Raw genomic sequence first — 45,231 nt, forward strand, 5'->3', positions numbered from 1 at the left:
TAATAATTCTAGAGTAACATTGCCTACTAATACCGGCAAAATCAAAGCCTTTGTATCTAGTAATTATGAATTTGAAATTGATACTATTTCTAATTCAAATAAAATTTCTAAAGTATCACCTGTAACAATCATTCCTCACCTTAATAGTAATAGAGATTTAAAAAATAACCTTGACTTTATCGAATTTAAAAGCATTGAAATAACACTAAGTGAATCTGAAATAAATAATGCCGACTGGCAATCCTGGTTAAATGATTTTGTAAAAAACCAGCAAAAAGAAGGTAGAAATGGAGTTCTAAAATATTTAACCGCTGATTTTAAAACCTCTTTATTAGAAATATCAGTATTCAATCTTTTCATAATTTCTACTTTATTTCATAATGATTCACAACTTGCCAAGATTACAATAGAATTGATGTTTGATTTTGCAACTATAACAGGTAAAACAACCACCCCAGAGGGAAATGCTATTCGTTCTAATCCTGAAATAAAATTGTCAGGCTTAGAAATAATTCCGCCAGATTTAGAAATAACAACTAAAAAGTAAGTGCCTTTTTCTCTCACAAAGATCTCTTCGGGGATTTCTGTGTAAATTACAATATCACGGAGTTCCCTTCGGGTAACGCTATGAGAACAAAATAGACTATATTGTATTGAAAATGAGGTAAATAAGTGAAAATTGGATGTCAGATAATCATTTTATGATGTCTTAAAATGATTTTAAGACATCTTCCTGGCATTTTCCGACACATTCCAGCCGATAAAAGACATCTTCTACTCGCTAAAAGACATCATCCGGGCTGTAAAAGACATCTTCTCACTTCTTTAAGACATCTCCCAGCCTTTAAAGGATATCTTCCGGAGGCTAAACGACATGTTCCTATCAAGAAACGACATGTTCCAATGGCTAAAAGACATCTTTTTGTTTCTGGACGATATGGTTTAATACTCCTATCGGTGGGTGTCCTCAGGCTGACCGAGTTATATTGTAGGTTTCGGTTGGTGAGGACACCAAACCGATAGGGTACACCGCAGTTTTTGTTTTTGCATTTTTAGCCCCGATAGCAGTGGAAAGCGCCAGACATTGTGATGTGGTATTTTTGTAGTAAGGCAAGTGGCAGGCCTTGGAACGGATAGCGGGAAATAGCTCCTAAAATTTTTTATTCAACACATCACACAATTGCCTCCGGATAATGCTGTGAGAACAATCCACCGCTTCCTTATCTTTGGCGCTTACATTTATAATATGAAGTACTTACCAATAGATAAGGCGCTGTATATACACAACCGCCTAAATTTCACAAAGAATCTGAAACCGAACAGCATGGCCATTTTTCATAGCAACGACGAGATGCCGAGTAATGCCGATCAGTTTCATCCTTTTAAGCAAAACAGCGATTTGCTGTATTTGAGTGGCATTGATCAGGAGGATACCATTTTATTGTTGTATCCGGATAGCCCTAACCCGAAATACCGGGAGGCGCTGTTTCTGAAAAAAACAAATGATTATATCGCCGTTTGGGAGGGGCATAAATACACGGAGAAGGAGGCAAAGGATGCAAGTGGTATTGAAACGATACATTGGAATGATGAGTTTGCGGGGCTGTTTCACATGTTGAGCAATCATGCGGAACATATTTATTTAAACAGCAACGAAAACGACCGTGCAATTATAAAAGTGGACACTAAAGAAATTCGGTTTGCGGCTGAGGTAAGAACACATTATCCGTTGCATAAACTGGAGCGTTCGGCACCGATTATGGCAAGCCTGCGCACGGCTAAAAGCAAATGGGAACAGGCGGCACTGCAAACGGCTTGTGATATTACCGAAAAGGCGTTTAAGCGATTGTTGGGTTTTGTAAAACCGGGTGTTAAGGAATATGAAATAGAAGCGGAAATTACGCATGAGTTTTTGCGCAATCGGGCAACGGGGCATGCGTACAGTCCCATAATTGCTTCGGGTGATAGTGCTTGTGTGCTGCATTATGTTGACAATAATAAGGCATGTAATGCGGGTGAATTAATACTGATGGATTTTGGTGCGGGGTATGCAAATTATTGTGCTGATCTTACTCGTACTATTCCAGTGAACGGGAAATTTACAGAGCGACAAAAGGATGTTTACAATGCTGTGTTGCGTGTGCAAAAGGAAGCAATAAACATGATGCATCCGGGAATGATTTTGCGGGAGTTTAATGCGGAAGTGGGGAAGGTAATGGAAGCGGAATTAAAACAATTGGGATTAATTACAGAGCAGGATATTAAAAATCAAGATCCGGAATTACCTGCGTATAAAAAATATTTTATGCATGGCACAGGGCATTATCTGGGGTTGGATGTGCATGATATTGGCGATCATTATAAACCTGTGCCTGTGGGTGCAGTGCTTACTTGCGAACCAGGAATTTATATCAGAGAAGAAGGTATCGGAATTAGAATAGAAAATGATGTGATGCTGATGCAAACCGGTAATCATGATTTTATGCAAAACACACCGAGAGAAGTGGAAGAAATTGAAGCAATGATGAACGCCAAATAATTATGCGCATAATAAAAAACTTACCGAATATTCTTACACTCATCAATCTGTTTTTGGGTTGCCTTGCTATTATTTATATTTTTTATGATCACTTTATAATTATTGATGCGCAGCGCAATACTTATGTGGACATGGGTAAAATAGAAATTGCAAGTCTGTGTATTTTCATTGCAGCAATTATTGATTTTTTAGATGGATTTGTTGCGAGATTATTACATGCGCAAAGTGCAATCGGCAAACAGTTGGATTCACTTGCGGATGTAGTAACATTTGGTGTAGTGCCAGGTGTAATAATGTATCAATTAATTGCAAGATCGTATTACACATCAGCCGATGCTTTTGAATATCCGATATTGTATTATGCCATTGGTTTTGTAATTACCATGGGTGCGGCATATCGTTTGGCAAAGTTTAATGTGGATGAACGACAGACAACAGAATTTTTAGGTTTGCCTACACCGGCAATGGCATTATTTGTTGCTTCATTACCTATTCTTATTTTAAGAAATGAATTTGGAATGGCAGAACTATTAACCAACAAATGGATATTAATTGCAATGGTTTTTTTACTTACGTATTTAATGGTAAGCGAAATTCCGATGATGAGTTTAAAAATAAAATCGTTGGGATGGAAAGAAAATAGCTGGACAATTTTATTACTAATTATCAGCGGATTAATTATCATATTCAGTGTTGCAGTATTGCAATCTATTTTTATAATTATCCCGATACTTATTTTAACCTATATACTTTTATCAATAATAAAAAACATTAAAGAAAATGGAATTTAAGGCGAAGATTAATATTATGCCATTGAAAGAATTGTTAGACCCAAAAGGAAAAGCAGTGGCAGGCAGTATGAAAAATTTAGATTTGGATTTAATAAAAGATGTGCGCATTGGCAAACACATTCATTTATTAATAGAAGCTGCTGATGAAGAACAAGCACGCCATGCAACAGATACTGCTTGTAAAAAATTATTAGCAAATCCGATAATGGAAAGTTATACTTTCGAAATTACACCTGCGTAATACAAACCGATGTCGGGCAAATTATATATCGTACCCACACCAATCGGTAATCTGGATGATATTACTTTGCGAGCAATACAAATATTAAAACAAGCAGATACAATTCTTGCAGAAGACACTCGCACTTCATCGGTATTATTAAAACATCACGGCATTCAAACCAACATGATTGCCCATCATAAATTCAATGAACATAAATCACTTCAAAAAATCATTGAACTATTACAAGCCGGAAAAACAATTGCATTAATTTCTGATGCAGGCACACCCGGAATTTCCGATCCGGGGTTTTTAATTGTAAGAGAATGTATTCAACATAATATTGGTGTAGAAACATTGGCAGGTGCTACGGCATTTGTTCCTGCATTAATTAATTCAGGATTACCGGCTCACGAATTTTTATTCATTGGATTTCTTCCGATAAAAAAAGGAAGAGAAACAAAACTGAAAGAAATTGCCACAGAAAAACGCACAATCATTTTATACGAATCTCCCTATCGCATTGTAAAAACATTACAGCAATTATTGGAATTTACAGGCGATAGAAAAATAAGTGTGTCGAGAGAGCTGAGTAAGAAGTTTGAAGAAACAGTGAGGGGAAATATTTCGGAAGTAATACTACACTTTACCATTAAAGCACCAAAGGGAGAATTTGTAATTGTATTGGAAGGATTACATTAATTCATCACCGGACATTGCACTTGTTTACGTTTGTTGATTTTAAATTCTGAACCACCACCTGAAGTACTCTGCAACCAATAAGGATTAAATCGGAAAGCAATATAAAAATCTGTTCCATCTAAATCACCTGGAACAAATAACGATAACACATCATCGGAGCCAATAGTGAGAAAATAAAAACGAATGGCGGTACCCAAATGAAAGTCTTCATATTCGGAAAATACGAAAGGAATAGAAACTGCAAATTCTTCTTTCTCAAAGCGAGGAGTTATTGCAAAAATATTTGCACGGGCAATCATGTCTTTATGTAAACCGGACAAGCGTTGAATCAACATTCCATTTACAAAAAATCCATTGCCAATATTTTTATCTGCAAATAAAGTAAGCGCACCTGGAGTGTACATAGTAAATCTGCTTCCTGTTTTAGAAGCCTTTCCATTATCATAAATTATTCTCGACGCAATTTTAGTAAACTCATCCAAATCGCTGATGCTATCAATATCTGCATTCAATGCGGTAAAAGCAGTTCCACTAAACAAATCATAGGTTCCGGCATTTTTCTTAAACTTTATAAAACCTAAATCCACCAGAGCCACTCCGAATTTTGTATCATATCTTGTATTCTTATGTCGCTGCAATTTACTTTTCACGTTATAAGTCATCCCCAAATCTATGGAAGTACCAAAACCATTTACTTCGTAATTAGAAATATCCGTAACACGATTACTGCCTAAATTATCAGTATAAGCATAGGTATAATCAAAATTGCTTATATCAGTAGTTTCTTCATGTTGAGTAAAATTAAAAGGCGCATTTACCTGGCCGGTATAAGCATCAAAACCTAGAAGAAATTTTGCATTGACAGCAAGATTTATTCTACTGGTTTTTGAATCCTGAATTTGCATTTCACCATTGAATCCTATTTCAGCCCAATTCAATAATCCGGAATTTAAAGTGGGCACATTATAATTAATTTCTTTTTGAATATCGGACAGTTCTTTAAAGCCTTCGGATTTTGAATCGGTAATAATAAAACCCGCACTTCTGCCGGCGGTATAAAAACCAAAAGTGAAATCATTACGCTTGATAAATGCTGATGGACCTTGCACGAGCACATTGCCAAAAGCTTTCACTACTTCAGGATTATAAAAGGAAGGGGCAAAAGAATTTGCAGAAGGCAAACCCACTATAGATTGTTGAGGAAGAAACGCATAATTATTATCTATTGAATGACCGTAAGCTAACACATTTACATCCCAGGGTAAAACGCCGCTACCCGGCAAAGCAGGATTAAACATCATTCCATTGGAACCCGAATAATTATCCATACGCAAACCAATATATTCCTGTGCTCTTAAATTATTGAAGAACAGCAATACGCTTAACGTAAGAATAGCAATATGAAAAAAACTTCTTTGCATAACATAATTAAAAACGTAAAATCGTTTCCAACAAAAATATCAGTTGAATATTTCTACTGATTAAGCAAAGTGCACATTGTACGGGTCAGTACTTGAATACGCAATGCTAAAATAAACCATTAATTGATATCAATAACTTTTCCTGGATTTAAAATATTATTCGGGTCGAACATTATTTTTATTTTTTTAAATAATTCAAGTTGCGTTTTGTCAAATGCAATGGGCATATAAGGCTTTTGCACCCAACCAATTCCATGTTCAGCGGAGATGGTTCCACCTAATTTTACCACGAGTGTAAATATTTCTTTAATTGCATCAGGTAATTGTTTTTCCCAAATGTCTTCACTCAAATCACCTTTAATAATATTCACATGCAGATTGCCATCACCGGCATGACCATAGCAGACACTTTTAAATCCATAGCGATTTCCGATTTCTTTTACACCCAAAAGCAAAACAGGAAGTTCAGCTCTGGGCACAACGGTATCTTCCTCTTTATAAATTGAATTTGCTTTTACTGCTTCTGCAATTTTTCTTCGCATGCGCCACAGTTCTTCTTTTTGTTTTTCATTCTCGGCGAATAAAATTTCATCACAATCAAATGCATCCATCACTGTTGCAATTTCTTCGCACTCTTGCATTAAAATATCTTCTCTGTTGCCATCCACTTCCACCAACAAATGCGCTTGCACATCATCGGGTATTTCTATTTGTACATCGGACATAAATTCTTTTGCCCACAGCAGTGCATCTCTCTCCATAAATTCCATTGCACTTGGAATAATACCTTTTCTAAAAACAGCACTCACTGCTTCACAAGCTTTGGTAGCATCCCGAAATGGAATGAGCATGAGCATATTAAATTGCGGGTAGGGCAAAAGTTTTAAAACGATTTTTGTAACAACACCAAGAGTACCTTCGCTGCCTACAATTAATTGGGTGAGATTATAACCGGTTGCATTTTTTAAAACATTTGCACCAGTCCAAATAATTTCTCCGGTTGGCAACACCACTTCCAGATTCAACACATAATCTTTTACTACGCCATATTTCACTGCTTTGGGTCCGCCGCTATTTTCAGCAATATTTCCACCTATAAAACAACTTCCTCTGCTTGCAGGATCCGGGGGATAGAATAATCCTTTTTCTTTCACCGCATTCTGCAATACTTCAGTAATTACGCCGGGTTCTACTATTACCTGCATATTGCGCTCATCAATTTTAAGAATAGAATTAAACCGTTCCATACTGAGGGCAATGCCACCGAAAACCGGCAAAGCTCCTCCACTTAATCCGGTGCGGGCACCCATTGGTGTAACCGGAATTTTATATTCGTTTGCTATTTTCAGAATTTCCGAAATCTCATTTGGAGTGCGTGGCTTCACCACAATATGCGGTGTAAAATGCAGATCCTCAGTTTCATCATGACTATAATTCGTCAAGGATTCTTTGTCCGACATTATATATTTTTCACCAACAATGGCTGCAATTAAATGAAATGCTTGTGTAATATTTTGATTTTCCAATTGATTCAATTTTAACCTCAGAATGACACTCAAAAGTCCGTATTCCTTATGATACTTCAAAAAAAAGGTAACTTTAACCCAACAAAATTCAAGATTAAAAAGATGAATAGATTAAGATCATTAACGGTAATTATTATTTGTATTTTATTTTCAATATCAAATGCAAATGCTCAGGCCAGAAAATATCCCCTATTCGAACATTTTACACAAGCATCATGTGGTCCATGTGCTGACCAAAATCCCAGCTTCAGTGCGGTGTACAATCAAAATGAATCAGATGTGCATCATATCGCATATCACACAAGCTGGCCGGGAACTGACCCGATGTATTCAGCAAATCCAGCTGAAAGCAACGCAATAACAAGTTATTATGGTGTATCTGGTGTACCATCAATTTTTATTGATGGAGATGCAATTCCTGCCGGACCGATTGGAGTGAATCAACAAATGATTGATGATGAAATTGCCTTAACCAGTCCAATCATTGTTTATGTAAATGAAACTACTGATGGAACTACAAGAAATGTAAGTGTGAAGATTACAACAGTAGGTACAGTACCTTCAGGATCTTACAGAATAAAAGCAGCAGCAGTAGAAAAACTCATAACCTACGGTTCAGCTCCGGGAAGTAACGGTGAAAAAGAATTTCCCAATGTATTCCGTTTATTTTTAAATGGTAGTTCAGGAGAAGTAATTACTTTGCCTGCTGAAGGAAGCAGCGCAACTTATGATTTCTCTTATACATTAGATGCAGGATGGAATGCTGAAGAAATCTATTCATTAGTTTGGATTCAAGATTACTCCACTAAAGATATTTTAAATTCTGGTGCATCCAATGATCCAAGAGTTAGAATGACTGCAGATGGATATAACTTTGTAGAGGGCTCAGCAGAAACACTCTCTTCTTTAAATGCAGAGTCAGATAACACTTCAGATTTTACTACCAATGCTGAATTTATATTGAGCAGCACCCTTCCCGCAGATTGGTCTGCATCCTTTGTAATTGATGGAAGTACTTATACAGAAACAACTACTTTGGCTTATACAGAAAGTGATTTAAAAGATATTACAATCAATGTTACTCCGGGTTCAACTCCTGAACTGGGAATAGTTACTTTAAAGATTTACAATCCGGATGCAACAGCCTCTGTTCCATCAATTTTAAAATACTATGTTATTTCAGGTATCACTGATTTAGTAGTGGACAATAATGCACCTTACGGTAATGGTAACCCTTATGGTTATTACAGCTTTGAAACTTTTATTCCGGAAGGATTAGAACTAGCAGGGAATACCACATTTGCATCAACTACTGATGATATTATGAGCAAAGGATTCGAGGCAGATGCCTTGAATAAAGTGAAATTCATCTATTATAATGTAGGCTGGTCATTCCCATCTATTACAGCAGAGGAGGTTCCTTCCTTAGAATCTTATTTAGATGGTGGTGGAAGATTATTTATTGCCGGTCAAGATATAGGCTGGGAAATAATGGATCCGCTTTCTTTTTATTTAGACCCTGCAACAGAAAGTTTCTATACCAATTATTTACATGCCGGCTATATATCTGATGCAGCTACAAGTGTAACCCAATTAACAGCAGTTACTACAGATACTTATTTTGGATCTGCCGGTGTTACCTCTTTTAAAAAACCTTATGGCCCTACTTATTTTTATCCTGATCAAATTGAAACCATAGATGAATTTGGATTTCCTATTTTATATTACAATGATCTCGACACTAAAGTAGCAGGTATCCGTGCAGAAAAAGATGATTATAAAATTGTGTATCTCGGTGTTGGTGTTGAAATGTTTATGGATGAAGATGTGCGAGCAGAATTTATAAAACTTACACATGATTATTTTAGAGAAGGCTATACTGGCATCGAATTTGAAAATGCGGTACAAGCTTTATTAGGCAATGCATATCCTAATCCAGCAAATTCAATAACCACAATAGCAATTCAAAATATGAACACACCAATGCAAATCATTGTTACAGATTTAAGTGGACGGAAAGTGATGATGCAGGATGTGAGTGCTGGTGCATCTACAGTACAATTAAATACAAGTAATTTAGGAAGTGGTTTATATTTTTATTACCTTACCGATGGCAATACAAAAACAAGTACTCAAAAATTAGAAATTATAAAATAACCGTTATGAAAAATTTTTTAATCGTATTAAGCTTTACAGTTGCAGGATTAGTTTCTGCACAGTCAAATTTAGAATTAACTCCAAATCCGGCAAGTATCTTAGGTAATTCAATAGATGCTGCTGTGATAGAAGTTGAAATTATTAATAATGGCCTCGAACCTCAGGACTATTTATGGCGTCGTACTGTAAATGATATTCCTGCTGAATGGTTCAGTTTTGTGTGTGATCCAAACTTATGTTATGGCCCTAATCAGGATGTTCCTGCAATGAGTTTTGTAATTACTCCTGAAAATCATAAATTGAAAATAACATTTTCACCTAACGGAATTCCCGGAACAGGTTACGGAGAAATAGAAGTGTATAGCACTACGGATAGTGCAAATTATAATGCCATTGTTTCTTTAACGGCAGATCTTAATGCTACAGGATTTCACTCACCAAATGTAGATAATACATTTACAGTGTATCCAAATCCTGCCAATGAAATAGTGAATGTGATGGCATCTTTCAGTGCAGACATTCATGCGATAAAAATTTTAAATATTGTAGGTAAAGAAGTAGTGTATAATGTTTGGAATGCAGGCAATGGTCGTATGATTATAAATACGAATACTTTACCTGAAGGAATATATTTCGTACAATTTTTAGGTGAAGGCAATAACATTCTTTCAACTAAAAAGATAGCTGTTAAACATTAACCATCAATCAACAAAAAAAAGAGCTTGTATTTCTACAAGCTCTTTTTTTTGACTAATATTTTTTGATTATTAAAAACAATATGCATTTGCAGCAATGATTACATCTGCAATTCTTCTTCGTGATGCTGTTGTATTAATAGATGGATATTTAGTAAAGCGTTTTAATCCAAGCAACATCATTTTCTGATCATCCGCGGTTGCAAATGAATTTATTGCTGTGGTTCCTGAACGATGAACTCGATCCAAAGAATCATTAATAAATACCTGCATCATATCTTTATAAACAGCCATTTCAGTTTCTGATTTTCTATTTTGCAATTTCATGATACGGAGCAACATACTTTCCGCAGCAAATATTTCCATCAACACATCTGATGCTGCCATTAATATTTCCTGTTCATCTTTTAATTGTATCATCAATTTTTGAACCGCTGCACCGGCAACTAATAGAAATGCTTTTTTCATATTGCGCACTGCTTTTATTTCCTGTGCAAACATCCCTTCTTCATCGCTGCCAAAATCCGGAACACTCATCAATTCTTTTTGAATTGCAAATGCAGGAGTCATTAAATCCAACTCGCCTTTCATAGCACGTTTCAATAGCATATCCATTGTAAGCAAACGATTTATTTCGTTAGTGCCTTCAAAAATTCTGTTGATGCGTGAATCACGATATGCTCTTGCAACAGGATATTCTTCCGAATAACCATAACCACCATAAATCTGTACAGCTTCATCCACCACATAATCCAATACTTCCGAACCAAGCACTTTCAACATTGCACATTCTATTGCAAATTCTTCTGCCGCTGCAAGGTTTGCTTCGGCCAATGATTTACCTTCTGTCAAGAATGCTTTCTCTTTATCATCAATCATATTACTGGTGCGCCACAATGCAGATTCCACTGCAAAAGTGCGAATGGCTTGTTCGGATATTTTATATTTAATAGCTCCGAAATTTGCAATGGCAGTTCCGAATTGCTCACGTTCATTTGCATATTTTACAGAAATAGTTGCACTGCGTTTACAACCACCAATTGCAGCAGCACATAATTTATATCTGCCGATATTTAAAATATTAAATGCAATAATATGTCCTCTACCTTTTTCTCCCAGAATATTTTCTACAGGCACTTTACAATTTTCGAAAAATACCTGACATGTAGAAGAGCCTTTAATTCCCATCTTATGTTCTTCTGCTCCAATACTTAAACCCTCCGAATTTCTTTCCACAATAAATGCAGTAAAATCCTTTCCATCAATTTTGGCAAACACAATAAAAATATCTGAAAAGCCTGCATTGGTGATCCACATTTTTTGTCCATTGAGGATATAATTTTTTCCATCTTCTGATAACACTGCTTTTGTTTTTGCAGCAAGTGCATCCGAACCGGAACCGGGTTCTGTAAGACAATAAGAAACTTTTAAAACACCCTTAACGAGATTGGGTAAATACTTTTGTTTTTGTTCTTCGGTGCCAAAATATAAAATAGGTAATGTGCCGATTCCGGTATGTGCTAAAAAGGAAACTGAGAATGCATGTGCTGCTCCTACAATTTCAGCAACCGCAGTTTCTGTATTAAAATCTTTTTCAAAACCTTGATATTTTTCAGGAACAGATATTCCTAACAATCCAAGTTCACCTGCCGCTTCAAGTAATGAAGGTACCAATCCGGGTTGCTGACTATCTATTGCATCCAATTGAGTAAATACTTGTGTATCTACAAATTCTTTTGCCATATCCCGAATCATTTTTTGTTCTTCATTTAAATCTTCGGGAATAAATATCTCTTCCGGTTTTGATTCTCTGATTAAAAATTCAGCGCCTTTTAATACAGTTAAAATTTCTTTTACTTCTGACATCGTATGTTGTTTTAAAAATTAATTCAATCGTTCATATATACCTGCAATACCTTGTCCGCCACCAACGCATGCGGTTACCATTCCATATTTTTTATTCAGGCGTTTTAAATCATGCATTATTTGCACAGTCAATTTTGTTCCGGTGCATCCCAATGGATGACCAAGTGCAACAGCCCCGCCATTTATATTTACAATTTCTTTATTCAATCCTGCTTCTTGAATTACTGCTAATGCCTGGCAAGCAAATGCTTCATTTAATTCTATCAAATCAATATCATTCAAAGTGAGATTTGCCATTTTCAATGCCTTCGGAATTGCAGCCACCGGACCAATTCCCATAATGCGAGGCTCCACTCCCACGGTTGCACAACTTACTAATCTTGCGAGTGGTTGAAGATTTAATTCTTTCACCATACGTTCACTCATCACAATTACAAAAGCAGCTCCATCAGAAGTTTGAGATGAGTTACCTGCAGTTACAATTCCATTTGCAGCAAACACAGGTTTTAGCTTTGCAAGTGCCTCTAACGAAGTATCTTTTCTCGGTCCTTCATCAGTATCCACTACATACTTTTTCTCCGCTCTTTTATTTTTATCATTCACAAAAATTTCTGTTACTTCTATCGGTGCAATACCCTCTTTAAAAATTCCACTTTCAATTGCATGAATTGCTTTTTGATGTGATTCCAAAGAAAATTTATCAGATGCTTCTCTGCTGATATTAAAATCTTTTGCCACTGCCTCTGCAGTTAATCCCATTCCGATATAATAATCAGGATGTGATTTTGCTACTTCATAATTTAATACAGTTCTCCATCCTGTTGTCGGCACTAAACTCATGCTTTCTGTTCCACCTGCTATTATACAATCAGCCATTCCACTTCTGATTTTTGCTGTGGCAATTGCAATAGTTTCCACACCACTTGCACAATATCGATTTACAGTCATTCCTCCTGTTGCAATCGGCAATGCCCGCACTCCAATCATTCTTCCAACCTGTAAACCTTGTTCTGCTTCAGGCACTGCATTTCCGACAATTAAATCTTCCACTCTTTTCGGATCTAATTGCGGAACAGATGCTAATAATTGTTTAATTACATCCACGGCTAAATCATCCGGTCTTGTAAAACGAAATACACCTCTACCGGCTTTGCCGACTGCGGTTCTTAATCCTGCTATTATATATGCTTCTTTCATAAATTAGTATTGAGTATCCATTATTTGCTATTGGCCGTTAGCTTTTAGCTGTTGGCTTAATAAATTCACTATTGACTTTGACTATTGACTATTGACTTTTGACTTTGACTATTGACTTTGACGATTAACAATGAAAAAAAACTCATCCCGGATTTATTTACAATTTAAAATTGCTTATTGCATTTTGCTTATTGCTCATTCATTCACCATTCACCACTCACTACTCACTACTCACTACTCACCATTCTCAATTCCTCAAAGGCTTTCCTGTTTTTAAAATATGTTGCATGCGATCCAATGTTTTTTTCTCACCTAAGAGTGACAAAAATGCTTCACGTTCTAAATCCAATAAGTATTGTTCGTTTACTAAAGTGGGTTGTGATAAATCTCCGCCGCATAATACATAGCAAACTTTCTGTGCAATTTTTTCATCGTATTCACTGATATATCCTGCCATGCGCATAGATGCAATTCCCACATAAAAACTTCCGAGTGCGGTACGACCTAACACCCGAATATCATTGCGTGGTTGTGGTTGTGTATATCCTCTTTCTGCAATTTCTATCAATGCATGTTTTGCTTCAGTAATTACACGATTGCCATTTATAATTTCTTTATCAAAACCCTTTCTCAATATTCCCATTTCAAATGCTTCACGAGCAGATGTTGCCACTTTTGCCATTGCAATATTTAAACTCATTTCCTGCAATGTTGGAATTTCAATATCACCTTTAAAAAATTTATCACTTGCACGCACAGCAAATTCTTTAGTTCCACCACCGGCAGGAATTAAACCTGCGCCCACTTCAACTAAACCAATATAAGTTTCTGCTGCAGCTACTGCTACATCTGCATGCATCGTCATTTCACAACCACCACCCAACGTTAATCCATGTGGTGCAACAGCAATCGGAATTCCCGAAAAGCGCACTCGTGTTGTCATGTTTTGAAACATGCGAATCGCCATATCCAACTCCTCATATTCTTGTTCAATTGCAAGCATTAACATCATAGCGATATTGGCACCGGCAGAAAAATTTGCCGCTTCATTTCCTATTACAAGACCACGATAATTTTTTTCGGCAATGGCAATTGAATTATTTACAGCAGTAATTATTTCTGCACCAATCACATTCATCTTGGTATGAAATTCCAAACATAAAATTCCATCACCTATATCATGCAGAGTAGCACCTTCATTTTTAAATACCGGTTTATTTTCACGCAAATTATCTAATAGAATAATTTTGTCTGCTCCCGGAATTTCTTTGTATTGTTTTGAAGCGATATCATAAAATTTTCGCTTTCCATTTTCTGATTTATAAAAGGATGTAACACCGGCGGCAAGCATATCATTTATCCATTGCGCCACTTCAACACCTGCAGATTTCATTTGCTTAACAGTGTCTTCCACTCCCAGAATATCCCAGGTTTCAAACGGTCCTAATTCCCAACCAAAACCCGCACGCATTGCATCATCAATTTTATATAATTCATCTGCAATTTCTGGAATGCGATGCGATACATAACTATTTACCAAGTAAGTTACTTTGCGATAAAATTCTCCTGCATTATCCTTTCCATTATGTAATATCTGTAATCGCTTTTTTAAATCATCCACAGGTTTCGCTGCATCCAATGTTGCAAACTTTGCTTTGCGTGTTGGCACATATTCAAAAGTGTTCAAATCCAAAACAAGAATTTCACTCTTGCCTTCTGCATTTTTTATTTTCTTAAAAAATCCCTGACCTGTTTTATCCCCCAGCCATTTATTGCTAATTAATTTTTGTATGTAATCCGGCACAGAAAAGAGTTCTCTGTTTTCATCTTGCGGACAAGCATCATAAGTGTTCATTGCCACCTTCACCAAAGTATCAATTCCAACAACATCGGCTGTGCGAAATGTCGCAGATTTTGGTCTTCCGCTCACAGGCCCTGTAAGTGCATCCACTTCATCAATACTTAAATGTAATTCCTGCATTGTACGTAACACCGCCATGATAGAAAATACACCAATTCGATTTGCAATAAATGCAGGGGTGTCTTTACATAACACCGTTGTTTTTCCTAAAAACCGATCACCATAATCCATTAAAAAATCTACAACTGCTTTATCCGTTTTTTCTGAAGGTATTATCTCCAATAATTTTAAATAGCGTGGCGGATTAAAAAAATGTGTCCCACAAAAATTTGTTTTAAAATCCTCCGATCTGCCTTCCATAATATCAGTAATCGGAATACCTGATGTATTTGTAGTGATAAGTGTTCCTGCCTTTCTCAACGCATCCACTTTCTCCATCAATTGTTTTTTTATTTCCAGATTTTCAATCACCACTTCAATAATCCAATCGCTGTCTTCAATTTTTTTGAGATCATCATCAAAATTTCCTGTAGTAATATTTTTTAAAACTGTTTTGCTATAAACGGGAGATGGATTTTGTTTCACCGCCATTTGCAATGCATCATTCACAATTTTATTTCGCAGTGCAGGTTTCTTTTTTTCTTCTTCCGATAATTTATTATCTACAATATCCAACAGCAAAACCTGCACACCAATATTTGCAAAATGGCAAGCTATTCTTGAGCCCATTACGCCGGAGCCAAGAATACTTACTTTGCGTATCAAGCGGTTTTCTATTTTAATTCCTTTTATAGAATCTGTCATCGTTTGCATAAAAATATTTTAATGTATAAGTGCTTTCTTAGAAGCATTTTCAAATTTGTCAATAATCATTGCATGTGCCTTGCGAATAAATTCAGGATCATTATAAATGCGCATCATCATCGCAGCACCTTCCACTGCACAAATTGTTTCTCTTGCAAAAAACAATGCGGCATCATCGCTGTATCTTTCTTTATAAATAAATTGTAATGCTTTCGTCCAATCGTCGAAAAAAGATTTAATAGGTCCTTTGAATTCCGGAACCACATCATTGGTTTCCATTGCAATATTTGCCATCAAGCAAGCACCTTCGCCATTGGTAAAAACATACTCACTCATCTCCGCCAATTTCTTCAAACGCTTTTCCGCAGGCATATCTTCTTTATAAGCAAATACAAAAATTTCATTGTGATAATACTCCTGTAAATAAGTCAACACACCCACCATCAATTCCTCTTTGGATGGATAATAATGATAAATGCTGCCTTTCAATAACCCACATTCCGTGGCAATATCCGCCATACTTGTTTTGTGATAACCTCTTGTTCTGAATAGTTTCAGTGCCACATGAATGAGTTCCTGCTGATTTACTTTTTGCTTTGGCATGCTCAAATATAGCCCTATTTTTCATTTTACCAAACGTTTGTTTGGTAAAATATTTAGAAACATTACAACTATCGGATTTTCAATAAGAATTAAAACTCCATTTTATTGGAAATGACGATTGATAATCACAGTAACTCTTAATAATTATTTTTTGCTCATGTATCATTATAGGTTTATTTTGTACACGTCGTGAATCGAAGAAGCAAATTGATACTGTTTTCTTTAGGGATACTTGTGTCCGTAGAAGCATATGTGTTTGGATTTAATAATTTCAACAACGCATTATTCTCCGGCAAACACAGTAACCTATTTGTAATAATCGGGGTGAGTTTAATTCTGATTCTAGCATTGATATTATTTATACAGCAGTATTTGCATTTGCGTAGTCAAAACATTCAAATCAACTCAGGAGTGACCGGAAATTATGTTATTGAAATTGATTCGGATGATGAAAAAGAAATTATAATTGAGTCTGCACATTCTATACATCAAGAAAAAATTACAGAGCAGGAAGTATTAACTGCGGATGCAATAGAACATATGCAAACCGAATCATTGCTTTCAGAAATTGATTTACAAAATCTGAAAGAAGACATTGACTTACAGCTCACAACAGCAGAACAGCAATTACAATTATTTGCTTTAGAAATATATGCGCATGGCAAACAGGAAGAATATCATGGATTGCAAGCGGCAAAAATTCATTTAAACAGAATTCCGATTTTGTATAATGATTTAAAACAATTCAGAGGTAATTATACAGGATACGATCGGCGATTGATAGAGGTAATACAATTGTTTAGCAATGCACTTTTTAATTATCAAACATTAGCCACTCAAAATACTTTTTTGCAGAAAGAAATGGAAGAAAAAATATTTCAACTATATAATTCACAGATTAAAGAATTAGTGCTTGCCTATCGTGGAATGATAAATCGTTTATTTCAAAAACAGGCAATTGATTTATTTGAACCGGTAATCAGTATTCTAAAAAACATTCGTGAAGTGATGACACCAATGGAAGCAGATAATACTGCTGTTTAAAGATCAAATCCAATATCTCTTCTGAAGTATCTGCTATCGAAATAAATTCTGCCGGCATTCACATAACATAATTGCAAAGCCTCCTGATGATTTTTTCCGTAAGCAGTTACCGCCATCACACGACCACCATTACTTACTAATTCACCACTTGTATTCAGAATAGTACCTGCCTGAAACACCATACAGTTTTCAGTATTTTCCAATCCCTGAATTACATAACCCTTTTCAAATATTCCGGGATAGCCATGCGAAGCAAGTATCACCGTTGCACAAACTTTTTCATCAACTTCCATTGTTTCATCACCTAATGTATTATTAGCAACCGCAATAAATAATTTCAATACATCAGATTTTATTCGAGGTATAATTACTTGTGTTTCCGGATCACCCAATCTGCAATTATATTCAATCACATAAGGCGAACCGTTCACATTAATTAATCCAAAATATAAAAATCCTTTATACTGAATATTATCTTGTTGTAATCCATTAATTGTTGGTTGAATTATTTCCTTCTCTACTTTTTCTATAAATTCTTTTGTTGCAAATGGAGGTGGAGAAACTGCACCCATACCGCCGGTATTTAATCCGGAATCTCCTTCACCAATTTTTTTATAATCTTTTGATGCAGGTAAAATTTTGTAATTTTTTCCATCGGTAAGAATAATTACAGTGAGTTCAATACCATTTAAAAAATCTTCAATCACCACTTTATTTCCTGCCTCGCCAAACTTGCCGCTTAACATACTTTGTAATTCTTGTTTTGCTTCTTCAATTGAATTACAAATTACGACACCTTTACCCGCTGCAAGTCCATCTGCTTTTAAAACAACAGGCATTGTATGAGAATCTAAATAAGTTAAACCATCCTGAATATTTTGCAAAGTAATTTCTTTATATGACGCAGTTGGAATTGCATGTTTGATCAAAAACTGTTTTGCAAAAGCTTTACTTCCTTCCAATTGCGCCGCCATTTTATCAGGACCAATTACAGGAATAGAGGAATGTGTTTTAAAAAAATCAACAATGCCATTTACTAAAGGATCCTCAGGACCTACGACAATCATATCAACTGCATTACTATTGCAAAAAGAAAGCAAGCCTTCAAAATCATTTACCGAAATTGCAACATTGGTTCCGCATAACGCAGTGCCTGGATTGCCGGGTGCTATAAACAATTGTTCGCATAACTCTGATTGCGCAATCTTCCATGCCATTGCATGTTCACGTCCGCCATTTCCTAATAATAAAACTTTCATACTGCAAAGGTAACAGGCATAAACAAGTGTTACCTGCATATTATAATATATTTGCCCACTATTTAAAATGAATCAGCAAATATGAAAGTGATTGATCATATCAATAATGCAGACCGCACCTTGTTATCCTTTGAAATTTTGCCGCCATTAAAAGGCAAAAGTATTCAGGGCATTTATGATGTATTGGATCCATTAGTAGAATTACATCCTGCTTTTGTAAATGTTACTTATCACCGCTCGGAATATGTATATAAAAAACGTGGTGATTTGGATGCCGGATTAAATAGCGAAACATTTGAAAAAGTATATATCCGCAAACGTCCGGGTACAGTTGGTATTTGTGCAGCCATTCAATTCAAATACAAAATTGATGCAGTAGCACATTTAATTTGTGGTGGATTCAGCAAAGAAGAAACTGAAGATGCTTTAATTGATCTTTGGTATTTAAGTGTTGAAAATGTATTGCTGCTGCGAGGTGATTCTGCAAAAAATGAAAGACATTTTACACCGGATTCCGGTGGACATAAATATGCGATTGATCTTGTTAATCAAGCGATGCAAATGAATAAAGGCATTTACCTGGAAGATGAATTGCAGGATGCGTACAAAACAAATTTCAATGTGGGTGTTGCGGGATATCCTGAAAAACATTTTGAAAGTCCGAATATAAAAAGTGATTTAAAATATCTGAAAGCAAAAGTGGATGCTGGTGCATCTTATATAGTTACACAAATGTTTTTTGATAATAAAAAATATTTTGATTTTGTAAATCGCTGTCGGGCAGAGGGAATTACAGTACCGATTATTCCGGGAATAAAACCCATTACTTCTGCATCGCAGATACAAACTATTCCAAGTACTTTTCATGTAGATATTCCTGAAGAATTATCTGATGCAATTGATAAGTGTAAAAACAATGAAGATGTGAAACGCATTGGCTCCAATTGGTGTATAGATCAATCAAAAGAATTGTTAAAAGCCAATGTGCCTTGTATTCATTATTATACTATGGGCAAAGCAGATACAATGAAAAATATTATCAAAGAAGTATTTTAATGAATGGTGAGTGGTGAATAGTGAGTTAATGAGCAATAAGCGAGCAGGCAAAAGCAAAAGGGAGGGGGCAAAAGCAAAGGGGCAAAGGGAAAAAGGAAAAGGGAAGGGGGGAAAAAGAAAGGGGCAAAGGGAAAAAAATAAGAAGGGAGGGAAGCAATGAGCAATAGGCAATAGGCAAAGTAAATGGAAAATTATAAATGAATCAGTTAGGAATTTTTTTTCGCCAATAGCCAACAGCTAACGGCAAATAGCCATTTAATGAAAAATGAATTTGTGAAAAAAATCATCGAAGGATTGGGACGCCATCCTAGGAGTAACTCATCCGTGATACTGTGTAATTTTTCTAAATGCATTACCACGAATAACACGAATCAATTTTTATGGACAACCAATGTACGAATAAATGCGGTTTTCTTTCTGTGAAACTCCGTGTATTGCTTCGTGATCTCTGTGTAATTTCTTCATTACAAAAAAAGGTTTTCTTTCCAATTAAATCAGAGCAGTAATTTTTTCTCTATTACTTATTAAAATATAAATTAAATAAAAAGTAGTTAGCATTCCTGTGAAAAACGGCACTATAAATAAATAGCTGTAAGGTATCTGAATAAAGGTGTAGAATATTACAAGATATACTTGCAGGCTGCCAATTAAAAACCCCACTGATTGAAGAGTTGCTTTTTTCTTGAGATAAAATATTCCCAAAAGAATTACAGACCCCATTGAAAATAAAAAATGCGTAAGTCTTAAAGTATTAAACTTACTCTCTACAGTTCCATGTAAAGTATCATAAAAATATCCGGCGAAACCATAACCGGAAAACAATTTTTCAGGCTTATCACCTGGGGCATTATCCATGGCTTCCCAAACGGCTCTTGCTGCTTTTGTATGATATGCAAATCCATTGGTAAACACAGAAACATCCTGCAATAAAAAAGGAATTACATAAAATATGAGCACTCCACTAATTACTATTATCAATCCTTTACCAAGTTGTTTTTTATTTTCAAAATAAAATACAAGTGCCAGCAATGGCAACCATAACACCAATGAATAGCGAGACAACAAACACAAAATAATTGCAGCAGAAATAAAAACAATATTTCTTTTCATCAATGCCAGTACCAATAAAATATAATATGCAGCAATTAATGATTCCACAGAAAACTGAAAGTCGTATTCATTGAATAAAAGCAATAGAATATAAGCAGTAAATGGAATAAGTATCCAAAAAATTTTAAACGCATGTGGTGATTGAGATTTAATAATTTGAAATGCAAACACACTTAACGCAATCATCAGTGCAAAAAAAGAAATAAGCCTATAATCGAAATGCATTATTTCAGCAATGCTATACGGCAGCCATTGCAAAGGCAGATAAGTGGGATATAATGCATAGCCATAAAAATCAATTTGCTGATAAGGGAATTCACCCGCTAATAATCTTTCATTTAAAGTATGCAATTGCGGTATCACATCCGAGTATCTTTCTACATGCAATACAGATGAAGATGTAATTAAAATCGGAGTAAAAAAGAAATAACAAATTGCAATACAAAAAATACAAATTACAGCGACAACAATTTTAAATCGCAGTGAAACAGAAATAAAATCGGCAGATGTTTTTGCAGAATAAGATATTAGCAAAAATCCCGGAATAATTGCACTGAGAAAAAGTATCAATGGATTTAAATACAATGTCCATAGCCCATGCCAGCTACTCAATGCAATTGCATGAAAAAACAGCAACACACACAACAAAATAATTACGAGTAATGTATTCCGCATTATAAAAAAATAATTTCCTTCACACTAAATTTTTGTTCCGATCCATTTACTGAGATAATAAGTTTTCCTTCATTATTAACGCCGGTAATAATACCTTCAAAAAAATGATTCTCTGTTTTAAATGCCGACAATATATTTTTTCTAAACAATGATGCATGATATAATGTATCCACTTCTTTTAATTTTTTCTCCCGCAATATGAAATAATATTTTTCAATTTGCATACATAATTCCTCAAAGATATCTTGCAATTCGAATTCACTTTTTTCTGTTATTGCAAGCGAAGTAGCATTGGGCAAATCATTAAAATATAATTGATTCACATTTGCGCCGACACCCACAATACAGTTTTTAATTTTGTTACCCTGTATGCTGGTTTCAATTAAAATTCCTGTTACTTTATTTTCTTCTATCAAAATATCATTAGGCCATTTAATCCAAACTTGTTTATCGGTAAATCTCCTTATCGTTTCCATTACCGCCAACGCAATTGCTTTATTAAAAAAAAATAATGATTTCACTTCCATAAAAGCCGGCTTGAGTAAAATGGATACCAAGAGATTTTTACCCGGTTCACTTTCCCATCTTTTTCCTTGCTGCCCTTTTCCTGCATTTTGATTAGCTGCGATAACAGTCATTCCTTCCACAGCTTCATGAGTATTTATAAATTCTTGCACCCATGCATTTGTAGATGGAATATTTTCCAGAGAATACAGAATTTTTCCAATAAATATCGTGTTAGAAATCGTGCGCAAAGGAATTTGTAATTTTGTTCAACATTAAATTATAAGTGAGTATAGCAAAATCAAAATTAAAGCAGAAACAATTTTCGCTGAACAATCTCGTCATTGAGAGTATCCTTGATAAAAAAGGAGAAGAAATAGTCCTCTTGGATCTTACCACAGTGAATGATACCATAGTAGATACATTTATTATTTGTGAAGCTGACAACATAACGCAGGTACGAGCTATAGCAAATAATATTGTGGATCAGGCGGAAGAGCAGGGTATAATTCCTCATAGTAAAGAAGGATTTGCCAATAGTGAATGGATATTAATTGATTTCATTGATACTGTTGTGCATGTGTTCCTGAAAACAAAAAGGCAACTTTACCAGTTAGAGGAGTTATGGCACGATGCAACTTTACAAAAAATAGAAGAATAAGAAAAACATAAAATGAGTATAGAGCAGAATAATAAACCCAAACCGCAGGGGAATAAAAAATTTAATTTTTACTGGATATATGGTGCAATTGCCGTATTCCTGATTTCCCTTCAATTTTTCCCATTTGGCGGAAGCCCTGTTAAACTGAATGATTTACAAAAGTTGAATCAGGAAATGTTGCAACCGGGAGATATAGATCGCATTGAAATAGTGAACGATAAGTTTGCTGAGATTTATATCAAAGAAGACAGGTTAACTAAAGACTTGTATAAAAATGATAAAGTGCCTGAAACAGGTCCACAGTATGAAATGGAAGTGGGCGTTTCCGGACAATTTGAAAACCGTCTTGCCGAATTTCAAAAAGAGACTTCCGAGCAGGATAAAATTTACGCTACACATGTTACTCGCCGTGATTGGGGGCCAACTATTATCAGTTGGTTATTGCCATTATTTTTATTAATCGCTGTGTGGTTGTTTGTAATGCGTCGTGTTACCGGAGGTGGAGGCATGGGCGGAGGCGGACAGATATTTAATATCGGCAAGTCGAAAGCAAATCTTTATGATAAGGACACCAAGGTAAATGTAACCTTTAATGATGTGGCCGGATTAGATGAAGCAAAAGAAGAAGTGATGGAGGTGGTTGACTTCTTGAAAAATCCAAAGAAATACACTTCCCTCGGTGGTAAAATTCCTAAAGGTGTTTTGCTAGTTGGTTCACCGGGAACAGGAAAAACCTTGTTGGCAAAAGCAATGGCAGGAGAAGCACAAGTGCCTTTCTTCAGTATCTCCGGATCCGATTTCGTGGAGATGTTTGTTGGTGTGGGTGCAAGCCGTGTGCGTGATCTGTTTAAACAAGCCAGAGAAAAAGCACCTTGTATTATTTTTATTGATGAGATAGATGCTATTGGTCGTGCTCGTGGAAAAAACATGATGCAAAGCAATGATGAAAGAGAAAATACATTGAATCAATTATTGGTGGAAATGGATGGTTTTGGAACAGATAAAGGAGTAATCATTCTTGCTGCAACCAACCGCCCTGATGTATTGGATCCGGCATTGTTGAGACCCGGTCGTTTTGATCGTCAGATATCTATTGATAAGCCGGACTTAAACGGCCGAGAGCAAATATTTAAAGTGCATTTGAAACCGGTGAAAGTTTCAGAAAATGTAGATCCGATGAAACTTGCTTTACAAACTCCGGGATTTGCCGGAGCTGAAATTGCAAACGTTTGTAATGAAGCGGCATTAATTGCAGCTCGTCGTGGAAAAAAGTTCGTGGAGATGCAAGATTTTAATGATGCTATTGACAGAGTAATTGGTGGATTGGAGAAAAAGAATAAACTCATCTCTCCTGATGAGAAAAAAATTATCGCTTACCATGAAGCCGGCCATGCTATTTGTGGTTGGTATTTAGAACATGCAGATCCATTGGTAAAAGTATCTATTGTACCTCGTGGAGTTGCAGCATTGGGCTATGCGCAATATATGCCGAAAGAACAATTTCTTTATACCACCGAGCAACTCAATGATATGATGTCAATGACTTTAGGTGGCAGAGCTGCGGAGGATATCATTTTTGGAAGAATAAGTACAGGTGCTCAAAACGATTTGGAGCGCATTACAAAAATGGCGTATGCAATGGTTACTGTGTATGGTATGAATGCCCGCATCGGACATATTTCTTTTAATGATCCGCAACAGGATTATCGTTTTGCAAAACCTTATAGCGAAGAATTAGCGAAGGCAATTGATGAAGAGGTGCGCAAAATTATTGATGCGGCTTATATCCGTACTAAAAAATTATTGACGGAGAAAAGACCTCAGTTGGAATTGGTGGCGCAGGAATTACTTTCCAAGGAAATTATTTATAAAGCAGACTTAGAAAGGCTAATTGGTGATCGCCCGTTTGAAGAACATAAAATGCATGAGGATCTTTCGAAGGTGAAAGTGGAAAAGGATCCCGAAACGGGAGATATCATTGTGGAGCATATTGATGAAGTGAAAGAGGAAGTGAAGTAATTATTTTTTAAAGAATAATAAAAAAAGCTGCATTGTAATTAATGCGGCTTTTTTTATGCGGGGATTCCGGAGATTTCGAACGGAGTGAGAAATAATCCGGAATCTGTTGAAATTTTACGCCGGCATTATTTGTAATTCTCTCGATGAGATTGCTTCGTTCCTCGCAATGACGCACGCCTTGAGTATTAGTCGTTCTCTTGATGATGCAGTCTTGTTCGGTTCTCCGTGGCAGGGGTCCGTCAGCTTCCCCAGCCCATTTGTGGTACTTGGCAACGGTTTCCGGGTTCAAATCCTTGGATGTTTGTTCTTCCTAATAGTATTATTTGCTTCTCGGATTTGCCCCGGAAAGACAACGTGGGGGTAAGGGATTTGCCCCGGCCTGCCTGCGGTAGCAGGAAAGACAGTCGTGGGGGATGGACAGTTTCCGGGTTCAAATCCTTGGATGTTTTGTATTCTTATTGGTGTTTAGTGCTTCTCGGATTTGCCCCGGAAAAGCTTCTTAGAAAGTTTCTTCAGCAATGAAGATTTCTTTTGGCGATCTTCTGCATATTCACCATAACCATAACCATAGCCGTAGCCATAGCCATAACCATAGCCATACGAATAACCATAATTTCCATAGGCAGCGCCACCACCAATGTCATTAATTACAATGGCGAGATTGTCAACGTTATTTGTTTTCTGTATGCGGTTTAATGTTTCAATAAAACCGATGCGACTATAATTTGCACGCAGAATAAAAATGGATAAATCTAATTGTGGCAAAACGGGAATAACATCGGAAACCAAGCCAACGGGTGAGTTATCAATTACCACTACATCGTACATGGTGCGCAATTTTTCAATTACCTCCAATGCTATATCCGAAACAATTAATTCCGCAGGATTTGGTGGAACAGGTCCAGAAGGTATCACATCAAAATGATGCTCCGTATCTGAAAGAATGCATTCTTCAATTGTGTTTTCACCTCTCAATATATTACTAATCCCACGATGATTTTTTACACCTAATGCTCTTGCAATTTTCGGCTTGCGCAAATCAAAATCTATCACAATTACTTTCTTGCCGAGGTTGGCAATTATCTGAGCAATGTTTACTCCGGTAAATGTTTTTCCTTCTCCACTCACGGTTGATGTAATAGCAATTGTTTTACCTCCATCACGAAAGCCATTCAGTTGTTGTGCAATATTAGTCCGCAGCACTCTGAATGATTCTGAAATCATAGACTGTGGATCTTGACTTACCACCACGACAGGCGTAATCATTTTCTCTTTTTTATAATGCGGTAATACACCAAGAATTGGAATATTTGTTTTTGATTCTATATCCGGTACTCCTAAAATTTTATCGTGAGTAATGTATTTGAGATATACAAAACCAAAAGAAAGCAACATACCCGCCATCAATGCAATACCCCAAATTTGCAATCTGTTGGGAGCCACCATTTCTGTTTTATCCGCTCTATCCAAAATCACATAATCGGAAATCATTCCTGCAAGTGTAATTTCATATTCCGATTGTTTTTCCAATAACAACAAGTAATATTTTTCTTTGATATCCGTAAGTCTTGTCAACCGCATAAACTCAGATTCCTGCTCTGGCAATAACAGAAACTGCGCTTCATATTTCTGCTCTTGTTCTGCTAAATATTGCTTGCGCACATTCAGTTTATCCTTTGCATTTACCAATGCCTCTTTAAAATTATTTTTTACATCATTGATTTGCTGATTCACTAATTTAAGTCGTGGATCACCTGCAGCAACACTTAACTCCAGCGCATCTTTTTGTTTTAGTAATTCGGTTAATGTATTAAAGTAAGGCGTGAAATTGTTAAACTTTAAATCACCAAAATATCCGGACAATGCATCCAGATTATTTACTTTATTATTTGTGTAATCCAATAACCATCCTAAACTTTTATCTTCCATCAACACTTCCAACTTCTGCGCATCCAGTTCTCTGAATTTCTCCATCAGATTTTGTTCTGCAATAGAAGGACTTATCAATTGATTATCTCTTTTGAATTCCTTCATGATATTTTCCTGCAGATACAATTCATTTTCCAAGGAGTCAATCTGATCCTGAATAAATTGAATAGTAAGATTTGCACTTTCCGATTTGCGTTTAAAACCATTTTCTACAATAGCATCGGTAATGGTATTAGTCACATCAATTGCACGAGCTCTATTGATATCTTTATACCGCACAAAAATTCTTCCGCCATACGCATTATCCACTTCAATTTTTAAGTTCTCCTTAATCAATTCCCATGCATAGGATTTGGTATTGTTGAGCACAAAATAAGATTTCCCCCAATGCTCTTTTTCCTCTCCGTTGATATCGGACTCGGTAACCATAATATTAAAAGCAGGTGTATTGTATTCTTTATCAAACGAAAAATTAAAATGCTCTTCATTTCCTTTCCATTCATAATTAAGTTGATAATTATCTGCATCATTTTTTTCGATATAAATCTTTTTGCCTATAACTGATGAGTCTAATATATCCGCTTTCACCATATAAGGATTGGCGGTATATTGATCTGCAATTTTTACCCGACCAACACCAAAATAAGAAACCTGAATAGGTAATTTTTCCAATGCTTTTATTTTATAGCCTTTGGATTCTATCAGCATCATTTCTTCATTCAATTTATCTATACTTGCTCCGCCTACAATAATCCCCAGGTCAACACTTTGATTTTTTGACTGATCGGTAAATTGTATATCCGCTCTTGTTTCAAATACCTGAGTACTGTATCGCACCACTAAAAATCCGGTAGTAATTGCAAGCGCAAAAAACACCAGAATCAACCAGCGATTTCCCCATGCAAGCACTAACAACAAACGCCAGTTTAAAGGTGCTTCATCCTCTTCAATATATCCGTTATTGGGTTGTTGATTTTGATTAGACTGCATTATCAATTTTGAAAGGACATGATAAATGAAACTACAAGAATTACAGTGGACACTGCGGTAAATATCGGAGCGAGTTCTCTGAAAAAACCGGCATTCAAACTTGGCTCTAAATAAATAATATCATCTGCTTTTACCAACTTACCTGATTCCATTAAACCCTCTACTGTAGAGAGATCAATCAATGTAATTGTTTGACCTACAGTACCTGCATTGCGAATTAATTTTACCCTGTATGTTCTACTCAAATCAGTAACACCACCTGCCGCTGCTATCGCTTCCATAATAGTCATGTTTTGATTGTTCATCAACACCACTTTGGCATCTTCATTTCCACGATAAACCAACACTCTTCTATTCGTAACCCGCAATTGAATGTATGGACTGATATAATTTTCTTTATACTTTTCTGCAAGTAATAATTCCGCTTCACGTTCTGTCAATCCGAATAAATTCACCTGACCAATCATCGGCAGATAGGCAACACCATTTGCATTTACATCGTAATCAAGTGCCATGTCCTGAATACGGGTAGAGCCTCCGGCATTTGTATAAATAATCGGATCAATTAATTTATAACCGTTGTTTGAAAAAATCAATAATTCAAATCTATCACCTGGACGAATGCGATAATCATTGGGTAATGAATCCGTAAGTGTGGTGTAGGGATAATCCTTCTCTGAGGTATATAATTTACTTGGATTAAGTAAGCGACATGAACTTGCAGATACAGCAAGAAAAATTAAAAGTAGAAGATAATTTCTGTGCTTAGATAATCCGTGAAATTTTGAATAATGATTTGAATTCAAAATAGATATTTGCTCTTGTTGATTGGGTTAAAACTGGAATTACGCAAAAATGCAAAAAGTAGGGCGGTTTAGGTAATTAGTTGTGCGCATGGCTGTGGGTTTAGTGAATAATGGGTATGCAATTACGCCGACCGCACTAATGAAAGCGGTTTAATATCCATCCATTCATAATGGGAATTATTGCTGATGAATTCAGGAACCATTTTTTTAAGTGCCTTCACTAATTTTTCAGCATCATTTTCATCATAGGCATGTTTCAATTCATCAATGCAATGTATAATATGATGATTGTCCACATCACGCACGGAAGCAATCATGATTTTTGGATTATCTGTTGGCAATGCATTTTCCAAATCACCGAGTAATTCCTCATGCAGTTTTTCACCCGGTCTTAATCCCACAATTTTAATGGCAATATCTTTATCAGGAATAAAACCCGAAAGAGTAATCATCTTTCTGGCGAGGTCATAAATTTTTACCCTCGCCCCCATATCAAACATAAATATTTCACCGCCATTACCAATTGCAGAGGCTTCAAGCACTAATTGACATGCTTCGGGAATTGTCATAAAAAAACGGGTGATGTCTTTATGAGTAAGTGTAACAGGTCCACCCTTTTCTATTTGTTTCATAAACAGCGGAATTACCGAGCCATTGCTGCCAAGCACATTTCCAAAGCGGGTTGTAATAAACCGTGTTTTATATTCCGGATGTTGTGCTGCCTGATTCTGTACATATATTTCCGCCGCTCTTTTTGTAGCACCCATTACATTGGTAGGATTCACTGCCTTATCGGTACTAATAAAAATAAAACGATCTACATCGTAAGCCATACTTAAATCCACCAGATTTCTTGTTCCGAATAAATTACACCATACTGCTTCCAATGGATTTTTTTCCATGAGAGGCACATGCTTATATGCTGCGGCATGATATACTAAATCGGGCTGATAAATTTGAAAAATCTTGGTGATTTTTGGCAGGTTGGTAATATCGCAAATCTGATAATGGAGGTCGAAATGAAAATCGAGTTTCATATTTTGTATTTCCATTTCCAAATCATACATCGCTGTTTCTGCCTGATCAATTAATACAAGTGTTACCGGTTCGTATTGTAAAAGTTGACGCACAATTTCACTGCCGATAGAACCCGCAGCTCCTGTTACCATTACCACTTTATTGCGCACCCGTCTGCTGATTAAAGGCAGATCTAATTTAATAGCATCACGACCTAACAGATCTTCAATATTCACATTTCTAATCTGCTTAAAACTAAAGCCGCCATCAATCCATGCATTTAACGGTGGTATATGTCGCACCCGCAAATTGCATTCAAGACACATTTCTATTATCTGACTTTTTTTGGAAACACTTAAATCAGGAATGGCAATAATCAATTCATCAACGGCGAGTTTCAATGCGGTACTGCATAATTTTTCACTGGGTTTAAGTACGGGAATATCGTTTATTGATTTACCAATTTTTTGCACATCATCATCTAAAAAAGCAACTACTTTATGTTTATGCGCAGTGTCTGCTTCCAACGCATTTTTAGTGATGATACCACTATATCCGGCGCCGTAAATAATTACCCGCTTCTCATGCATCTTGGTGCGAATGGCATTTTGATAAACCAGTTTTATAAAAAATCTACTGCCTGCAAGAAATACAAATGTGAGAAGGGCATGAATAATAATTACTGCGAGAGGAATGATATTATCATTGCTTAAAGGAAGAAAACGCAGGGCAATAGAAATACAAACTAAAATACTGGCAGCCGATAATGTGGCTTTCAATAATTTTTGCAAATCCGATAAACCGGTGTGGCGAATAATTCCCGCATAGGAGCTAAAAAATAAATATGCAATTGTATAGGCGATAGTAGCCTGAAAAAGATGTTCTTGAAGTTTAATTACTTGAACGGAGCCTAACTTAAAATTGAAGCGCAATAAGTAAGCAATCATGAAAGCACATATGGTAATAAAAATATCGAAGGCAAGCACTATCCATTTAGAAAGTAAACGGTTAGAGTATTGTTTTACTAAGTATTTCTGAAAGTACTGAATCATTACGGGATCTTGTTCTTCATAGCCGTTTGCCGCTCGGCGGTAAATTTCTATGTTTTAATAAAATAAAAGTAAGGCTAATTGTCAACATTATGTAACCTAAGGGATGATAAAAGTGACAATGATTGGAAAAAGGGGTTTTAAGAAGGATTTTTTTGGTATTGTTTAGTTCTCTGTGGCAACGGTTTCCGGGTTTCCCCAGTACGGTCATTCCGGGATTCTGCCCCGATAATTATCGGGACAGAAGACCCGGAATCTGTTGAAGTTTTACGCAGTCTTGTTCTGTTCTCCGTGGGTACGGAATCCGTTGCCTTTTCCCCCCAGCCCATTCGTGGTTCTTGGCAACGGTTTCCGGGTTCAAATCCTAATGTGTTTGTTTTTATTAAGGGTATTCCTTCTCGGATTTGCCCCGGAAAAATTACTTTTATATATGCTCGTTCAAGCGACATACTATGTTTATATAATCACCAATAAAAATAATTCTGTCTTATACATTGGAGTTACCAATTCAATTAGGAGACGTGTGTATGAACATAAAACCAAGCACAATAGAAACTCCTTTTCAGCAAGATATAATTGCAATAAATTAATTTACTACGAAATGTTTGAGGTGATGGATACTGCAATTGCCAGAGAGAAAGAACTCAAGAAATGGCAACGCAATTGGAAGGAAGATTTGATTAATACATCAAATGCGGAGTGGAATGATTTGGCGAAGGACTGGTATGAGGGGGAGTGAAAGTCACCCCATCACTCTCTTCACCACCTCCACCACTCTCTCCAAATCCGAGGGGGATAAATTACTGCCGCTGGGTAAACACAAGCCATGTTCAAATAATGTTTCTGATAATTTTTCGCCGAAATACAAGGCATCTTTAAACACGGGTTGCAGATGCATGGGCTTCCACAGCGGACGACTTTCTATATTTTCTTTTTCTAATGCAAGTCGGATATCTTCTCTTGTTTTGCCCTGCGTTTTTTTCGGATCTACTAAAATTGTGGTTAACCAACGATTCGAAAAACTTCCTTCGGGTTCTGCTAAAAAAGAAATGCCTGTTATTTCTTGCAATGCATTTTTATAATATTCAAATACTGTCCTTCTCTGCGCAACACGATCATCAAGCACTTCCATTTGTCCACGCCCGATGGCAGCACAAACATTGCTCATGCGATAATTATATCCCACTTCCGAATGCTGATAATGTGGTGCAGGATCACGAGCTTGTGTTGCTAAAAATCTTGCTTTATTAATCCATTTTTCATTATCACTTATCAATGCACCTCCACCGGAAGTTGTAATTATTTTATTGCCGTTGAAAGAGAGAATTCCGAAATGTCCGAATGTGCCGCAAGCTTTTCCATTATAGGTAGAACCCAAAGCTTCCGCCGCATCTTCAATTACTTTTATACCATGCTGATTTGCGAGTTTCATTATCGCTTCCATCTTAGCGGGCATACCATATAAATGGACAGGAATAATTGCCTTTGGTTTTTTTCCTTTTGTCAAACAATATTCAATAGCATGATTCAACCAAACAGGATCCATATTCCAGGTATCTTTTTCTGAATCTATAAACACTGGTGTTGCTCCTTGATATAAAATCGGATTGGCAGATGCAGAAAAAGTAAAGGAAGAACAGATAACAAAATCACCGGGCTTCACTCCCAACATAATTAAAGCGAGATGAATTGCTGCTGTTCCCGAACTGAGTGCTGCGGCATATTTACTTCCTGTGTAATCGGCAAGTTGTTTTTCAAAACCATCTACATGCGGACCGAGCGGTGCTATCCAATTTGTTGCAAATGCTTCTTGCACATATTGCAATTCTTTTTCACCCATGTGTGGTGATGATAGCCAGATTTTATTTGACATTGTTTTTTGTTTTATGGTGTGTGTGTGAATTCCCCCAGTACAGTCATCGGAGCTTTCGAACGAAGTGAGAAAGAATCCGGAATCCGTTGCCTTCCTCCCCTAGCCCATTCGTGGTTCTTAGCAACAGTTTCCGGGTTCAAATCCTTGGATGTTTGTTTTTATTAAGGGTATTCCCTTCTTGGATTTGCCCCGGCCTGCCTGCCGGTAGGCAGGAAAGACAGTCAAGGCGATACCACTCTCCCCGGTACACCAACAACCACACAATTATCACCCACATTTTTAGTAACCACTGAGCCGGCACCTATCTTACTCCATTTACCAATTGTAATTCCGGGAAGTATTACTGCTCCTGTTCCTATCAATACGCCTTCACTAATTTTTACATTTCCTGAAATATGTACGCCCGGCATTATAGAAACAAAATCTGCAATGCGCACATCATGACCTATTGTTGCATTCAGATTTATTACCACCTGATTGCCGATATGAATTCCTGTTGTGCCGGTTACACCTTTGCAAATAATACATCCTCTTCCTATGGTATTATTATTTCCCAAAGTAGAATCTGGATGGATAATATTGATATAATTTGCAGACTGTAATTTAGAATGAATTTGTTTTCTTGCCGACGTATTTGCAATGGCAATTACACAATGCATATCTTCAGCATACATGGTATGCACCGGATAGTCATCACATGTTGTTAGCTCCGCATTATCGTCAATAAATCCCTTTACCGAAATCACATCCCTCAAACTTTGTGTTAACCACAATACTTCTCTGCCAAATCCTCCGGCGCCATATATCCAGAGATTAATCATGCTTAATTATTTTTCCCGGAACACCAACCATTTTAGATTCCGGTAATACATCATTTATAATCATTGTTTGTCCGCCGATTACAGAGTGTTTACCAATGCGAATATTTTGTTTTGTAGAAACTCCGATTCCTACATTCACTGCTTCTTCAATAAATGTAAATCCTGCTAGATTAACTCCGGGTGCAAGTGATGAGAATTTTGAAACAGTACAATTATGACCAATAGCGCAATTCATATTCATTATTACAAAATCTTCAATCACCGATTCATAATTGATAGAAACACCGGGATAAAGAATAACACCTTTACCTACAGAAACACTTTGATAACCATGCTTTATTCGCAACAAAAGAAGGGAATACATTTCCGTTATTTTTTATCTTATCAAACACTTTTCTTTTTGCATTGGGATAACTAATTCCAATTGCTACGGCAACATCTTTATGCATTGTAAATAGATGTTCTACATTTCCAATTACTTTCAATCCATAGAATTCTTTCCCTAATTTATTTCCATCATCATCTAAAAAACCAATCAGGTTATATTGCTCTTCAAATAGATTCTGATTATAAACCAAAAAGCCACCAACATTTCCTGCACCGATAATTATTAAGTCTTTCATTCTAAAAATATTTCAAGCTCTTTTTTCAATCCTTTTTTCACAGGCAATTGCCATAGTAATTTACACCAATTATGATTCCCTTCAACTAACTGCGGACCATCATTGCTAATTGCCACATCCCATCCTATTGATTTATTTTCCGGATGTGCGGCAGCAGCTTTTGTAATCATTTCCAACGTCTCTTTCCAAAAAGGAATTTGAAATCCTATAATTTCTATTCCTGTTATTGGATGTGTTGTAAAATCTTGTTTTGTAATATCACTATAAACTGCAGAGCCAAAAAGTTTTCCTGTTTTCAAATCAATTGGTGCGGCTGCATTTCCTGCCGCCATATTATCTACATGAGAATTTATAGAGATGCGTAATCTTGCTCCAATGATAATTACTTCACTGCCTTTAATCTGAGTTATTACCCTTATTGTATTTAAACCCGAAGGAGATAATGCCATTAACTTATCATGTTGAATTATAAACTGTTCTATCAGATCATAATTATTAGCAATCATGTAGGTTAATAATGTTTCATAATTAAAATCTTTTGTTGAAACAATTTCTACTTCAGCACCTACCTGACCCATTGCATTTTTAAGTACTAGTAAATAATTATGGACAGATAATAATTCTTCTGCAATGTTCTTATTGTTTTTTATTTCTTCAATAGAGGCAGACAATCTATTGGTAAATGTTTTATATGCTTTTAAAAATAAAATTTTATTCTCTAAAATATTTCTTGATTCTTTTGGGTTCATCTTTAACTGATACTCATACATAAAACCGGTTCCTGCATACAATAGTCTTTCAGATTTTTTTAGCGCAAAGAATTTAAAGTAGTAATAATCCAATAATGAAATATTATATCTGAATGTAGAATCTATAGCATCAATAGTTTGAGATAAATAAGATTTTTTATAATTATTTTTTACATACTTCTGAAAGCGACGTATTTTCTTTAGGTCTAATTCCTTCAAATAATAAATAAAAAAGATAAAGCGATTAATCATTAATTTTTTCCGTTAAATGGCATCATTGGTCTTTCTGCCGATTGATTAACTCCCTCTCGTTTAATTACCTTAATCAATGTCATCCAAAATATTTTTATATCTAAGCACAGTGAAATATTATCTACATAATACACATCCAGATTAAACTTCTCATTCCAACTAATACTGTTTCTGCCATTCACTTGTGCCCAACCTGTAATGCCCGGTCTTACAAGATGTCGTCTGCGTTGTTCATCGGAATACAATGGAATGTATTTATATAACAATGGTCGTGGACCAATTAAACTCATATCACCGGTTAATACATTCCATAACTGCGGCAATTCATCAATAGAAGTTTTACGAATAAATTTTCCAAATGCTGTAAGTCGTTTATTATCGGGTAATAAATCTCCATTGGAATCTTTGTTGTCATTCATGGATTTGAATTTTACAATACGGATTTTCTTTTCCATATAACCGGGACGATCCTGACGAAAGAAGATGCTTTTGTTATTGGTGAAGTAGAGAATTATTGAAACTATTAAAAGCAAAGGCGAAAGCAAAAGCAAAAGAAATACTGCTGCTAAAAAATCAATTGCATATTTAATGAAGTGTTGATACATTAGGATTTATACTGAGGAGATATAGTAGATGGCTTTTCATTTTTAAACCGCATTTTTTCTTTTTGCCTTGATGCAAAAAGAAACAAAAAAATCAAGACTGTATAAAAACCTGCCTACCGGACAGGCAGGCAAGCAGCAAAATTTTATAAGGTCATTTTCGCTTCGATCAAAATTTTCTAGATACATAACATTTACCCAAAGAACTAGGATGTTCATCGGCCTTACAGGATTTCTGTAGAATTCAAGCAAGGGAATTTTGTGTATTGGCATTTGTAGGAAGCAATACAGAAGTGAAGCGCAGCGAAACGGCTTGTATTGCGCCGCAAAAATTCACTTGTGTAGAATTCAAAGAAGTACTGTACAGCCTTGAATTTCTTTGGTTCTTTCTTGTTTCAAGACAAGAAAGATCACGCAAATTTTTTACATTTCTTGTTGAATTCAATTCAAATGTATTATTCAATTATTAATTTTTACTCTCCCGAATTATTTCCACAAGCTCTGCAGCAGAAATAAATTCCACATCCGGCCAACGCTTTACAATTTGTTGTAATAATGACTTTAATGCGGCTAATCCTGTTTCCCGATTTTTAGAATCTATATGACCACAAAAATTTACTCTGTGCGAACTGATATTCGCAGGTTTATTCCATCGGAATGCTGCCGCTATTTGTTGCATTGTAAAATCTACCCAATCAATATTTCTATTATCAGTTGGTTCAAAAACTACATTGCGCACTAAGGTGATTTTATTATTTTTTTTAATGCCGGTTGTATTCCATTGTCGTTTGTATTTGCTATTTCCCAAATGTTGCATTGCGGTGAATGGTTTATCAATTGCCTGAATTCCATTTTCCCATAAGACATGTTCTAACGATGGATGAAATTGTTGTGCGGGTGGAGTAAATACAGTAGCACGATAACCATATACTTTTTCAAATGCATCTAATCCTGACTTAATAATTTCAGGATAGGTTTTTAAATCTTCAACATCCTGAAATGCAAATGCTGCGGTATAACTTTTAATGTTATAGCCTTTTGTATTTATTGAAGTGTAGGAATTGTTTTTTAATGCGGCAAGAATATCTGCGTCTTTGTTTTTTAATTTCTGATGAAACACTTTTAAATTTAAATGTTCTCTGCCGTGAAATTGTGGAGCCATTAATCCTGTTGCAATGCCTTGCTGCCATAATTCCCATGCACCTGAATATGCATCCGCTTGTTGTGTTGTTAGTTTTTTATAAGTCTCCGGCAACAATTCATAAGCATATTCTGAAAAATTATTTGCCGCCATTTTTTCAAATGCAATATTGCAGGATAATGCATAAGGTGTAAATACTGCTGACTTATTATTCTTGTCTTTTATGGAGGATAATGTTGCATACAGTAATTGCAAATCTTCTCTTGTCTCCAAAGTATCATAGGCATCAAAGCGAGAAGAATTTTTCAATCCTGCTGTATCTAATTGTTCTCTTGCTTCTTTAGAATCTAAACGCACATTACCGTAATCATCTACAGAAAATAAAATGAGTTTTTTGTTGGTTTTCCAACCGAGGAGATTTTTAAATGCATTTTTAATCTGTGTTATCATTTAGGAAAAACAAAAACACATAATTAAAATAAATCATCCTTCACATTTATCAATATCTATTTTTTGAATCAAGCCTTCAAATAAAAAGAATAAATTTCATCCATCTTTTTCAAAGAATTATCAATTACAAATTCTTGAGCTTTTCTATAAGCGTTTTGAGACATCTTACTATAGAGTTCGGGATTATTATAAATTTCTAAAACATAATTTATAAATGAGGCACTATCATTTTGTTTAAACATAAAACCATTTATTCCATGCTCAACCATTTCTTTATGACCTCTATCTTCTGAAGCTACTATTGGTATTGCACAAAGCATTTCTTCTGCCAAACCCAAGCCTAATCCTTCTTGTTTACTTGTTGACACTCCTAAATCTGAAATATTTGCAAGTATGCCAGTATCATCACGCCAACCAAGAAATTCAACCTTGGAAGAAATATCAAGTTGAGCAGCAAGATTTTTCATTTCAGTAAAGAGCATACCTGTTCCTACCAGAATTAATTTAGCGGATGGAACATTTATAGATATCGCCTTAAATGAATTCAATAAGAACTCATGATTTTTCTAGGAATAAATTCAGCAATATATAATAGAATAAAATCATCTTTTGAATACCCATAGTTTTCTTTATGTAACATTTTTCTTCTTTGGGCATTTTATAAAATTTCTTATTATTTACTCCAATGCCCTTTATTTGAAATGTATATTTATTTAAGAAATATTTTTTTGTTATTAAATAATCTTCAGTATTAATTAAAATAATAGCATCAGTTAAAAAAAGATAATGCCCATTCAATTGGAAAAACAAAGTCCATAATTTTAATGGCCCACCTTTATAAAAATGATATCCATGAGCAGTATATAAAATTTTTGTTTTTCCAAAAAATTTTTGAAAAGCACCAGCAATTCTTGTTAAAGTTGAAATAACTGGAGTATGACAATGAATTAGGTCATATTTCTGTTTTTGTATTATCTTAAATAAAATCCAAAATGATTTTATATTGCTAAACCTAAAAGGGTTTCTTTCAAAGGATAATTCAAATTCCTTATCTGCCATTTCAAAATCAATTTCACCCCTTTTTTCATAGGCTAAATGGACAGTATAACCTTTCTCTTTCAGTAGTTTAAGATATGGCAAATGAAATGTCCTAAGATGAATATCAGAAGTTGCTGTATATAATACCTTCAAAGCAGTTTTATTTAAAACCTGATTCCGTTAGAAACTTCTGATAGAAATTATTCCTTCGATTTTCAAGAACCTCATATTGATAATCCTTTGCCCTTGCAAAATTATCTTGAGCTGACTTTATCATCCAGACAGTATTTACATTTTGTAAAATTCCTTGAATAGCCGAAATATCTCCGGCTTTGAATATACTTTCTTCACTTAATAATTCCGGAATACCTGCAATATTAGAACCCAAAGCAGGGCATGCAGTACTCATTGCTTCTACTAAAGCTCTCGGTAATCCTTCCTGCTTACTTGGTTGAATATAAATATCAATTTTATTTAAAAAATCTAAAATATTTTCATGCTTTAACGGACCATTAAATTTAACTTGATCTTGTAAACCTAATTTTGAGGTAAGATGGCGCAAATAAGAATCATCTCCTTGACCCACTAAATGATAATTGAATTTAATTCCTTTCTTCTTCAAAGCATGTAAAGCACGAATTACGTATTGTTGACCTTTATATTTTACATTCATTGAGGCCACTGTGCCTAATACGAATGGTTGCGTATTTTCTTTAGAATTAATCTTGTGAATTCGATTTAATAATGCAGTATTATTAATATTGTTTAAGTGCACATCAGAGCAAGCTACAGACGAACCTTTAGTAGGATATCTTTTCTGAAGAAATTTCTCCGTTACATATATTGTATAATCCAATTTATAAGCTACCTTTTTTAATGAATAAAGTTTATAGTGAGCAATCAATTTGCCTTTCCAACTATAATTCCAATATCCATCAAATGTACAAGCCACCATTTCAGCCAATAATGGCTTATCATATTTTTAGTAAACTTAGTAGCAATAACCCTTGGCAGCACTTGGTAATCTCACAATAATTATATCATGTTGTATAATTGCTTCTTCAATAATTCTACTTGCTTTATTAACATTTAAAAAATATTTACTAAATGACTTGAAATTTGGAATTTCAATTACTTCAACTTTTTTGAAGCGATTCTTGTTAATTCTTTTTTTCGGCTTCGCCAGCTTTACCACCCTCATTACGATTGTAACAAAAATCTCCTAATTTTAAATACTGCTCAATTAATTTATCCGTAAAATGGACGCTATAGTATTGCCCTTCGCTATCAATATACAAAGGTCCATCATGTACAAATAATACTCTACGATTTTTCATTTTTAATTATTATTCTTTTGCCATAAGATATATTTATCATTCTATTTTATTATTATTAAAAGATTTAAAATTACCCTTAGCTTTTAGTTGAAGTACAATTGTAATGGCTTAAAGCATAGTTCAATCATTAAGTACTTTTTGGAATTCGAAAAATCTTTTTCAACATCAAATTGATCTTTGGAAAATCTGAATGCATATAGCCCTCTATCTCAATTTGATTATTTAAAATTTCTTTGAAAATAGTGATAAATGAATCTATGGCAAATGGATCAATTAGTTTGTCATAAAAACTATGTGGTGTTGCTTCTTTTATAGCATCTATGTTTGATGCTATTATAGGTAACCCTGCTATCATTGCTTCAATCAATGCGTTTGGCTGACCTTCTGTTATGGAAGGAAAAAGAATATATCCATCATACAATACACATCTCCGATTATGTCAGATACGCCTAAACAATAGCAATATTTTGTAATCCCATAATAATCCAATCTTTCCTTGAATGCAGTTGAATCTGTTCCCAATCCACAAAAAAGAAAATATATGTTTGGCTGTAATTGACAAACCACTTTAGCTACTGCAAAAATTGTCTCATGATTCTTTGCAGGATCATAACGTCCTACATGTCCAATTATAATTGCATCATTGGGAATATCATTTTCGAAACGCAATGCTGATTTATTTTTGGATGAAATCAGTAGTTTAGATTCGACACCATTCCGAATAATTTTAAATCTCTTATCTCTATTTTCACGGCCAGGAAAAAAATTAGTAAATGCAGATTTAGAATTTGAAAGAATATGAGTTGCAAATAATAAAATTAACCTACCGGATAAATAATGATATAATCTTTTTAGGAATGTTAATTCAAATGCCGGAGTTGATCGTCTATAAAAAACAATTCGTTTTTCCACCCCAGCAATCCAGGCAAGCACCATTAAAACCCCTCCGAAATTTCCATGAAATGCAACTATTCCACTTATATTTTCTGATTTAAAATATCTTAAAACAAAATACCATTTTCTTAAGTTGAAGTATCCTGTTGATTTTAAAATAATTGGAATTCCGGCAGAGATAAATTTTTCATACATAGTGCCTTTCTTTTCAGAAATAGACCATACTTGAACTGGTATTTTCATCTTCTGTATAAAGCGGTAAACATAATTTTCGGAGCCTCCCGGATCTGTTGTAGGTATAAAAATATACATCGTTTCAATATAAATAATATTTAATCTGTATAACGACTTATGATTATCAAACCAAAAATTTAATAATTGAATTGCTAATTTTTATAACTATCCAAAATTAAATGTGCCAATTCTTCAGTACTAAGGAACTCAACATCAGGCCATTTAATTAATATTTTTTTGATTAAAGAATTGAACTCAATTAAATTATTCTCTCTATTTTGAGTATTTAAACTCCCCATAAAATTTAATCTATGACTACAAATTATTGCCGGTTTCTTCCAAAAAAATGATAACGCAATTTCCTTTAATGTGTTTTCATGACCTAAGCCAGTTAATGCTGGCTCAAAAAAACAATTGCGTATTCCATAAGTTTGTCCATTTCTGTTTATTTGTCCTAAAAAATGCCTGCAATACTTACGCCTTTCACCAGTTTTCATTGGCAATATTTGGAACTTCATTCCTTGTAGATAAACAACGCCCTTACTAGCCAATACTTCATTTAATGCAACACTCCAAATGTAATTATTTGCAATAAAGGATTTAGAATTAAAACTGAACACTTTATAAAATAAATCAAGACCAGTAAGAATTGACTCTTTACATAAATCATGATTTAGTGTATCATAAGTTGCTTGGATATTATTACTAAGCCAAGGAAGTATTTCTTTTCCTAAACCCCATAGTTCTAGATTAAAGGCTTTCCTAAAAACTCCATCTTCTTCACAAAGTAATTTTAACCAATATTCAACATTCACATGCTCTCTACCATGAAATTGAGGATAAAATAGCTTTGAAGCTATTCCTGCGCTATAATATTCCATAACTCTTTCAGATAAGGCATATCTTTTCAAAGTTTCAGTAAAGGGTTCGTAGTAATACCTTTTAAAATTAGAATCATTTATTTTTTTAAAATCAGGATTAGCCATAACCACATTTGCGGTAATAACTGGATGATTGTCTTTCGCATCTTTATGTTTAATTAAAATATTAAACAGCTGCTCCATATCCACATTAGATTCTAGGCTATCAAATCTGCAATATGGATTTTTTCAACTTCGACACCCATACTTTGAAGCTGTTTAAACGCTTTAATTGATGGCATTCTAATACTCCCCAATCATCGCTTTCTATAACTACTATTTTACGTGTAGTTCTAAAGCCTTTATAATTTATAAGTCCATTTCTAATTACCTCATCTAGGTACATATAAGTATTTATAAATCATGAAAATTTTATGAAAATTATTAGAACCTCAAAAAGATAATCAACAACTTTAGAAATCTTTAAGTAACAGGTAGTTCCAGAATTTTAAAAGAAGAAAATTTTAATGATAAATTATTATTTGATAATATCATTAATAGATAAATTTTCACCAAATGTAAGTAGCATTATTAATGGATTTCCAAATATTGTGGTTAATGAAATGGAATAAAGACCTACTCTTAAAGATACTATTATGAACAAAATTAGTATAGGTAAACTTAAAAAATAAGCCTTTTATAGATTTATTAATTTTATAATTATTGAAAAACAAAATTAGAAATGTTAATGAAAATATATGAGAAATTATTAAGAATCTGCCCCCTGATGGAACGCTCTTGCTTAAATTCGAAAAAGCATAAAATAATAGTGTGAAGCTAATTAATCTCAATAAAAAATCTGTCTTTACACCTTTTCTAAATTTTATGTAAGCCAATATTATCATTATTTCTATATATATACTTAGCAGCTTATCATAAAAATCCGCATACCAAACTACATCACTATCATTTTGACGATAATCCAATACCTGATCCTCAATTCGATACCCACGTGTTTTCTCAATAAAATCTACGGGCATGTAGGTTTCAAAATATTTGTTAAATAATTCAATATTGATTGCAGAAACAAATATTGAGATTATAAAAATGCCAAAGTAAATATCTGACCTATTCCCTATAACCATATAAGGTATCAACAACAAGCATGGAAATAAGAAAGAAAAATGGACAAAAAGAGAAATTGAGCAAACCAATATAGTTTGCAATTTCTTCTCCAATTTATATCTAAATATTCCATAGATAAAAATCTGAGCAGCAGTCCACATTCTAAAACCATTTATAAACCAAAAAGGAATTACAAAAGCAAAGCATATTAATAAAATTTTTATAGCTAAATTAACTTTGTTATCAAGGCCATCGATTACAAAGCATAGATTCCGGAGAATAAAAAAAGCCAAATATAATTGCATAGACTGCAGTTAAAACTACTTGACTGTCTGTAAACCTAGAAATGATTATGGCTAATAGTATCCTTAATATATCTATCTCTCCGCTTTCTTCATAAAATCCCAAGCGCTATTAAGCGTAAATTGTTTAGAATGCAAACTTTCCAATTCTGAAACATAATGTACAATATCGGATGAGCTACTTTCTCTTCCAATTGCAAAAGTAAACCCATAAAAAAATAATAAAAACCCATAAAACATTTTTAAATTCCTTTACCCTATAATTCTTAATTGCATATATTAAACTTGCAAGTGGCCAAATAAGAAATAGTGGCCAAACAAAAGGTAGTTTATAACGAATATGAGATTTAATCTTTGACTAGATTTAAAAACTGCTTACAAACATTTTCAATACGGTATTGATCATGATTATTGACTATAAATTTATTATTGTAATTACCAGCTAAGAATTCATTTATAATATCAATATTTAGATTACCTGTTTTTATTGATAAAATTGGTTTATTAATTATTACATAATCGATAAGCTTACTTGGTGTTTGCTTATTACCAACATTTTCAAAGTTTACTACAAAGTCCAATTGCGATAATTCCTGAAGCAATTTTTCACGAGGAACTAATGATTTTAAAATTACCCGCCCCTTAGACTGTTGTAAAAACGGCTCAATTAAATCCGTATTTTTTGTATACACGTAAAATATAAAATCTGTTTTCAAACTCAATATATAAGCGATAAACTCTTTCGGATCTCTTCTGCCTCTAATTAATGTTCCTGCATACCCAAACGTTGGTACATTATCATTATGCTTATCTTCAGTTTTAAAATAAAAATTAAAGTCGAAACCTTGTGGAATTACTTTTATTTTATCTTTAAATTCAGGATAATAAGCACTAATTGCCCCGACTGTTGGTACTGAAACAAAATCGGTTTTTTTCATAAACCATTTCTCTACATACTTAAAATAGAATGGATATTTGAAAGTATCATTTTCTTGCCCCATAAATGGATCTCCGCAATCTGCAATCCAAACCTTTGCTATTTTATTTTTTTGTTTCTTCTTAAAGCAACTCCCCAATGAACAGAATAAGGTACCGCAATGGAAATAAGTAAATCAAAACCCTTTATATTTTTTTAGAGCTTTATTTATCATAAACATATATTGTAGTTCAGGATAGCTAATACTAAGTTGTAAAATTCTTCGTAAAGCTCTCTTAATGTAAAGAAACAAACCTCTACCAACTATGTTTATCGTAGGCCAACTAATAACCCCCATACTTTTAATTTCTATATTAATATCATCGACGTATTTTTGTTGACTCGGGCTTAATTTAGTTGTTAATAAAATAACATTATGGCCTTGTCTTGAAAATTCCTTTACTAATTCCGTTGTACGGAATGCTCTTGGTGAATTATCAGGATAAAATGATCTGGAAATTACTAGAATACTTTTCACAATTCTAATTTTTATAAAAAGTCACTGCACGAAACTCTTTAATTATCCGAGCAGGATTCTCAGCTATAACTAAATTACTTCTATAGCTTTTTGTGTATACACTTCCAGTACCAATTTTGAAATTATCCTTAATCTGCATTTCTAGTCGAATTTTTTTTGATTATTGATATCAAAACATTTTATTATTCAACCTATCTATAAAGTTCAAAAATTTGTTTCACGTGGGGCTACTATACTAAAATGTGAGCTTATTATAGATTGCATTAATGTAGTCCCATAACTTACCTCCCTACAATGAATATAAGATCTTTCTTCAACATTTTAAGGGACATCAATTTTTCACTTAATAAATGATCTAAATTTATCGTAATTATGATGAAGTGAAATATATTCTTGCGCACTTTTACCAAGTTCTACAATTTTAGTTCGATCACTAATCAATCTATATAATTTCTCTTCAAAATCTGCATAACTATAGGACTTAAAATCAATCCATTTTATTATCTTCTACATAACAAGCTGCACCTACATTGTCTGAAACAATTACCGCACAACCACTTGCCATTCCTTCTAATAATGAAAACCCCAAAGTTTCTCTTCGGAAGGCATTAATAAAATATCAGAATTTTCATAATACTGATTCATATTGAAATGCGGGATATTTTTTATAGACTTTAATTTCAATTGCTGAGTTATCTATCAACTCAAATAATTTATTTCCCAAATACAACTGTTCTTCATACCTGATTTTTCTATCCTTCTCAGGATATTCTCCTATAAGAGTTAAGACTCCAGAAAAATTTATTTTTTCCAAGGCAAGCAATACCCAGTCATGACGTTTTAGTGATTGTCTAAATTTACCAACCAATAGAATATTAACTTTATTAGAATTAAAATATTCTTTTCTCTGATTCTCTTCAATAGGATAATTAAATGCTTTTTTATACCATAAATCAATTTTTTTCACCCGTCTAT

43 protein-coding genes (1 of these 43 only partly in view) are annotated in these 45,231 nt (G+C 34.6%); 12 read left to right on the forward strand and 31 right to left on the reverse strand.

The window, feature by feature from the left end; all coding sequences use genetic code 11:
* The 5 genes from IPN31_05655 to rsmI form a co-directional block, all read left to right on the forward strand.
* Nucleotides 1-547: the 3' portion of a hypothetical protein gene (locus IPN31_05655; GenBank protein MBK8681380.1), read on the forward strand. 422 nt of this gene lie to the left of the window's left edge; only the last 547 of its 969 coding nucleotides appear in the window; the start codon falls outside the window, past its left edge; it ends in the stop codon at nt 545-547.
* Between the two features lie 699 nt (nt 548-1,246).
* A complete protein-coding gene (locus IPN31_05660) occupies nt 1,247-2,539 on the forward strand; it encodes an aminopeptidase P N-terminal domain-containing protein (protein MBK8681381.1) in 1,293 nt (430 codons plus the stop codon).
* A 2-nt stretch (nt 2,540-2,541) separates the two neighbouring features.
* The gene (locus tag IPN31_05665) at nt 2,542-3,330 is read left to right on the forward strand and encodes a CDP-alcohol phosphatidyltransferase family protein (GenBank protein ID MBK8681382.1); all 789 of its coding nucleotides are present in this window, start codon (nt 2,542-2,544) and stop codon (nt 3,328-3,330) included.
* Nucleotides 3,320-3,571: a phosphoribosylformylglycinamidine synthase subunit PurS gene (purS, locus tag IPN31_05670; GenBank protein MBK8681383.1), complete on the forward strand. Its 252-nt coding sequence runs from the start codon at nt 3,320-3,322 to the stop codon at nt 3,569-3,571. The genes IPN31_05665 and purS overlap by 11 nt, the downstream gene beginning before the upstream one ends.
* Nucleotides 3,572-3,580: 9 nt before the next feature.
* Complete coding sequence (gene rsmI, locus IPN31_05675) at nt 3,581-4,252, forward strand: 16S rRNA (cytidine(1402)-2'-O)-methyltransferase (GenBank protein ID MBK8681384.1); 672 nt, start codon at nt 3,581-3,583, stop codon at nt 4,250-4,252.
* On the opposite strand, the gene IPN31_05680 is transcribed toward rsmI, so the two are convergent.
* Nucleotides 4,249-5,673, reverse strand: coding sequence for a hypothetical protein (locus IPN31_05680; protein MBK8681385.1), 1,425 nt, complete (start codon nt 5,671-5,673; stop codon nt 4,249-4,251). The genes rsmI and IPN31_05680 overlap by 4 nt on opposite strands.
* A gap of 119 nt (nt 5,674-5,792) precedes the next feature.
* Nucleotides 5,793-7,133 (reverse strand): FAD-binding protein, encoded by a 1,341-nt coding sequence (locus IPN31_05685; protein ID MBK8681386.1) that lies wholly within the window; start codon nt 7,131-7,133, stop codon nt 5,793-5,795.
* 168 nt (nt 7,134-7,301) lie between these two features.
* On the opposite strand from IPN31_05685, the gene IPN31_05690 reads away from it, so the two are divergent.
* Both IPN31_05690 and IPN31_05695 read left to right on the forward strand, forming a co-directional pair.
* Nucleotides 7,302-9,356, forward strand: a complete 2,055-nt coding sequence (locus tag IPN31_05690; GenBank protein MBK8681387.1) for an Omp28-related outer membrane protein — start codon at nt 7,302-7,304, stop codon at nt 9,354-9,356.
* Between the two features lie 5 nt (nt 9,357-9,361).
* Nucleotides 9,362-10,054 carry a T9SS type A sorting domain-containing protein gene (locus tag IPN31_05695; protein MBK8681388.1) on the forward strand — a complete coding sequence of 231 codons (693 nt, stop codon included), beginning with the start codon at nt 9,362-9,364 and terminating at the stop codon, nt 10,052-10,054.
* Nucleotides 10,055-10,123: 69 nt separating this feature from the next.
* Here the strand turns inward: IPN31_05695 and IPN31_05700 are convergent, their stop codons facing one another.
* The 4 genes from IPN31_05700 to IPN31_05715 all read right to left on the reverse strand — a co-directional run bounded on the left by IPN31_05700 (nt 10,124) and on the right by IPN31_05715 (nt 16,382).
* Nucleotides 10,124-11,917 (reverse strand): acyl-CoA dehydrogenase family protein, encoded by a 1,794-nt coding sequence (locus IPN31_05700; protein ID MBK8681389.1) that lies wholly within the window; start codon nt 11,915-11,917, stop codon nt 10,124-10,126.
* 18 nt (nt 11,918-11,935) lie between these two features.
* A complete protein-coding gene (locus IPN31_05705) occupies nt 11,936-13,114 on the reverse strand; it encodes an acetyl-CoA C-acyltransferase (protein ID MBK8681390.1) in 1,179 nt (392 codons plus the stop codon).
* A gap of 247 nt (nt 13,115-13,361) precedes the next feature.
* Nucleotides 13,362-15,779 carry a 3-hydroxyacyl-CoA dehydrogenase/enoyl-CoA hydratase family protein gene (locus IPN31_05710; GenBank protein ID MBK8681391.1) on the reverse strand — a complete coding sequence of 806 codons (2,418 nt, stop codon included), beginning with the start codon at nt 15,777-15,779 and terminating at the stop codon, nt 13,362-13,364.
* An 18-nt stretch (nt 15,780-15,797) separates the two neighbouring features.
* Entirely contained in the window at nt 15,798-16,382 is a 585-nt protein-coding gene (locus tag IPN31_05715) for a TetR/AcrR family transcriptional regulator (GenBank protein MBK8681392.1), read from the reverse strand.
* Between the two features lie 234 nt (nt 16,383-16,616).
* On the opposite strand from IPN31_05715, the gene IPN31_05720 reads away from it, so the two are divergent.
* Complete coding sequence (locus IPN31_05720) at nt 16,617-17,426, forward strand: hypothetical protein (protein MBK8681393.1); 810 nt, start codon at nt 16,617-16,619, stop codon at nt 17,424-17,426.
* Here the strand turns inward: IPN31_05720 and purD are convergent.
* Entirely contained in the window at nt 17,423-18,685 is a 1,263-nt protein-coding gene (gene purD / locus IPN31_05725) for a phosphoribosylamine--glycine ligase (protein MBK8681394.1), read from the reverse strand. The two genes, IPN31_05720 and purD, sit on opposite strands and share 4 nt — an antisense overlap.
* Nucleotides 18,686-18,766: 81 nt before the next feature.
* On the opposite strand from purD, the gene metF reads away from it, so the two are divergent.
* Nucleotides 18,767-19,741, forward strand: a complete 975-nt coding sequence (gene metF, locus IPN31_05730; GenBank protein ID MBK8681395.1) for a methylenetetrahydrofolate reductase [NAD(P)H] — start codon at nt 18,767-18,769, stop codon at nt 19,739-19,741.
* 489 nt (nt 19,742-20,230) lie between these two features.
* Here the strand turns inward: metF and IPN31_05735 are convergent, their stop codons facing one another.
* Together IPN31_05735 and IPN31_05740 are read right to left on the reverse strand one after the other, a co-directional pair.
* The gene (locus IPN31_05735; GenBank protein ID MBK8681396.1) at nt 20,231-21,526 is read right to left on the reverse strand and encodes a hypothetical protein; all 1,296 of its coding nucleotides are present in this window, start codon (nt 21,524-21,526) and stop codon (nt 20,231-20,233) included.
* Entirely contained in the window at nt 21,526-22,281 is a 756-nt protein-coding gene (locus IPN31_05740; GenBank protein MBK8681397.1) for a biotin--[acetyl-CoA-carboxylase] ligase, read from the reverse strand. Before IPN31_05740 ends, IPN31_05735 begins: the two co-directional genes overlap by 1 nt.
* A 41-nt stretch (nt 22,282-22,322) precedes the next feature.
* Here IPN31_05740 and rsfS point away from each other — a divergent pair, with 41 nt between their 5' ends.
* Complete coding sequence (rsfS, locus tag IPN31_05745; GenBank protein MBK8681398.1) at nt 22,323-22,691, forward strand: ribosome silencing factor; 369 nt, start codon at nt 22,323-22,325, stop codon at nt 22,689-22,691.
* 12 nt (nt 22,692-22,703) lie between these two features.
* The gene (gene ftsH / locus IPN31_05750; protein MBK8681399.1) at nt 22,704-24,710 is read left to right on the forward strand and encodes an ATP-dependent zinc metalloprotease FtsH; all 2,007 of its coding nucleotides are present in this window, start codon (nt 22,704-22,706) and stop codon (nt 24,708-24,710) included.
* Nucleotides 24,711-25,175: 465 nt separating this feature from the next.
* On the opposite strand, the gene IPN31_05755 is transcribed toward ftsH, so the two are convergent.
* The 3 genes from IPN31_05755 to IPN31_05765 form a co-directional block, all read right to left on the reverse strand.
* Complete coding sequence (locus tag IPN31_05755) at nt 25,176-27,629, reverse strand: polysaccharide biosynthesis tyrosine autokinase (GenBank protein MBK8681400.1); 2,454 nt, start codon at nt 27,627-27,629, stop codon at nt 25,176-25,178.
* A gap of 2 nt (nt 27,630-27,631) precedes the next feature.
* Entirely contained in the window at nt 27,632-28,435 is an 804-nt protein-coding gene (locus IPN31_05760) for a polysaccharide biosynthesis/export family protein (protein ID MBK8681401.1), read from the reverse strand.
* A gap of 122 nt (nt 28,436-28,557) precedes the next feature.
* The gene (locus tag IPN31_05765; GenBank protein MBK8681402.1) at nt 28,558-30,504 is read right to left on the reverse strand and encodes a polysaccharide biosynthesis protein; all 1,947 of its coding nucleotides are present in this window, start codon (nt 30,502-30,504) and stop codon (nt 28,558-28,560) included.
* Nucleotides 30,505-30,931: 427 nt separating this feature from the next.
* Between IPN31_05765 and IPN31_05770 the strand changes: the two genes are divergently transcribed.
* Nucleotides 30,932-31,240, forward strand: coding sequence for a GIY-YIG nuclease family protein (locus tag IPN31_05770; protein ID MBK8681403.1), 309 nt, complete (start codon nt 30,932-30,934; stop codon nt 31,238-31,240).
* A gap of 3 nt (nt 31,241-31,243) precedes the next feature.
* On the opposite strand, the gene IPN31_05775 is transcribed toward IPN31_05770, so the two are convergent.
* From IPN31_05775 to IPN31_05865, 19 genes are all read right to left on the reverse strand, one after another.
* Nucleotides 31,244-32,374, reverse strand: a complete 1,131-nt coding sequence (locus IPN31_05775) for an aminotransferase class I/II-fold pyridoxal phosphate-dependent enzyme (GenBank protein MBK8681404.1) — start codon at nt 32,372-32,374, stop codon at nt 31,244-31,246.
* 221 nt (nt 32,375-32,595) lie between these two features.
* Nucleotides 32,596-33,195, reverse strand: coding sequence for an acetyltransferase (locus IPN31_05780; GenBank protein ID MBK8681405.1), 600 nt, complete (start codon nt 33,193-33,195; stop codon nt 32,596-32,598).
* Complete coding sequence (locus tag IPN31_05785; GenBank protein MBK8681406.1) at nt 33,188-33,559, reverse strand: serine acetyltransferase; 372 nt, start codon at nt 33,557-33,559, stop codon at nt 33,188-33,190. The genes IPN31_05780 and IPN31_05785 overlap by 8 nt, the downstream gene beginning before the upstream one ends.
* Nucleotides 33,501-33,818 carry a hypothetical protein gene (locus tag IPN31_05790; protein MBK8681407.1) on the reverse strand — a complete coding sequence of 106 codons (318 nt, stop codon included), beginning with the start codon at nt 33,816-33,818 and terminating at the stop codon, nt 33,501-33,503. Before IPN31_05790 ends, IPN31_05785 begins: the two co-directional genes overlap by 59 nt.
* Nucleotides 33,815-34,819, reverse strand: coding sequence for a hexapeptide transferase (locus IPN31_05795; protein ID MBK8681408.1), 1,005 nt, complete (start codon nt 34,817-34,819; stop codon nt 33,815-33,817). The genes IPN31_05790 and IPN31_05795 overlap by 4 nt, the downstream gene beginning before the upstream one ends.
* Nucleotides 34,819-35,424 carry a sugar transferase gene (locus IPN31_05800; protein MBK8681409.1) on the reverse strand — a complete coding sequence of 202 codons (606 nt, stop codon included), beginning with the start codon at nt 35,422-35,424 and terminating at the stop codon, nt 34,819-34,821. Before IPN31_05800 ends, IPN31_05795 begins: the two co-directional genes overlap by 1 nt.
* A 241-nt stretch (nt 35,425-35,665) precedes the next feature.
* On the reverse strand, nt 35,666-35,884 hold the full coding sequence (locus IPN31_05805) for a hypothetical protein (GenBank protein ID MBK8681410.1): 219 nt from the start codon (nt 35,882-35,884) through the stop codon (nt 35,666-35,668).
* A 3-nt stretch (nt 35,885-35,887) separates the two neighbouring features.
* Nucleotides 35,888-37,012 carry a hypothetical protein gene (locus tag IPN31_05810; GenBank protein ID MBK8681411.1) on the reverse strand — a complete coding sequence of 375 codons (1,125 nt, stop codon included), beginning with the start codon at nt 37,010-37,012 and terminating at the stop codon, nt 35,888-35,890.
* A 68-nt stretch (nt 37,013-37,080) separates the two neighbouring features.
* On the reverse strand, nt 37,081-37,560 hold the full coding sequence (locus IPN31_05815) for a glycosyltransferase family 4 protein (protein ID MBK8681412.1): 480 nt from the start codon (nt 37,558-37,560) through the stop codon (nt 37,081-37,083).
* 7 nt (nt 37,561-37,567) lie between these two features.
* Nucleotides 37,568-38,203 carry a glycosyltransferase gene (locus tag IPN31_05820; GenBank protein MBK8681413.1) on the reverse strand — a complete coding sequence of 212 codons (636 nt, stop codon included), beginning with the start codon at nt 38,201-38,203 and terminating at the stop codon, nt 37,568-37,570.
* Nucleotides 38,204-38,210: 7 nt separating this feature from the next.
* Nucleotides 38,211-39,014 (reverse strand): glycosyltransferase family 4 protein, encoded by an 804-nt coding sequence (locus IPN31_05825; protein ID MBK8681414.1) that lies wholly within the window; start codon nt 39,012-39,014, stop codon nt 38,211-38,213.
* A 196-nt stretch (nt 39,015-39,210) separates the two neighbouring features.
* Nucleotides 39,211-39,387, reverse strand: coding sequence for a hypothetical protein (locus IPN31_05830; GenBank protein ID MBK8681415.1), 177 nt, complete (start codon nt 39,385-39,387; stop codon nt 39,211-39,213).
* Between the two features lie 127 nt (nt 39,388-39,514).
* Entirely contained in the window at nt 39,515-39,808 is a 294-nt protein-coding gene (locus IPN31_05835; protein ID MBK8681416.1) for a glycosyltransferase, read from the reverse strand.
* Entirely contained in the window at nt 39,775-40,593 is an 819-nt protein-coding gene (locus tag IPN31_05840) for a glycosyltransferase (protein ID MBK8681417.1), read from the reverse strand. The genes IPN31_05835 and IPN31_05840 overlap by 34 nt, the downstream gene beginning before the upstream one ends.
* Nucleotides 40,594-40,667: 74 nt before the next feature.
* Nucleotides 40,668-41,579, reverse strand: coding sequence for a hypothetical protein (locus IPN31_05845; protein ID MBK8681418.1), 912 nt, complete (start codon nt 41,577-41,579; stop codon nt 40,668-40,670).
* Nucleotides 41,580-41,944: 365 nt separating this feature from the next.
* Complete coding sequence (locus IPN31_05850) at nt 41,945-42,805, reverse strand: hypothetical protein (GenBank protein ID MBK8681419.1); 861 nt, start codon at nt 42,803-42,805, stop codon at nt 41,945-41,947.
* 344 nt (nt 42,806-43,149) lie between these two features.
* Nucleotides 43,150-43,878, reverse strand: coding sequence for a hypothetical protein (locus IPN31_05855; protein MBK8681420.1), 729 nt, complete (start codon nt 43,876-43,878; stop codon nt 43,150-43,152).
* A gap of 36 nt (nt 43,879-43,914) precedes the next feature.
* Nucleotides 43,915-44,256: a hypothetical protein gene (locus IPN31_05860; GenBank protein ID MBK8681421.1), complete on the reverse strand. Its 342-nt coding sequence runs from the start codon at nt 44,254-44,256 to the stop codon at nt 43,915-43,917.
* A gap of 628 nt (nt 44,257-44,884) precedes the next feature.
* Nucleotides 44,885-45,231, reverse strand: a 347-nt coding sequence (locus IPN31_05865) for a hypothetical protein (protein ID MBK8681422.1), incomplete at its 5' end; no start/stop codon positions are given.

Source organism: Bacteroidota bacterium (assembly GCA_016715425.1).
Classification (GTDB): Bacteria; Bacteroidota; Bacteroidia; order Chitinophagales; family BACL12; genus JADKAC01.

Coding starts and splice junctions, on each gene's coding strand:
- IPN31_05705 (MBK8681390.1), bottom strand. CDS start 13,114: ATGAAAGAAGCATATATAATAGCAGGATTAAGAACCGCAGTCGGCAAA.
- IPN31_05800 (MBK8681409.1), bottom strand. CDS start 35,424: ATGTATCAACACTTCATTAAATATGCAATTGATTTTTTAGCAGCAGTA.
- IPN31_05715 (MBK8681392.1), bottom strand. CDS start 16,382: ATGCCAAAGCAAAAAGTAAATCAGCAGGAACTCATTCATGTGGCACTG.
- IPN31_05810 (MBK8681411.1), bottom strand. CDS start 37,012: ATGATAACACAGATTAAAAATGCATTTAAAAATCTCCTCGGTTGGAAA.
- IPN31_05735 (MBK8681396.1), bottom strand. CDS start 21,526: ATGCGGAATACATTACTCGTAATTATTTTGTTGTGTGTGTTGCTGTTT.
- IPN31_05700 (MBK8681389.1), bottom strand. CDS start 11,917: ATGTCAGAAGTAAAAGAAATTTTAACTGTATTAAAAGGCGCTGAATTT.
- IPN31_05710 (MBK8681391.1), bottom strand. CDS start 15,779: ATGACAGATTCTATAAAAGGAATTAAAATAGAAAACCGCTTGATACGC.
- IPN31_05690 (MBK8681387.1), top strand. CDS start 7,302: ATGAATAGATTAAGATCATTAACGGTAATTATTATTTGTATTTTATTT.
- ftsH (MBK8681399.1), top strand. CDS start 22,704: ATGAGTATAGAGCAGAATAATAAACCCAAACCGCAGGGGAATAAAAAA.
- rsmI (MBK8681384.1), top strand. CDS start 3,581: ATGTCGGGCAAATTATATATCGTACCCACACCAATCGGTAATCTGGAT.
- IPN31_05685 (MBK8681386.1), bottom strand. CDS start 7,133: ATGTCGGACAAAGAATCCTTGACGAATTATAGTCATGATGAAACTGAG.
- IPN31_05755 (MBK8681400.1), bottom strand. CDS start 27,629: ATGCAGTCTAATCAAAATCAACAACCCAATAACGGATATATTGAAGAG.
- IPN31_05840 (MBK8681417.1), bottom strand. CDS start 40,593: ATGTATATTTTTATACCTACAACAGATCCGGGAGGCTCCGAAAATTAT.
- IPN31_05660 (MBK8681381.1), top strand. CDS start 1,247: ATGAAGTACTTACCAATAGATAAGGCGCTGTATATACACAACCGCCTA.
- IPN31_05770 (MBK8681403.1), top strand. CDS start 30,932: ATGCTCGTTCAAGCGACATACTATGTTTATATAATCACCAATAAAAAT.
- IPN31_05795 (MBK8681408.1), bottom strand. CDS start 34,819: ATGATTAATCGCTTTATCTTTTTTATTTATTATTTGAAGGAATTAGAC.
- IPN31_05845 (MBK8681418.1), bottom strand. CDS start 41,579: ATGGAGCAGCTGTTTAATATTTTAATTAAACATAAAGATGCGAAAGAC.
- IPN31_05790 (MBK8681407.1), bottom strand. CDS start 33,818: ATGAAAGACTTAATAATTATCGGTGCAGGAAATGTTGGTGGCTTTTTG.
- IPN31_05665 (MBK8681382.1), top strand. CDS start 2,542: ATGCGCATAATAAAAAACTTACCGAATATTCTTACACTCATCAATCTG.
- IPN31_05765 (MBK8681402.1), bottom strand. CDS start 30,504: ATGATTCAGTACTTTCAGAAATACTTAGTAAAACAATACTCTAACCGT.
- purS (MBK8681383.1), top strand. CDS start 3,320: ATGGAATTTAAGGCGAAGATTAATATTATGCCATTGAAAGAATTGTTA.
- purD (MBK8681394.1), bottom strand. CDS start 18,685: ATGAAAGTTTTATTATTAGGAAATGGCGGACGTGAACATGCAATGGCA.
- IPN31_05850 (MBK8681419.1), bottom strand. CDS start 42,805: ATGCAATTATATTTGGCTTTTTTTATTCTCCGGAATCTATGCTTTGTA.
- IPN31_05680 (MBK8681385.1), bottom strand. CDS start 5,673: ATGCAAAGAAGTTTTTTTCATATTGCTATTCTTACGTTAAGCGTATTG.
- IPN31_05830 (MBK8681415.1), bottom strand. CDS start 39,387: ATGAAAAATCGTAGAGTATTATTTGTACATGATGGACCTTTGTATATT.
- IPN31_05695 (MBK8681388.1), top strand. CDS start 9,362: ATGAAAAATTTTTTAATCGTATTAAGCTTTACAGTTGCAGGATTAGTT.
- IPN31_05785 (MBK8681406.1), bottom strand. CDS start 33,559: ATGTATTCCCTTCTTTTGTTGCGAATAAAGCATGGTTATCAAAGTGTT.
- IPN31_05780 (MBK8681405.1), bottom strand. CDS start 33,195: ATGATTAATCTCTGGATATATGGCGCCGGAGGATTTGGCAGAGAAGTA.
- metF (MBK8681395.1), top strand. CDS start 18,767: ATGAAAGTGATTGATCATATCAATAATGCAGACCGCACCTTGTTATCC.
- IPN31_05775 (MBK8681404.1), bottom strand. CDS start 32,374: ATGTCAAATAAAATCTGGCTATCATCACCACACATGGGTGAAAAAGAA.